The organism is Pirellulales bacterium, from assembly GCA_019636335.1.
In the GTDB taxonomy this organism is placed as follows: domain Bacteria; phylum Planctomycetota; class Planctomycetia; order Pirellulales; family JAEUIK01; genus JAHBXR01.
On the sequence record JAHBXR010000007.1, the window covers coordinates 1 to 57,671 of the forward strand.

A 57,671-nucleotide genomic window follows, 5' to 3' on the forward strand; every position below is an offset into this window, starting at 1 on the left:
CACCAAGTGCTTCCCGACGCCATGCTCGCCGATCCATCGGGGCACCCCATTCGGGCAATTGAATTTGGCGGAAGCTACAGCGCCGAACGGTTGCGAGAGTTTCACCTGGACTGTGAGCGGCGCCGCCTTTCCTACGAGGTATGGTGATATGACCGAATTGGATTCACTTTCCGACCGTGATCTCGCAATCCTCGAACACGTCGCACGCTACCGGCTATCGACCGACGATGTTCTGACGGAACTATTCTTCCCCGATGCCAAAACGATGTCGGCGGTGCAGAGTGTGACGGCCCGTTTGACACGGCAACGATGGCTGAGCAAATCCCAGCCGCTTCCCCGCCGGAACGTCTACACGCTTGGCCCCGGCTACACCCGATTGAATCCGAAGGCCAGGATTAGGCCGTTCACCGAGCAGTCACTGCCCGCTGCGATGGCGATCCTCTACTACTGCGTCCGTAACGGCCACAAGCGGCTCACCATGGAAGAGCTGCGCTCCATCGACCCCGGGATCTGCGAGCCGGGCACACGCAGCTCGTCGCTAATTGTGCTCTCGCACGCCGGCGGTCTCGGCGTCAGCCTGCTTTTGGTCGATCGTGCCAGCCCGACACGGCGCGTCTTGTGGAAAGTCAAACGAACCGTCCGCCAACGTGTCACTCGCTCCTTTTATTTGGAGTTGATCCGCGCAAAACGATTTTCGGTGACAATCCTTGTCCCAGTTCCCGATCGCGCCGTGGCCCTTCAGCAGATGTTTCGACAAGATTATCGCGGCTCCACCCCCATCTTCGTCTGCCATGTCCCCGAGTTCGCTCCTTTCGTGTTCGATCTGCCGACAGGGCCGTCCACAAGAGAAGAGGCGTGAACTTCCAGTAGGCAGCGGCTAGAATTCGGACCAAGTAAAAATGGTTGCCTGTAGTTGGCCACAAAAACGAATCCGCGTAACCCATGGGGAGAACCAAATGTCGAAGATTGCAAACAACATCGAGGACCAACTCGACCGCTGGTTCAAGGCGCTGTTGACGGGTGATGCTGATGAAGTGACACGACTATATGCGACCGACGCGATCTTACTTTCGACACTCAAAAATGACGTTCGAAAGAATCACGCCGAAATTCACGATTACTTTTTCAACGAATTCCTTCCACTAAATCCCGTCGGTTCGGTCGTCGAGCCGTATAGCAGATCGCTGGGCGACATCGCCGTAAACTCCGGCATTTACAGTTTCCTTGTCGATGATCCCGATGAGGCGGGCGGCCGGGCTACAAAGTTGGCCCGTTATACATTCGTGTATCAACAGACCGAGAAGGATTGGTTGATTGTTGAACACCATTCCTCAAAGATGCCCGAAGTGGAATCGATCAAGCAACTGCGTTGGCGGAAGTTCGAATTTGCAGGTTGAACATCGTAACCGCTACAGTTCGTTGCGAATCTTTTGGAGCAACTGTGATCGCCAATAACGGCGGTCGCAGTTGCTTCGTAGTCGTTCGGCAAGGTACTTCGGCCGGGATCCCAGGCCCGATCCATCCGTCAACGTCGGCTGGCTTCCTGCCCCTCGTTTCGGGTACCATGTTCCCGAGTTCTTCGTGCCGAACGGGACGCAGCGAGGCGAAAGGTGCTCCTTCAGATCCTTGCCCGCCTCGGACTATTCGGCTGGGCGTCAGCCGAAGGGTTCCAGGGGGCCACCTGAATGCGTCAGCGATTGGCGAGAAAGCGCGATACGCTCAATGTCCGGGCTCTTCCGCGCACCCCCAATACGCACCTCGACTATCGCACCCAGTTCAACCAGCCCTGGTTCGACCACCTGACGACGTTACGGCTAATTCTCACGGCAACATTGCTGGGAACCGTCGTGGCGATCGCCGGCCGTTTGGTTTCTTCCTTCTACGCGCCGCTGGTCGCCATCTGCCTCTCCGTTGCCGTGTTCTTCGTGCTCTACGCCGCCGTCACGGCGATCTTCAAGGAGCGAATCGATGTGGTTCTAGCTTGGTCCGCGATACTCTTGGTTTGCGGCAGCGTCTCGTATGTGATGGGACGGTTGCCTGATGTTCGCTCGACGTATCTCGCCCTGTTCTTGCCGAGCCTATTGTTTGCCACCGGATTTGCCTATCTCGTCGGAAAGCAAGCCGCATACTGGATCACTGCCAACCATCACGTCGATCAGCGAACCATGCTTCGCTGGCGACGCATCTGGTCATTATCCCGGAATTCCGCCGATCCCGAACTGTGCCCGCAGTTTCGCACGGTGCCGGTCTTGCTCTGGGCGATGCCGATCGTTTTTCTCGCCGGCTTTCCCATCCTGAATGCAATGTCGCGGAACGGTTCGAACCCGGCCGCGATTCTGCCCACACTGTTGATACTGTCTATCCTGCTTGCTGTGACCTGGTCGGCCATCCATGTCGCCGTGGGCGCTCCGATCCCCTCGCCCATTACCGTGCTCGTCGCCGCTTGGCGAACGTTGCAGGTTTTTACCACCTACAATCGCCACCAGACGCCGGCGGCCGGCGTGTTCCGCTTTCCTTCGCTCGGCATGCACCAAGTCGTCGCACGCGATTTTTTACTGGCTTTCGCAGCCGGGCTGCTGAGCATCGCATTCGTCGCCAACAGCTTTCCGCCGCCGCTTGAACGTCCGATCTCCGAATTGACTTCACGTCCAAAGATTCCACCCGTCGGTTTCCAGGCCCATGAATGGGACTACATTCGTTCCCTCCCTGCGGATCAAATGACCGATTTCATGGACCAGTTGACCGCCGAGAAACGTGCCGTATTGAAGGCTGAGATGGAGCGGCCAGCGCGAGCCCGCCAACAGGAGAACATCGTTTGGCGAGCGGTAGTGGCGGCGCTGCTGGGCGTGTTTGGCCCACCGCTCATCCTGATTGGAGTGGTTGCAACCCTGGTGGGAAGTTCCATTAGCCGATATCTCGAAGCACTGGAGCATCCTGGAGCTACGGAACACTCCCCTTTTCCGGAATGGCAGGTGCTTATCGATCGGCTCATCAACTCGCCCAACACCATCGAGAGACAGCATCTTTACATAGGCAGCAGCCGCTACAACGATTATCCCGTGCTGCTCGACCGCGAGATCCTGCGAAACCATGCCCACATTCTGGGCGACTCCGGGGCGCGAAAAACGTCGCTTGGAATCGCGCCTTTGGCGACACAATTGATCGCAGCGAAGGACTCGTCGGTCCTCATGATCGATCTCAAGGGAGAACCGTCTCTCTTCCACGGTCTCCGCGAGGAAGCCCGCCGAGCGGGGCTAAAGTTTCGCTGGTTCACGACGACCCCCGACTGGTCGAGCTATGTGTTCAATCCATTCTTGCAGAAGCATTGGACAAGATTCAGCTCGAATCAGCGAGTGCAGATCGTTCTTGCCGCCTTGTCGCTCGACTACGGAGTCGCCTACGGGCGTGGGTTCTTCACCGCGATGAATGAGACGGTCTTCAAGAGCATCGTCAGCAAGCTTCGGATCGAGACTTTTGACGACATGCACGAGGTGCTCAGCGACGAGCAGATGTTCAAAGCCTTCGGGGCGAAGGAAGATTGGCGGCAGGCGCGTCACCTTGCAGCGCTCGTTAACCGCTTGCGGTCGATTCATCCCCTCAATCTCACGCCGACCCGAGTCCCGAATCGCCCGCAGCTATTCGACAACGCAATTGACTTGTCGGAATTGCTCGAAGAACCTCAAGTGGTTTACTTCTACCTAAAAGCGCCCATCGAGCCGCTCAGCACCGCCGGTATCGCGAAGCTGGCCCTCTACTCCCTCTTCACTGCCGCAGCCGGGATTCCTCACGAGAGCGACAAGATCAGAACCTACGTGATGATCGACGAGTTCCAGCAGATGATCTCGGATTCGGTCCGTCAGGTGCTGGAGCAGGGTCGCAGCCTCGGTGCAACCTTCGTGCTCGCCCATCAAAGCATCGGACAAACGAAGCGCGACGGCACCGACATCGGCGATACTCTCGCCTCCTGCACGGCCTTCAAGCAAACCTACCGGGCATCGGATCTGAAATCGATCAAGGAACTGGAAGAGCTTTCCGGGCAAGGACTCTTTCATCGCATGGCATGGGTTCAGAAAGCTCCCCTGAGCGACGACGATGACGACGAGCTCGATGCACGGTTCAGCATCGACGGCAGCGTCCAAGTTGCCGAGCTTTCAGGACCGTTGCTGGACCGCAACACCATCATGGAGATCAGCGCCGACAAAAAGTCCAGCATCGTTCGGTTCACTGAGGATAGCGGCTATACCTGTTTCGGCGGATTGGCGACCCCCATCGTCTCCGACTTTCACATCACGCCGAAGGAGTTTCAGGTTCGCGACAAGTCCCCTTGGCCGGCCGTTGGTCCCGACACGGTGAGCGTGCAGCCCGATTACGGGGACGTTTTCGACGCCGAAGCGGAGGAGCCGCTACCGGCGGGCGCAAAGCCTATCCCCGGACCGTTTCTTTTGCCCGCGGATTTAGAAGACAAGTTTCGTGCAAACCAGTGATTGCCGTTTCGGCAATGATGAAAGGAGGCTCAGCGATGTCGAGTGATCGTCCCCGCCAATCTCCACCGAAGAGCAATCTTCGCTGGCCAGCGGCATTCTTTGGCTTGTTCGGCGCACTGGCGGGCTTTGTCATCATCATGCTCAGCTTGTTCTCCATCCACGACTACGTCACTGCGCCTGTTGACGCCGAAGCTGCAAATCCAACACCGCCAAAGCCGCCCACTGCTGAGGTGATGCCACCGGCGAATACTCGTCCGGAGCAACTCGTCAAGGATCTGACGGATATTTCGCCCACTCCCAACGTATCGCCCACCGCCACGTTTACGGGCGAGCGGGGATCGGCCAGCGAGCAGGCTTTCGCGCATGCCAAGTCGCGGCAACGAACCTTCCTGGCCAAAGGGCGAGAAATCACGCTGCTACTCGATACGTGCGACGACGAGATCAAGCAATGGAATGAGCGCGTTCGCCCCTTGCTCGAAAACGACGACGGCAGAAAGATCGCCTCGAACGTCGACCTTGTGAGTCGGTTTCGCGCCGCTTATCAGCAAGATCGCCCCTCGCAGGAGCTTGTCCAATCATATCGCGAGTCGCTTGAGGACATGCTCTCTCCGATTCGGCTGGCGTTTGAGATCCCGGAAAACACTTCGCTGCCCACGGCAGCCAGTGCCGACGAGTTGAGCCGTATGCTCGTCGACTTGAGAAGAATTCGTGACGAGCTGCGCGTGCCTCGCCAACGGGCTGAGGCCGTCAGCGCCGAATCCAAGCAGCTAGCGATGCATTCGACAACGCTTCAAGCTGCGATCGATGCGCTCACACACTCGGAGCTGCTCGACGATTCGAAGATCATCGACGATGAGGTGGTCAAGGCACGCCGCGAAGCTGCGGAGAAGCTGGCGAAGTCCAAGGCCGACCTGATTCGCAAAAGCACTGACGATACGATCATGCGGGACGAATCTGATGCCGAGCGGGCGCGGCTTACGGCAAAGGCCAAGTCCCCCGACATCCAACGAATCCTCCGGCCATTTACCGACAAGGGGTATGTTCAGCCTTACAATCAAGGTGGCGTCGTCGGATTCAAGAAGACGACCGTCCACTCGCCTATGTCCTATACGGCAATCGAAAGTCTGGGGGCGCTGGAACCGACGATGAAGGGGCTCAATGCCTTGAATGCCCTCGCCATCGGTAACACCCTGAACGACCGTGCGACTCGCTGGCAGTTCCACGTCTACTCTGAGAACTGGTCTCGCTCGGACCAGGACTACCTGCAGAAAGTCCAGGACACCTTGCGCGAGTTAGGCCAAACACTGGTCGAACTAGAGATGCTCGCTCCGTAGCCGCTTGGCGACGTTCTCAGAGTATGGCAAGTAAAAGAACGTAAGGACCGGTGCCGATACCGGCCCCTACGTTTGGGATTCCTACGGATGTGCGACGACAACCGCTGCCATGAGCCGGATCACGGTCAATGCAACGAGTGGTATCGCCATGTGTAGGATATCCCTATTTGTCGGCCATCGTGGCCTGCCTTCCACCAGCGAGACCGTAGGACGTTGTCCGAGTGGCTCGTCCAAAAGTATCTCGACGAACGATCGGCCGTCCTTTGTCTTTGATGGCTGGAAAATCACCTTGTGCGGCATCCGAGATCCCGTCACGTTGCGAACGATCCCATCCGATCCGATGAGCACGATTTCTTGTGCTCGCCGATTGATGTCAGGTCGATCGTGATGAAGGAACTTGATTTCACAATAGCGTTTTCCGTAAGCATCCAATGCCATGGTTGCTTCTCCTGGTCATGTGCCGGCCCTTGCCGGTCCTGTTCATAATGAGCTTTGATCCATTCGGCCAAAGCTCCGCAATCACCGTCCCGCACGCGGCACGGTCATCACGTTCCAGAAAAAAGCTGGTTAAAAACAAAAGACCCACGAGGGGTCTTTTGCTCCCCACACGCCAGACACCAACGGTTTCATCGTCCGGGTGTCGTTGCATTTCGACCGGGTTTCATCGGCACTTCGGTCTGTTGCATGGCGTGTGACTACCGTCTTGGTTTTACGTCCCGACGGTCGTGGACAATCGAACCGAGCAAATAACAATTCGCTCGCCTGTCATTGTTTAAGCATCTCCTGACAGGGGGGAGAGTAAAGAAACTTGTTGAGCGACCACGCGTCGCCAAGAACAAGGATACGGACGATGGATCGATCGGAGCAGGTCTCTTTCGGAGCCTGATGTGGGCCGGCGCTGTGGCGAGCTACTCGCCAAGCTTGAGCGTCACTGCCTTACGGTGAGGCGGGAGCCATTCGAAGCGGTCACCGCAGCAACTGTGATAGAGCCGCCCATCTCTGCCGCCGACGCCATGAATCGCGCCATCTTCGCCCCACCATGGTGAGCCTTGAACGGCATCGACCACCACCGGCCGCCCGTGGCGACAGCCGTCGCACTCTTCGAGGAGAATGCTACCTTCGAATGAGCCGTGTTGCGCAACGATGGGTAGTCGTATTCGCGCGAGTCTGACGGCTTCCTGAAGCTCGGCGTGTATTTCGTCGCAGGCGACGACGGCCAGTCCATCCCAGGATTTTCCAAACAGCAGTATGCCGTAGGGGCTTTCCTGGCCTTCACACGTGCGGAGTAAATGGCAGTAAGCCGCCACCCGGATCACATGCTGCGGACGGGGCGTATCGGTCGTCTCGTCACTCGCCAATCGAACCACGGGAATCCGAAGCGATCCCTTGCGTAAGACTCGCCACGGTTTGCCGCGGATTCCCAACTTGTCGTCCACCAGGGATTCACGATACGGCACGGAATCAAATCCCGCCGCGAGCAGCTCCCACCAATTGATCGCTTCATACTGACGAGACTTCGGAGTCGGCTCTCTGCCAACAGCCGCATGCGCAATGGAGCGTGTTTCTGCCAGCTCAAGCACCAGGTTCAGCCGTCTCGTCCCCCGCCAACTCAGCCACAGGATGCCTAATCCGACGGGGGCCAGAAAGAGCATGCGTCCCAACAAGTAGGCGACGAATGCGACGATCAACAGTAGCCCCATCGCGCCCAGCAATACCCACAAGCGATTCATCTGCCGGTCCAGCGCCTCTTCCACGCTGGCGAGATCATAAAGCGGCACGTAATCGACGTTGTAGCGCAGGGGACGTTCGTCTTCGACCTGTTCAAGCTCGTGGACGATCAGGCCGGCGCGGGGACAGAACACGAACTCCGATAGCGCATGCACCGTGAGATATTCTTGCCCGGATTCGACCATCGTGCGTATTCCTGCCGGTTGTCCTGAAACGGTCCCTATCGAAGACTCACAACGCGCGCTCGGTTCGATTGCAATCCAAGCTGGTTCCAGCGGACACCCTTTCATGGAGACCAGCCGATCATGTCACGCCAACTCATGCGAATCACGCCGAGCATCGTTGCCGCCGCCCGCGAGTATCAGTCTCTCAAACGCGACGGCAAGCTGCCACCGCTGCACCTGGCCGAGTGTTTTCCAATCCCGCCCGAGGATGTGCTCGAAATCTGGGAGCAAGCCCGCTTCGATCTCCTGCGCCGAAACGGCTCGGCCGGTTTTGAACTTGCCAATGTCATTCTTTTCAAGAACGGCAGCTTCGTCGCCGAGCATGTATCGAGCGAGCAAGCCACCGATAAACCTTCCTTGTTTGATGGACTCTGAATTCTCGCTCATTTCCACGACCGAATCGCTCGTATCACTTCTTCCATGCTGTGTGGCCGCTTACTTCGTGGCGGCTGCACCGCAGCCACCGCGATCTCACGCACCGATTTCGGGAGCCGGACACCTTCAAGTGCCGCCAGTTCGCCGCCCACCTCGGGAACCGATCCTGTTGCGGCATGCACCAGGATTCGTCCCCAGCTATAAACATCGATCTCCGGTCCCAAGTCTTCGCCGCCGGCGGCAACTTCGGGAGCCCGATATGGATCGTTTCCCCAGTCGGATCTCGCCACAACCGTGGGCCAGTTGCCGAGCATCTTTGCCAACTCGAAGTCGGTGAGCACGGGGATGTTGTTCTCCGCACGCACGATGATCTGCGCCGGGGACAACTCCCGTCGCAGAATGCCATGCCGATGCAGGGCGACAAGTCCGTCGGCGATGCCACGCATGGTTTGGGCCAATCGCTCTCCTTCCAGTCGTGACCCGTTCAACACTTCCGCGAGCGTCCGACCTTCGATCCAGCGATCGATCACCCACCAGTCACGACCGTTCGGATCGGGAAGTGCCGTGATGTTGTCGGCGATACGAGGATGAGGGCCGACTTCGTGACAGACCTTGGGATGACGCTTGAGGTGCTCGGCGAGATCGATTCGATCGCGGTCCGACAGTCCGCTCATATCGTAGAGCTTCCCTCGCCCCCGACGTTCCTCCAGATGCCGATGTCGAACCTCGAAGACCTTATATTGCAATCCGTTGGTCGCCTCGATCCAGCGGCTCAGCTCGGTGACGATCTCCCAGTCGCCGACGATTGGCCGCGCTCCATTCACCGTGCCGTTCAGTCCGATGAGCGAGCCCGGCAATAGAATGTCGTTCAATTCGATGTCGGCGTTCTCGCACCACCGTAGCAGTGTCGCCATCTGGAAGCTTCCGCCGCGAATCGCTTGCCGAAGCCGCTTCAGGCTGGTTCCGAGGGTCTCCGCTTGAATCTCAGGTTTGTGTAGTCCCTTGTCCCAGAGCGCACGTCGAAGTTTTTCGCCGTCGATCGGCGTCAGCGATTTTCGCGATGTGTTGACTTTCTCTATCACGCGATCTCTCTCCATCGCCCCACCCCCTAACCGGTCCCTAAAGGCGCCGTGTCAATCTTTTTGACCTTGGGTTGAATGACACCAGCGGGCGCAACTGGCCCCGCTTCGACTCATTGTGACGTTCGGCGTTCCCGGAGTCAGGTGCCATTTTAGGGCCAGATTCGCCGCAGCCGTCGTGCCACGATCAGGTCGGTTCGCACTTCGGTTCGTGTGGAAGGAGAAAACAAAGATGCGTGACCTTCAACGGGCAAGTATGCCCGAGCAATCGTCGGGCGTGACGACCTTGCTCATCTCCGCTGATGAGCTGGCGACGATCCTCGGCACCTCGAAACGCACCGTCTGGCGACTGCTCTCTGCCGGCCTGTTACCACGACCCGTTCACCTCGGAAAGAGCACCCGCTGGCGGCTCGACGAGGTCCACCGTTGGATCGACTCGGGTTGCCCTACTGCGAACAATTCTCCAACCGCGACACGCCGAAACCGGAAGGAAGGTTAATGGCCACCATCTTCAAGAGAGCCCGGGACAAGAAGAACCGACAGGCCGTCTATTGGATTCAGTATTTCGACGAACAGGGAAAGCGCCGTCAGGTCAAAGGCTTCACCGACCGTGCCTTGTCCGCGGAGCTGGCGGCGAAGCTCGAATCCGAAGTCCGAGCCCGAACGTCCGGGCTGGTGGACCCTGATTTGGAACGGGCATCCGATCAGCGGCGGCTCCCGATCGACAGTCACATCAAGGCCTTCCGCAAAGCCATTGGCCACAATACGTCGAAATATGTCAGCCTGGTGACGAACCGCGTGAGCAAAGTGCTCAGCGGTTGCAAATTCGAGTGCCTGGCCGATGTCGACCGCGAGGCCATCGTCGATTACCTCGCCGAACTCCGCCAGGAGAAGAACCTCGGCAACCGTAGCTACAACCACTACGGCGATGCCCTGGACGCCTTCGGCAAATGGCTGGTCAGCGACAAGCGGTCGCTATTCAACCCGTTCGACAACTTGCCCAGGCTGAATGCCGAGGTAGATATTCGCCACAAGCGGCGTGCGTTGTCGCCGGAAGATGTAACCAAGCTCATCGAGGCCGCCCGAGCGAGTAAGAAGCTGGTCCAACTCTATCCCGGAGAACTCCGGGCAAGACTCTATTTGATGGCGTTTTTGACGGGCCTTCGCCGCAGAGAACTCGCCAGCCTGACCTCCAAGAACTTTACGCTCGACGACGAGCAGCCGATCGTCGTCGTCGAAGCGGCATTCTCGAAGCACCGACGCAAGGACACGCTTCCGTTGCACCCGGAACTTATCTTGCTCCTGCGGACTTGGCTGCCAACGCTCGGCCCGGACGAGCCGCTTTTTCCGAAGCTCGCCAAGAAGAAGACCTACACGATGGTCCAGAAAGACCTGAAAGCGGCCGGGATCCCTTACGAGACGGCCGAGGGGCTAGCCGACTTCCATGCCGCCGGTCGGCACTCCCACATCACCGGGCTATTGAAGAACGGAGCCAGCGTCACCGAGGCCAAGGAACTCGCCCGACATACCGACGTGCGGATGACCATGAAATACACCCACGTGGGGCTGAAAGACCAGGCGCGGGCCTTGGCCAACCTCCCCTCGCCCACCCTCAAGCCGGGAGAAGACGGGAACACCGTGGCGGCATCGCATTCGACCGGCAACGGGCAAAAAATGAACGGGCCAGCCCCGGTGAACGGCAGATCACTGGCTGCACATAGGCTGCAGTTATGTAGCTCAGATGGGCATTCTGGGTCGTCGTCTGACACCGAAGGAAAAAACGGCTCTCGGCCCAGAAACGACGCAAGCCCTTCGGAGGAAGGGCTTTTGGCGTCGGATGACTCCGAGAGTCACCCGGTGGCAGCAATGGTAAAAAGTGGAGGCGGCGGGAATCGAACCCCCATTCGATTCTGGCGTAACTGGCCACGCCTTTTGCGATTGCGTCAACGGCCAACACCCCCGCGCTGCACGTGCGCTGCAGTTGATGCGCGCCAATCGGCAGGGTTTGGCGTCGGATGACGCTCATTGCCAAAGTGTCCACCTGCCTCCTGAAGTGATTCGAATCGCGGAATTGTGGACGCATCTACCATGGCACATTCGAGAGACAATCCAGACGCTTGTCGAAACCGCCGATTCTTCTCGCACGGCAAAGGCAGGGGGAAGCCGGCTTTGAGACAATTAGCCGACGACCAAATCCGCCGAAACTGTCAAGGCTAAGTTTACCTAGTTTTTCGACGTTTCGTGTGAACCCTTGAAGGATGCTCGCAGACTTTGCAGACGCCACTTGCATTTGGGCCCTCGATGTTAGCCTCTGCATTGATCGAGATCACCTTACCCGAACCAGTTAAGAGATCATTTACTTGCTGTTCAAACTGCCTCTTTGAAACGGCATACATCCCTCCCCGAGCACCTTCGAATTGGCAGTTCCAAGCCGCAAGTGCCTGGCCAAAACGGATTCCATCAGCAATCTGCTTGTCGGTAGACTTCGAGAAACTGGCAAAACCGCTTGCCGCGACTTTTGACAGTAGCCCGGCGGTGCACCAATCGCCGGAGCCTGCCGTATCCTTTACCCCGTCGATAGAGAATGCTTTCGATTCGACCCAAGTACCCAGTCCTTTGCCTCGACTTCGCCAGCGGTATCGAAGCCCGGCATCGCCGAGTGTTTCGATGAGAAGTCTTGGATTGGATTCTACGTCGACTTCCGGGAAGTCGCCCAATCGTTCATGCGAATACTTCACGACATGGGCAATCTCCCATGCCTGACCGAACAAAATCGGATTCCCGATACCTGACGGCTCGAATACCACAAGCGCGCCACTTTGCGCGGCCGATTTTGCGAGTGCGATAGCGCCTGCAGAGACACGATCAAAGAAGAAGACGCTAACTTGCTTGAGCTTTGGAGCAATGGACTCGGCAACCGTAAGTAGCTCCGGTTTGTAGCTTGGGTAGCGTGCTCCACACGATGCGCACCGCCACGAGAACGAGTGAGTCACGCGGCCAGAAGCATCTCTGGCGATGCGATGAACGATAATGGGGGTGCTGCCATCATTCTCAACGCGCACAAATCGCTCTGAGACCCCCCAGTGCCTCAGGTCGGCGAGTAGGAGTTCTGTTGCGCGGTCGTCGGCTAAGCGGGCGATCGGCTGGACCTTCCAGCCGAGATATCGAAGCGCGATGAGGACATTGCCGCAGGTACCGCCAGCCCAGTGTCGAACCGGCACCGAGGGGTCGGCACTAGTCACTTCGTCCAGTGCGACAAGTCCTGTCCCGACGGCCAGCGGTTGGCTGAAGCGTTTAGTGTTCGAGGTTTTCTTGGTCATTTCTGTGTGGCCTCCTTGCCATGTCCGTCCCCATACGCATCGCCATGTAACCAGATATGCACCAATTCGTCAGGAACGGCAACCGAATCAGCTCGGGATGCATCCAGAGTATAACCGATTGCTTCGACGTGGAGAATCGTAAAGTCGTCGCGTTCCAGGGCCGCCATGAGCGCGCCGAGGGAGAGTGCTTTGCTGCCCAGCGGCGAGAGGATGATCTGAGACCCTCCGACACTCGCAAATACGCGGCGTCGGGCATCGTCGATTCGCAAAATCGTCCGGTAAAGATCAAGCGGGCTCTTCTCATCCGCGTAGATCAGGTCGCGAACGTCAACCGACCAAGCCAACTGCAACTCCTCGGCAAACTCTTCGATCAGTTCGTCAGGTAACCGGGGCTGGGAGGATGGAAACGGGAGTATGGGACAGACCACTGTATCTTCCTGGACATTGCGCAGCATCTGAAAGATACGACTGAGCACGGGACGTTTGCCGCGTCCGAGTTGCGGCATCCAGAGAATTGCAGCGCGTGATTTCTCATCGAGTCCCCAGCCACCTCGAAAACCGTGAATCGGAGCTACTGTATCGGAAGGATTCGAAGAGACGGCGTCATCGATTTGTGGATTGTGGCAAGCAATAACATGCAGATTCGCTACTGGCCCTGACATTGTAGAGAGCACATCAATGAAATGCTTTATGATCGGAAAGGCGACACCGATCGACAGGGCGCTCATATCTACAAAGACATCTGTGATGCCATCAAGCGATTGGCCGGTCATCAGTTTTGCGGCCTCTCGACCTCCGATGATTGCATTGTCGCGCGCAAAAATCTGGATCGCGTGCTCTCTGGCCAAGGGAAATTTAGCCATAAGTTGGTCCCGATGGTGTACTGCTCGTGCAACTAATTCGGCAACCGGATTGGGCCTTTCCTCCCGAATTAAAATTGCCCGAGTGGCTTGCTGGAGTGATTCGGGGAATAGCGGGGCAATTCGGACTGATCGCGGATCAAAACCGGCACCGGCAATCAAGAGCACACTTCGCCCTACTTGCGCCAGATAGTCCCGCAGGAATGCGTCGGCGTGACTGCCCCGATGATACACACAAGGCTCCCATTTCCTGTTGCGCATCATCCGTTGCTCTCCTCAAGCATCTTGCCGAGTTCGGCGGTAGTTCCCTCCAAGAATCCTCCTCGTTTAAGCGTCAATCCTTCGGCGAGGCATACCGGTCCTCCCAATTCGAGTAAGCACCATTCCTTGTTTTTGCATTCGTACTGGGGAACTACGAGGACGGCGTTATAGGCGACGGCAAATTGCACTACGCTCGCCAGTTCGGAATTCGATCCGGCGAGGCTTTCGAAGTCAGACTGAAGAACGCCGTAGCCGTTCGGTGTCAGCCAGCCGTTGGGTTGAAGCGTTGTCTCAACACACTTCCTTGCGATTCCGGTTACGAGCTTGCGAACCTTGTCGGCATAAGGAAAATTCCAAGCCTCAACAATCCGACGCCCTCGCTCGCGCAAGAGGCGATGCTGCGTGCCAGCATCAAGAACTGGAGGCTTTGAACGGATAACTTGTGTCGCAATGGTGTCCACTAAGATCGCACTGAGCTGAAGGAACAACTCTGCATTCTCGGAGCTAGCATCACATAGGTCGTCAGCGCCGAAATAAAAGGGACGCTCGAAGCGATGCAGCAGGTGAAGTCGCGCAGCTTCATAAACTCCCTGGTTGGCAACGAGCGGCCTCGATGGTTCTGGGTCTTCGTCGCCGAAGAGCGTTGCCTGACTCTTCGTGCGAATGACATACCGATGCAGAAGGATCGCCAGCATTGCTAGTCGTATATCTTCTGTGAGCGCAGCGGCCTTTCGGAACTCATTTATCGTTGCCTCAAGCTCAGCTCGTCGGGCGTCAGTAACCTTCAGTCGACTCTGCATGGACGCAACGTGCTTGGCCAGCTCTACCAGTCTTGAATTTGAAATCTGTTCTGCTTCTTCACTGAGTAAGCTGCCGATGTCGACAAGGCGGCGTGTCCCCAACAGGGAGTGCTTCTCGAGGTATCGGTGCGCCATATCGCGAGCCATTCGCCGAAAGGTGTTGCGCTGGTCCTTTCGTTGTCCCCATCCTTGGAGAAGAATCGTTTCCTCATCGCGCGATGCAGAAAGTCCCGGATAGCTAGGGCGATCTGTTCGATCGTCCGCGACAATCGACAATGCCTCACTGGGTTGCAGTATGTCGAACCTGGTGAGCACCCAACGGGCAATTCTCAATTCTCGCCGCGCCAACCAGTGCCGCATTGCTTCGAATTGACTTGGGTGCAGCCAGTGAGCATCATCCAACATGACAAGCGGAAGCAATCGCAGCGGCTTTCCCTGGTTCAATGATGATGTGGTTATTTCGATGCGTTCAATTACATCAAATGGGCGGTAAGTACCGGTGACGGACGAAGGAATGTCGGCTTCATTAGGAGCAACTAAGGCGCCGACGATTTCATAAACGGCACGCTCCACTTCGCGTGCGCGTTCCAGCATCGCGGTTCCGGATGTACCGCCAATGGTTTCGAGTCCTGATCCCGAGTCTGCGCGAGGCACGATGGTGACAGTAGAATCGGAAACTCCTGCGACATGAAGATGCCGAAACCATGCGAGGACCGCACGGGCCTGAATGAACGAAAAGAGCATGCCAGATTTCAGGCTCTCGGAGTACGGAAACTCCCAAAAATCACGGTAATCCGTTTCCATGGGTAGTCGGCATCCCAAGATCATCGGAAGTCCATCTTTGATAGCGCCGCACTCTTCGAGTGCTCCGGCGACTGCCTCGTAGTCCGTTGATCCAGTACTGCGAAGTACAGCCCTGAGTGCTGAAAACTCAAACAATCGGGCAAGGGTCGTTTTTCCAGTGCCGGGAGCGCCCCGAAACAGCACAATACGGTCAAAAAGGGTGCCCTGTTCAGCTGGTCGCTTCAGAAGGTACGTAAGGGGCTGAGGACTGACGATGGAGAGAAATGCCTCGTCGTCCCTAAGTTGCTCAGTTGCCCTGCGATAAAATGGGTTCTCCATTGCCGTCTCTCCGTCAGGAATGCCGCTGGCGCCGCCGAAATAACGGCCTCATTGCGTGCTGATTATTGTCGCCCGGTGTATCTGCCCAAAGAAGAGCGACGGAGTTATTCGGGGTATTGTGCTCCAGTACCAGAGGTAGGGCACATTGTCCGAATCCAAGTTTAGCATCGGTACCGGCAACCTTTGTGTGCTTGTTTTCGATCGATGGATCGTAGTAGCGGTCGGTGAGCGCCAAGAAGTCTGCGTGCGTGTCTTTCGACAATGGCAAGTCGTCCGGCAATTCAGCGCCGTACGAAAACTGTACGGCGGAAAACCATTTCCCGTTGCCTCTTTCTGAAGCGATCTGATGGCTTCGCTCCGCGGTCGTCTGCTTGGCACGTTGAGTCGCAAGATAGTGGTGAACGCAGAGTGACCAATCATCCTCGAAGTACTTCTTGAAGCGATCCTCGTTGTCTTCCCAGAATCTGAAGAGCTTGCCAGTCCACATCCCGTCTTCCTTTTTTCGCAGCAGCGTCGTGCCGCTTCCTACAAAATCGTCGATTAGGAACACAAATGCGAACCGCGCTTTAGGATCGTCCAAATCCTTGCGCAGGTCCTCCAGCAGTTCATCGAGTTTCTCGTCGTTCAACCTTGGTGCAGTCACGGTCTGCTCATTGCTTATCAGGCCAGCGTTAGCTCTTCGGAACACATCGATTCTGGCACCATCGCTGAGTTCAATAAATAACGACTGTCTCCGTAAACGGTTGAAGAGCGTCCTTGACTGGTTGCTTGCCCAGACGTTCCAGGTCCGAATATCGAGGCGGCGTGCGACATCCTGTTGAAGGTGCCACACTACCGTTTCGGGATAGAAAAGTTCAACGAGATGGTTCATTTCTGCGGTACTAATGTAGACAAGCGAACTGCGAACGAAGGTGTATGCGATCGCCCTTTCATCCTGATGAAACTGCTGCAACCAATCGGCGAGGGATTCGACGAAACGTGCGCCAGCCAGAAAATCCTGGTAGCCGTCGTATTTCATCTGTGACATCAAGCGCAACCACGCGAATTCCCTGCGGGCCTGATCCGTCTCCCAGGCCATGATCTCGGCTAGCCTGCCCAGGATAAAGTCCTGATTCATGCTAATCCTCCTTGAAGGTGGGAAGGCGGAATCGAGTACCTCTCTTCGATACCTTCAAGTGACGTAGATACCAGAGGGTGGCTTGCCAGCCTCTCTGCCCTGGCGGAGCTATATTCCAGCAGGAATAGGCATCGGAGGAGACTTGATGCACGCTGAGTCCATAGGGACTGGCTAGCAATTGTGCGTCGTTTCCTGGCCAGCGGCCACGGTCGCCGATCCGCAATACAGCGTCAGACGCACCACTCGGGCTCTGCTCCAAAAGGCGTTCAACAACGGCCACTTTCGATACTGAATCAGGCACTACATCGACGGAATGTCCGGATCTCATCACCCGAAGGCCGTTACCAGCTACACGGTGTACTAATGCTTCAACGTGTTCAGTGAGGGCGTCAAGCGACATACCTCGCGGGTTAGACAATGTGATCTGTCGATACCGAAGAGTTATGTTACCTCGGGAAAGCAGCCGGTCGGAATTGATTGCCTTGGATATCAGTGAGAGTTCCTCTGCAACGTGATCATTGCCATCTAGAGAGTCGCACTTATCAAGCGTGAGAATTTGGCCGCCGTTGTAATATCCAACAGTTACTTCGGGCCAATGCTTTTTGGGCAATGCTTCACATAAGCGTTTCGTTACGGACTTACCACGACCGGTAGCAAAGCCGAGACGTGCACCTGATTCAAGAAGCGAAGTAAGTGCATCTGCCATCTCTTCCGGCAGCGGCTTGAATCGCTCATCCTCGCTACATAGGGTGCCGTCATAATCAAGGACTATTCCGCAGAACTGAGCCTCATGAATTCTATCGATCACCGTGTCAAGGGCCTTGGCCCAGAACGTTAGTCGGTTTTCCTTAGCCAACCTTTCGACTCGTTCTGATGCTTTCCTTTCGATAGCTCGGGCTTTCCAGGCAGGCATCTTCGAGGGATGTCTCGCTCGGAATGCATTGGCGTGGTAGAGCTTTCTACCAAAGGAGGGCACGCCTGGGCGTCCTGGATCAATCCCTTGCTGTCTCCCTGCGACGCCGGTCAGGTAGAACCCCTCGCAGAGTCCTGCGAGGTCGGCAAGCCAACCGTCATGGACAAAGCTGAGCCTCGTAGTTGGCACAGACTTCGGTAGCAGTTCAAGGGTTTGATCGGCAATGGTTTTGTCGTGAGGCGTTTCCAATGAAAGAATCGCGGTGTCGCCACTCCTCTTTGCCAACCAGTGATGCCGTCCGTGCGCAAACTGGCGAAAATCACAGATCTTTACATGCCCTAGCGCTGCTTCGGTGAACTTCGATTCAATATCGACAGCTGCTGCTATCGTCGTCGAACCGTGAAGCACCAGGAGAGTTTGCTTGCCGAGAAGGTCTTCGTACCGTCGCTGAGCTGCCAACTCATATGGGTCGATTCGCCGGTTGGTAAGAAGGCTGCGATATTCTTTGGGAAGAATACTAGATTGACCGGAAACTTCCAAATAGGCTCTTGACAGCAGGACACTAAACGCAAGCAGAGAATTCGTAGCCAGGAACCCGTCCTTTCCAGTTGGTAAGTCATAGCTGATGAAATCAAGTGTCTTGTATCGCATTGCTTGCGATGCAACTTTCGAACCTGCGTTGCCGCAGAGGATGAGCATGGACTGTGGCTCCTGCTCGGAAAGTAACCGCACTGAAGCTACAACGTCAGGATTGTTCCCGCCGGCGGTCGGGATCAAGATGCCCATATTCGCAATCGGGGTGCGATGACTCACCGCTTGAAGCGGTGTTGAAGGTATGGCAGGTTGACCGGCGAAAACTCCGTGAAGGTGTGCTGCAAAATGGCAAACGCTGAAAGAGCCGCCAGAGCCAACGGCGAGCATCGGGTGCGCGACAAGCCGCTCAACCGCTCGACACAACTGGTCGACGGGCTGCGAAATCGCCCACGCGTAAGTGGACGGCAATGCTTCTAACTCAATCTCGAACGGCTTTCCCAATGTTACCTACCTCGACAATGTGAATAGTGTTGACGACAATTACTCATGCCATTCGCTCCTGTGACTGATACTCATACGTCGCTGCCAATCCTGCGAGTGTCTTTGACTCATCAATCGCGTCATGCGGAATGAGTAGATACGTCCAGGGCGTGCCGGTTACCTGGGAGGCGTTGCGGCACCATTCGGATGCCGCCTCGGCCTTGGCAATGACGACGGGGTCGCCCAGCATGTCTTTCTGTTTCGGTTCACAGAGATACTTGCCGTTCTTTGTCTCGACTACAAAGTCGGGCTCGTAGTCGCTTTCCTCAATGCCTGACCGGTAGTGGATGGCGAAGATGCCGCGCCCCGGCTTGAACCATTTCAATGCAGCATCGTCGTTTTCAAGAATGACGGCAAATCGGCGTTCCGAATCCGAGTCGAACTTCTGCGAGGGGTAAAGGCACTTGGCGAAGCCGCCGAAGACCATTCCGCGAATATATTTGCGGTCCTCAACAGGCTGACGAAACGGGCGGATGTCCTCGTCCGCTGCCGCGAGCACGTTGGTCGAGTGCAGGGTGCGGAAGCCCTTGGTGATCTTGACCTCGTAGGAAGTGGCTGTCTCGAAGTAATGCTGCTGCATCTGGGCATAGATCGCATCGACGAGCTGGCGGTTATGGCAGACCAGCACGTTTAGGACTTCGTCGTCATCTGCGAGGTACGAGCGGAGATGCGCGACCATCTGCCCGGCGATCTTGTAGAGCAACTCGGCATGTTCGTCGTAGCTGATATCGTCAAAGTCAATCAGCCCGCGAATCAGATAGTCCTCATAGCGCTGTTCGGTGGCGGCTCCCGAAGAGTCCTGGAGCTTGTACCGCTCGTTGTTCTGGAGGTTCTGAATGAGGATGTCCTTGGATACCGGCTGCAGCCGGATGTTCTTGCAGTCGAGGTCGAAGTCGCGGAATCCGTACGTGGCATCGTCTGAGGGGACGACCACGATCTTGGGAATATCGATCGACATCTCGATGAACTGCGAAGTGACTTGTGCCACGACCTGCTTGACGTCAACTTCTTCCTCCATCGTCGGCAGGGCCTGTTGGGCTGGCCGGATGGCTTCGGCAACCCGGCTTGCAATCTGCTCCTGCACTTCCTTGGACTTCAGGTCGCGGGAGCTGTGAAGTCGCTCGAAGTGTTGGATGGCGTCGAGCGCGGCTTTTGCCGCCTTGCGTTCAGGCTCGGTATTGAACAGCGGCTTTTGCTTGGGCTCCGGCTGCCCGTCCTGCGACGGAGTGCCGATCAACCGCTGCTCCAAGTTCGTCGGAATCTCGACGGCCTTCGAGTGCTTGTCCGGGATGTCCTTGCCGATCACCACCAGGCCCATCTTGAGGATAGAGTCGCCGCGATTGGCTTCGTCGATGATGTCCTGGAACTTGTCGTGTGCGACGATGGTCAATCGATCAACGGCAGGAACCCCAACACGCTTGCCGTAGGGTAAACGGAGGCCGCGACCGATCGCCTGCTCGATCAGCGTTCGGGAATTGAAGGCCCGCAGGGGCACTATCGTGTAGAGGTTGGTAACGTCCCAGCCTTCCTTGAGCTGGTCAACGTGGATCACGATCTCGGTGGCATCTTCTGGATTCTCGACGGCAAGCAACTTCTGAACGTTCTCATCCCGTTCCTCGCCGCGTTGATTCGAGTGGACTTCGGCGACTTTGCCCCGGTACTGGCCGGCGAAGAAATCGTCTGCCTCGACAATCGCGCGGAGCTTGCTCGCGTGCGTCGTATCCTCAGCAACTACCAGCATGAAGGGCTTGACCCGTTTGACATCATGCTCGCGGGCGAAGACTTCGAGCTGGACCTTGGTCTCTTCGTGGATGTGGATGCCGTCTTCGAGTTTGAGCCGCTCCAGTCCGTCGCGGTCGTAGTTGCTGGCATTGAAGTTCTCGCGTGTGGCCACACAGGGCGCTTTGACGAATCCGTCGTCCAATGCTTTGGAGAGCGGATAGCTGTAGATCACGTTCTTGAAGGGAATCGCGCGCTGACCCTGCATGATCTGCGGCGTGGCCGTCAGTTCCAGGCCAAGGATAGGCTTGAGTTCATTGATGGCCTTCACCCCGGCCGAGGCCCGGTAGCGGTGGGACTCGTCCATCAGGAGGACCAGGTCGTCGAGCTTGGAGAGGTAGTCGAAGTAGCTTTCGCCGACATACTCGCTTAACCGCTTGATCCTGGGCGCAGCGCCGCCGCGCACTTCGGAGTTTATCTTTGAGATGTTGAAGATGTTGATGTGAACGTTGTCGTCGAAGAGTCTGCCGCCACGAACACCCCGGCCGCTTTCGTAGTTGTCGCCGGTGATGATCTCGGGCGGATCAATTGCAAACTCGCTGATGCCTTGGAACACGTATTTGGGCGTGTTCGGCGTGAAGTCGGCAATCAGCTTGTTGTAGATGGTCAGGTTCGGCGCGAGGACGAAGTAATGGCGGATTCCCTCTGCGCGGAAGAGGTAGGCAATGAAGGCTCCCATCAGGCGCGTCTTGCCGACGCCGGTAGCCAGGGCGAAGCACAGGGAGGGGAACTCGCGCTCGAAGTCCTGGATAGAGGGGTATTCGGACTTGATGACCTCAAGGGCGGCTGCGAGGTCGGTCGACTTCTGGAAATCGACGATTTCGCAAAGGCGATCCAGAATCTGGAGCGACTCACGCTGCGGTGGACGTAGGCTTAATCGATTGGCGACGGCATTGACGTGCTGAAGGCTCATGACTTTTCTCCTTCCAGCGCGAACAATGTCGGTTGATCGGATGATCCTCTGCGGCGGCGTCTTGGAGACGGCGGATCGGAACTTGGTTCGGGCTCGGCGGGCTTCAACTCCTTGATCTCCAGGCTGTAGTCGTCCTTACCCCACTCGCATTTGGTGAGGACGGTCTTCGGAATCTTCTTGAGGGTCAGGTTCGGGAACTCCGCGACGTTCTTAACGCGGAATGCATGGCAGTAGATGACCAGCGAGCGTTTGGGGCCAACATCTTCGGCAAGCGCCTCGATTTGCTGGCGGGTCAATGTCTGGGTTGTGACGTAGATGAAGTCGCTCTCGGTCGAGTGCCCGTGCTGCCAATAGACGCTATCACTCGGGGCGTAGGTAAAGCCCTCGATCTTGCAGACGGCCTGGGCAAGCATTGGCGCGTTGTACTGCTTGTTGATGATCCAGTTGCCGAACTGATCTTGCTGAAGTAACGACGGCGCGAGCGTGTAGTAGCGGTAACCACCGCCGCCCTTCCACCCGAGCGTTTCACTCACACCACCTGGGTCTTCGCCATCGATCACTTTCTTGAGGCGAGGCATTATGTGCGTATGGCAGTGCTCGCCGAGTTCAACCATGATCCAGTTGCGGCCCATCTTGTGGGCGACTGCACCCGTAGTACCCGAGCCGGCAAAGGAATCGAGGACTAAATCACCGGGGTCTGTTGAGATTGTTAGGATTCTATGCAGCAATTGCTCTGGCTTTGGCGTGGCGAACGGTTCGATGTCTGGCAGGAGCTTCCTTAGATGGTCACGCTTTGCAGATTGATTTGATCCAGCCTCGTCCGCCGGCCACCAACTTCGAGGCACAACACCTTCCTGGACATCAGTCAGATATCGCTTGATTACTGGGAGACTATCGCCGTTTCGACCAAACCATACGCGATTGTCCTTACGTGCGATCTCAAAGGACTCCGGTGAGAATCTCCAATAGTTTCCTTGAGGGGGCAGAACTTGCCTTCCTGAAGGCAAAGTAATGGGAAACCTGAGCTTTTCCGATCCGCTCTTGGCGGTCCCGTTATCGCCTTGAAGCCAGGGGCCTCTTGGGTCATTATCCGGGTTCTTGTATCGAGCATTTAGAGCATCAGTCCGGGGAAGCAAGTTACGCTTTCGCCTCCAAGTATCTCTCTCCTTCGCATAAACGAGAATATGATCGTGTGCGCTAGAGAAGTCGGTGTCATTACGTCGACCCTGATCTTTCTCCCAAGCGACTGAGAGGACGAAGTTACTGCGGCCAAACACTTCGTCACACAATACCTTCAAGTAGTGGCATTCCACGTCATCGATAGTGACCCACAATGAGCCGTCAGGCGTCAGCAGCCGGTGAAGCAGATCGAGTCGTTGCCGCATTAGTGATAGCCACAACGAATGCTCAACGCCGTCGTCATAGTGCTCAAAAGCAGCTCCGGTGTTGTACGGGGGATCAATGAAGATACAGCGTATCTTTCCCGTGAAATCATGCTCCAGCGCTTTCAGGGCCAGCAAGTTATCGCCGTAGATCAACCGATTATCGAAGCTGTCATTATCGGTCACGCGCACGGCGGCGTGATACGACTTAGACGGGTCCTCAAGCAACACGCGAGGCTCTAGGCGTGGGCAGTCGTCCTTGCCAATCCAGGTCAGTTCTAGCTTCGTCTTCTTGGCCATCATGCCTTCCTGACTACAACCACACGGGATGCTGTGTCCAATTGTTTGGGAGCCCCATCAGCACGGCCGCATTCCGTGCTGCCGGCGGGCTCGATAGGAGAGTGTTGACCCGGTCGCGCCACGCATCAGCGTCGGGACGTATTTGGGCGCTTCTCAGGAGCAGCTTTCGCATGAGAAGCAGTGTCGTATAGAGCCGTTCATTACTGACAATATTCGGCCGTGACCAGTCGGCCTCGCGGGGCAACTCGGGTTTGATCGACCAGATTCGATCCCAAAGTCGCGCATGGTGGGCACAGAGGTTTCGTACATAGGCGAAGTGGTGCGTCACGCTGGAGAGCACCTTCGCGGAGACGCCGTACTCCTGGGCAATGGCCTGCCGATCGTGCTTATGCAGCGCCGCGACCATCCGAGAGAGTCCGCCGAAGGACATTACCTCGGTGGCGGCCCAGATAGGCAGGTTCGGGTACTCCGCGTACTTGCGGCGGAAGTGGTTGACGAAAAGCTCACGCGATCGCTTCGTCTCTTCGTGGAGCTTACTGAGCCAGGTCGCGTGAGTGGTGTTGAAGTCGAAGCGATTATGAAAGTGTGCGGCGAGCGTATGGCCGAACGCGCCGTATTTCCGTCCGAAGGAATGGGCGACGGAGGTGCAGAGGTCGATCTCGATGAGTTCGAGCGCTTCGGTGAACAGATCCCTAAGCTGGCCGTCGAACGTGTAGGCGAATTTCACCTGCTCGAAGGTCACGCCCTTGGGGAAGGAATGCCTCGGTTGCTCGAAGGCAAGGCAATAGCCCGCGAAACGGTAGTAATTGACGTGCCGCAGGAATGACTCAGCATCCGGGCGGTCATCGACCTGTAGGCCGCGAGCCTCCAGCTTGGAGACCTGATCGGCGACTGAAAGCCAGGGTTTGGCGTAGGGCACCTTGGCAGGAGGTCCACTGCTCATGGAGAGACCTCCGGGGCTGGCGGAGAGAAGCCGCTGCCAGCGCATAAAAAAACCTGCCCAGGATGCGCATCACCGACGAGCGGGAGAGGCGAGGCAGGTGTGTTACTAGAAGAATATCGGAGAAAGTGGGCACAATCAAGAGGAAATGAGCCCGAATCGGAGACGTGACCGCCGCCAATCCCTGGGAAAATGCGGTTTATTCCGCCAAACCAAGCGGTTGGCGATACGCCAGGCGTCGGGCGGGGTCGTGCCGGTTTGCGGACCATGCCGTGCCAAAATGGGAAGTCTGGGGCGAGTGCTAGCATGTCAGGCGAGCCTCCAACGAACCGCGAATAGCTCCGTGCGCTTCACGTCCTGGGCGAGTTTCGCCTCAATTTCCTCGATGAGGTTGTCCTTGCGGTTCTCGATCTCGTCCTGGGCCTCGTCCCGTTGCTTGCGCTTGTCTTTCAGCTTTCGCTCCATGTCCTTTACCTGCCGCTGCTGCGCGACCTTCTGCTCCAGGCTTGCCGCTTGCCTGGCCTCGCGTTTGGCAACCTTGATCTCGGTTTCGAGTTCCTTGATCTCGCGCTCGATGCCGTCCTTCAGGTCTTCGGCCCAGCGGTCGAGCTTTTCCATTTCAAGGTCGAACCAGTGGGCGTTGCGGGCGGATATGTCCCCCAAGGCACGACTTTGCCCGAATTCAGTGGCGTCGTCGAGCGATTTCCGAACGTTGGGCGACAGGTCGACAGAATGGCCGGAGCTTGCTGGCAGGTCAAAGAGCCTGCGGCACTGGTTAGCATCAAGCGTATTGCCGGTGTCATCAGTGCCGACAAGCAGGATGATCTCTTCCGAATCGAGCGATGTGATCGTCAGCCGCACGGCGCTCAGCCAGCCGGACTTTCCGACGAGGCCGTTCAGGACAGCGATATTCTTGCGCGCACCGGAATAGTTGAAGGTCAGCTCTGCGACTGGGGTGGCCAGCGATTTTGCCTGTTCAAGCAGCCGCTGCGCCAGCGGATGGCCGACCCGGTAGGTATTGGCATCCTCGATATGCTTGCCGATCCGGTATGGCCCTGGATGGATCGTCTCGCCCGGAAAAGGGTTTCGCGTGAGCTGAAAGCTGTAGCCTTCCTCCTCAAAGCGTGCGGCATCGGCAAGAAGGTGTTTCGTGACGGCCCATAGCTGGGCATTGAACCGGTCGAGCAGACCACTGCTTTCGATGCGGACTTTCTCGATGACTTCCTGATCGAAATTGTCCAGGAGCTTCTCGCGCGCATCTCTTTGGCCGGCGGCGATCTCTTCATCCAATTCGCGTTGCAGTTCGTCAAACTCCTGCTGAATCTGCTCCGGCGTGCGGCATCGCTGATAGATGGAGGCAATGCGCTTCTCGAAGTCGACGCCGGATTCCACGGCCCCCAGCACTTCGTCACTGGCTCCGAATACGCCGTCGAACAGGCGGAACTTCTCGTCGAGGAGTTGGTAGACGCGCTGGTCGGCGGCGTTGTTCTTGTTGAGGAAGTTGACGACGACCACGTCGCGTTTCTGCCCATAGCGATGGCAGCGGCCGATCCGCTGCTCAATCCGTTGGGGGTTCCAGGGGAGGTCGTAGTTGACCACGAGGTTGCAAAACTGAAGATTGATTCCCTCGGCAGCCGCTTCCGTTGCGATCATGATGGCGGCTTCGTCCCGGAAATAGTCCACGAGTGCCGCGCGCATGTCGGCGGCAGGCGATCCGGAGACGCGGTCAGTGCCCTGATGCTTTTCGAGCCACCGGCGGTAGATGTCTTTGGAAGCCTTGTCGCTGTTGGTTCCATTGAAGAGCATGACCCGGCCAGCGAACTCGGTTTGCTCCAGGATGCGGTAGAGGTACTCTTGCGTGCGGCGGGATTCGGTGAAGATCAATGCCTTCTGCTGGACGGCGGTATTACCGTCCACGCCGGGCGATTGTGCGGCGGCATCGAAGCCGCGCCGCAGGGCGGTGAGAAGTACCTCCCCTTTCGAGTTTCGGGCGATGGACTTGGCCAGTTCATGGAACTCGCGCAGCTTCGCAGTTTCCTGTCGCAAATCCGCTAACTGCTCCGGCGAATAGGTGGGTTTGCCATCTTCTGCCTCTTCCGCTTCGTCGGGTTCCCATTCGTCGGCCAGTTCGTCGAAATCCTCCAGGTCCTGGGCCACCTGTTCCGGCGGCGCATCGACGGCGGTTGCCTTCGCTGCCGCTATTTCCAGTTTCTGGGCAAGTCCGCTTAACGTGTCGGAAATGGCATAGGTCGAGGATGCAAGCAGCTTGCGCAGAATCAGCGTCATGAGCGAGCGCTGGCTGGCGGGCAGTGCGTAGAGTGTTGGCTGCTGTAAATAAGATGACACCAGGTCATAGAGCTTCTGCTCGTCATCGCTGGGTACAAATTCCTGCACCAGTGCATGGCGGTTGGTGTACTTGATGTATTCGAGCACCTGGCGGCGAAGCGTCCGCTTACAGACGGTCGCAAGCCGCTCTTTCAGGTCCGTGAAGTCGGCATTGTCGCCGAGCCGGGTGAACTTGGCCCGGTACGTCTTGAAGTCGCCAAATGCATAGTCATCAATGATCGAAACCAGTCCGTACAGTTCCAACAGGGTGTTCTGAAGTGGCGTGGCGGTGAGCAGCACCTTGCGGTAGGGCGCGATGGCCTGCTTGATGGCGTTGGCGATCTTGTTGTTGGGCTTATAGACGTTGCGCAGCCGATGCGCTTCGTCGATCACGATCAAGTCCCACTTCGTCTGGCGGATATAGGGCTCCATCTTCCGGCAGAACTGATACGAACAGATGATGACCGCATCCTGCTCGAACGGGTTGAGGTTGCCGGAGCGGACACATTCGTTGAAGGTTCGGGCCTCCAGGATGGCCGACGGTAGGAAGAACTTGTCGGCGAGTTCCTGTGCCCATTGCTTGCGGAGGTTGGCCGGGGCGATGACGAGAATCCGCCGACCTGACTCCGCCCATTTCTGGGCGATCAACAGTCCGGCTTCAATCGTTTTGCCGAGGCCTACTTCATCAGCGAGGATTGCTCCCTTGGAGAGCGGATTGCGGAAGGCGAAGAGTGCGGCTTCGATCTGGTGCGGATTGAGGTCTACCTGCGCGTCCGACAGCACGGCGGTGAGCTTTTCGACATTGTCGGAAGCGCATCGCTTGGTGAGGTCATGGGCAAACAGCTTGGCGTGGTAGTCTGTCATCCGCTGGACTCGGTCGAGTCGTCCTCCTGGACGTCCGGTAGTAATTTGAGGTCAAGTCCCTCGATTTCCTGCAACGTTTTACCAGCTATACCTTGCAGGTCTCCGTACATGCCCGCCGTCGCTTCAACGACACAGCGGATTTGTTCTTCTCGCTTGGCCCATAGTTTGGTCATGGTCTTGCGTTCGCGCTGAAGGTCTTCATGCATATCGCCAAACTTCTCGACAATGGCATGCACGCGGTGACGGAACCGTGGGCCGGTAAGGTATTGATAGACCAGTTCCATCTTCGACTGCTGGCCTTCACCGGCCTGCCGGGCGGTGGCCAGCTCGATCAGAGAATGACGTAGCGCGATGGCAACCGGGATCGCGCAGCGATGGCCCGTGACCCATACGCCGTCGATCAGGTTGAAGGTCTCGACGTCTTTGGGAAGGGTTTGCGAGACAATCAGCGCGACATCTGCTTTCGCAGCTCGCTGGTCGTCACGGAGCTTGGCCAGCCAGCCGTCGCTCCAGTTCTTGGTGCGTTTCGATTCCCAAAGAATGGTCCCGCAAATGCCTGCCGGTCCCATGACTCGCTGAATGACATCGCCACCATGTTCGCCCTTGGGAACCGGTTCGACGGAGTCTTGTGGAAACGTGCTGCGGATCAGCCCTTCAAGTTCCAGTTCCAGCACTTCACCCTGCAATTGCTGGGAGCCTTGTTCGGCCTTGCGCTTCAGCTCCTCGATCTGCCGCTGCATGCCGGCAATCTGTTCTTCCTTCTCGGCAACCCGCAGCTTGAGCCCCTCTTCGGCTTCGAGCTTTGCCTTGTCGCGAACAGCGGTAAGGGATTCCTGGACCTTCTTCTCGATGGTGAGGTCCATTTCGCGTTTGGCATCATCAAGCTCGCGTTGCTTGCGGATGAGGTCGGCCTGGGCCTTTTGCGCTTCGGCGAGCTTGGCATCGCGATCGGCCAATACCTCCTGCAGCTCGGCAAGCTCTTTGGTCTGTTTCTCCAGGTCGGCAGACAGAAGTCGGCGGGCCTTCTTCGCCTCTTCGTCGGCAATGGCCTGCCGCTCTTCGGCGAGCTTCTTGGCCACTTCCTCGTCGATCGACTCCCTGGCCTTGGCGAGATTTGCCTGCTCCGCGCGAAGGCTCGCCTCCCGGCGGGCGATGTCGGCGTCCTTCTGCGTCAGCTTTTCCTCATACTGGGTACGGATCGACTCCAGGAGCGGAGCGGCAAGCGACTCTGTCAGCTTGACTTCCGTCTTGCAGTTGGGGCAGGTGATGACTGGTTCGTTCATGGGGGCGGCCACGGATTTCCTCGATTCGACTCTCCTCGGATATCAGTCACGCCCGCGAATGTCAACGGACCGCAAGGTCTTCGACGGCATGAGCTTATGCTATAGCCAGCCAGAGTAGCCAGCCTGCAGGAATGGTCGCTGATGCGACCTGCCAAGCTCGATGTGCCCAAATGAGCGCACCTGCCCGGCCCCAGAAAGACAGCCCCCCTAATGTCGGCCCGGAGACAGTATACGGATGTCCGCTTTCGGTCGCAAACCTGCCGATGACAAATCCGCAGTTCGGTAGGTCGCGGTGATGCCTCCCGCCACCGATCGCCGAGAATCGTGTTCTGGAGCGAGGAGGCTGTGCAAGGTACCAACCCTATCACTTCTTTCTCTGGCGGGCCTCCAAATGCGATTTTGACCGCGTCTAGCGCGAGAAGGTTCACGACATCTTCCTGAATGCCAATTCTTGCTTCAGCATGCCGCACACGAAGTAAGGGCGGCTTTGTCTCGATCAATCAAATGGTTGGCTGATCGATCAACAGTTCTCCTTCGTTGGACAACCGCTGAGCGGGGGTCTTGAAAAGCAGAATGAATCCCCTCCGCCGTCGACTGCGTGGTGGGTCGCGCGCCGGCGTCGGGAAAGTGGGAGGGGGTTTTTAATTACAAGAAAGGAAAACGGGTTAAGCCGTTGAATTGTCGGGATCGCAAACGACAACTTTTGACGGTCATGCGTCAATTCGGGACGGTTGTCCGACAGAAATGACTTGCGCGTTTGTCGGTCGTGTGCCAATGTGCTGACTGTTAAGTGACAAAATCAGAGGTACAAAATGACGGAAGAGCGCCAGATTGTTGAACAACCAGCCAATCAATTGACAACCAAACGTGGTTTCCCTGTCTACCGGACCAATCCCAGCATCCCTTCGACCAACGGAATGCCCACAAGGAACAAACGCTTCCATGTGCCAGGCGGCAAGGCCTCGATGATCGTCGACAACAGCACCGGCGAGATTAAGGGGATCGGTGGCATGGGCTTCTGGTGGGACGAAGAAGTTGATAGCACGCGATTCGTCAAGCTGTTCCTGGATGGGATCAAGCAAGCGGCGGGCTTGTCGAAGACCGGCATACAGGTTTTCGAATTGGTCTATCACCAAATGCGCGAGAACCCGGGCTCTGATGAGATCAAGCTGAATCAATACGTTGCGAAGGATCACGGCATGAGTGACCGCACCTATCAGCGCGGCGTGCGGGAGCTGCTCGAAAAGGAGTTCCTCTATCGCAGCCCTAGTGACGGCGTCTTCTTCGTGAATATTCGGTTCATGTTCAACGGGGATCGCCTCGCGTTCGTGAAGTCCTACCATCTGAAGGATTCCACGCGGCAGCCGGAGCTAACTTCCATCGGAATGCCGGCCCTCCCCTCTCCCTCGGAATAATTCACTTGATGTAGCCGTTGTCCTTGAGCCACGGCTCAATGGCTTGCTCCAGGATGTCCTGCAGCGTGTTCGGCTCTATTCCCTTGAGCTGGCGTTCCAGTGAGCAACGCTTCAAAGCGGCGGCTAAGTCGCCGCGAATGCGTGTGCTGATCGGCACGCGGCCGAGGTTCTGTGCCGGTGAAGCGTCCTGCTTCGGGCTTTTCGAGAGACCTCCCTCCCCGCCTTCGGTGACGATCTCTTCTCCCCGTATGAACTTCCTGGCCGTGTCGAGGTCGACCGGTGGGGCTGGAGTATCGATACCGACGCTGAGAGGACGACGTTCCTTCATGGCCCGCTCCTATGTGGCCAGCGCGGTCCGGCGCTGGGCGCGGAGTTTGGTAGCCGATTCCGATACGGCTTCGGGCATGAGTTCTCTAAAGAGACGATCCACCTCCTCCGCCGCTTCCTTGGCACGTGATCCAAGATCCCAAACGACGGCGGCTTGGCCTGGGGCGTCCGCGTAAATCTGGCGGAGAGTCATCGAGGTGTTCGCGATCGGCAGTTTCAGGAGTGCTGCCGCTTCGCGCATGTCTTGCGTCAGCCGATAGTGTTTGCCGACCATGCTGAGAACGATAACGGCTTTTGGATGGCCATTACGAATCTGCTGAGACTGGCGAAGTACCTTGGTCGCGGCATCCAGGGCGCGAACTTCGAGCATGCTTGCCTTGCATGGCACAATGGCCTTGTCGGCGACAAGCAAAAGCGCCCTACTCATTTCGGCCAGGCTTCCCGGCCCGTCCGCAACGATGTAGTCCGTCTCCTGCCTCAATAGCGGAAGTTCGCTGATGATCGTATCTGGGTCCTTGAGACAAATGGCTTTAACTCCGGGGGCCGCTTCCCTGATCCATTGCGATGAGGATTGCTGTGTGTCGCAATCAGCCAGCGTGACGCGGTGGCCCTGGCGTTGCAGCCAAGCAGCGAGGTGTACGGCGACCGTCGATTTGCCGACGCCGCCTTTGGAATTTGCGATGGCGATAATCATGCGACAACGCATAGCACGTTTGCAGGATGACATGCAAGCAGTATTTCATGATGGCCGGCTGGCAAGCCGACATGCCGTCCTGCAATCCTGCAATAAGGATGTCCTGCTTGATTGCTGTCCTGCTTGCTGGCAAGCAACCTGACATTCATGATTGATGGCATGCTTGAGAGAATGTTTTCATGCTGGCCTGCCTGCCTGACAGATTGCAAGCAAGATGTCCTGCAAGCTGACATGCCAGACAGCCTGCATGATGGCTGGCATTGATTTTCACGGTGAAAAAGACACCTAAGCACCGCTTAGGGAAGATGTCTGTGCTCCACTTGAGCTTTTTTGACTGTGCAGGAGTCAGCAAACTGACTGCGGAGCTGGATGCTCCTCCATCATCCTTCCCAGGCGATCCGGATGTGTGCCGTGATGGCAAACATCCGACCGCTGGATGCGGGCGCGGTGTGTCGCATTGGGATGCTCTTGGGGAGGCAAGCCGAGGCAGGATGCGTCGGCAACAACAGCGAGGCGGCAGGGAGGTTACTCGCCGAGCTGGATTTGTTTGATGGTCGAGAGGTTCTTGACGTTCACCCGTGGGGGTAGGTCGGGCTTGTCCCAGTCAATCTCCGCGAGGGTCACGCCACCGTCGAGCGGTAGCAACGCGGTGACCTTACCGCGCGCGAAGGGTACGTCGCCTGTGTATTGGCCGGTGTTTTGCAGGACGGCAAGCACCGGCTGAATAATGGCTCGATCTACGAAGTCGGGGGCTTTGACGAGTCGGGCAACATCGTCCTGGATAATGGCTGGACGGTAACGAAGGATTTTGGCCATCTGGACTATGGCTATACCGTCACGTCCTTCGCCAGCCAGGGAAAGACAGTCGATCGCGTCTTCGTCGGACAGGGTTTCGAGAGCCTTCCGGCCTCCAGCCGCGAGCAGTTTTACGTCAGCGCCTCACGGGCGCGGCAGCAGGTCGCCTTCTATACCGGGAGCAAACAGGAATTGCTGGAAGCCGTGTCGCGTAGCGACGAAAGGCTGACGGCCACGGAGTTACTTCACGGCGGGCTTCCCCCCGCCATCCGTGCGCCCGAGCGTTCAGCAGAGCATGTGCGGACCGAGGAGCGTACCCGCGAGCATAGGGAGCTAGTCCATGAGCGGTAGTGTCATCGAACGTTATGTGAACCGCGTCCCCGAGCCTGCGCGCAAGCCGTCGGTAAGCGAAGACCCGGATGCGCTGGATGACCTTGGCGCGTTCAGCATACTGCGCGGCGTGCGGGAACGGGCCTTGATGTTGGAGTTGCGGATGAAGGATGGGGGCGTGACGGCTCTGAGCTATGCCTATCTGAGTAAGGCGGTCTTCGATCCGTCGGAAGGGATCACCTTGCAGTTTGGTGGCAGCACCGTGCGGATCGCCGGCACGAACCTCGCCACCGAGGTCCGGCCGAACGTCCAGCTTTTCCAGTCACTGCTGCGGCATCGCGTGCCGTGGGTACGTGAAGCCGACCGTGCGAGTTCGCTTCGTGCCCCGGCCGGGGCAATCGTCATCGATGAGATCAGGATCGAGCCTTAGAGCGGCGTTGCCGCATTAGTCCATACCCGGCCATCGACAATCCGGCAGTGGCCATCTAGCTCGATCCGCAAGAGCGGACAGAAAACCTCAGATCCTGTGCAAGTTCAATGGGATGACCGACGTCGGAAGTGCCTGTCTACATTCCGCCGGTCACGACAGGCACCGGACAAGCGCTTGGAATGGTGTTGCCCGAATCAGTTTGGTTTTCAATCGTTTAACGTAATTGGCGATCAGTGTCATTGAAGTGTCACACAACTCTGCTTCAGGCGCACGGCCGATTGCGCTATACTGACCTTATCCGTACCAGCCTTGAGTTCTGGTCGGAGGAGTGGCGCAGGGGCGTGATTGATGTGTTCTGGCGTTGCTATGTTCAACATTAAAGTGAAGGAAATTCTATGACAACAATGACTTCAACCCAAGGTTTGTCTGCTGCTTGGCAGGCTTGCCTGATGATGCTACTCGCCGCAGTAGTCGTCATGATTCCTGATTTGGCATTTGCCACCGATACTCCGATGGGCCGGGTGCTTTGCACCGTGGTGCAGTGGTTCACTGGTAATACTGGCAAAGGCCTGGCAACCATAGCGATCACCATCATCGGTATCGGCGCGCTACTCGGGAAAGTATCCTGGGGTATGGCGATCATCGTCGGCATCGGTGTAGCGATTGTTTTCGGAGCCGCTGGACTGGTCGAAGCAATGAATGCTGGAAGCGGTGCGGACACCGCGAGCCAGTGCTCGACGACCTAATTCACGTTCTATGAGCGGAAGGAAGGGTTTGGTGGTACGCCATCAGGCCCTTCTTCTTTTTCCAGGGCATCGAGTGCCGCCTGCACGGCATGACGGGGCCACTTGAGCAGTGCCGCCGACCGGGGAGCTCGACCGGTACGGGCGAGTCGAGCGCGAAGCTCAATGCTCTCGTCCGACAAGACGAAGAGAGACGCCGACTCTCGGCAGATCGCAAGAACACGCGCGACGGGTGTATCGGGACCGTTTTTGGGGGCTGGAAGATCGAGAATGTCTTCCGATACCATATCGGCCATGGTCTCGACATGCCTAATGATCGTGCTCGGTTTCGATGAGAAGAGTGCGGGGAGCGAAAGCGCGCTCTTGAGATAGTCAGCACGGGTCAATCCCGCTTCTTGAAACCTCTCGACGACACCAGTGAAATTGGCAATGACGCGATCCGGCCTCTGCGTGAAGAGTACAGGCTGGCGAAGCACGGCATGCAGATAGTCCGACATGGTGAGTGCATCCGTCTCGAAGGATTTCGCCACTTCTTCGATATTTTGGGTCAATGTTTGCGTGCGATGAATCCAAATTTGTGGTCGCTTGAGCCCGGCAGTCAGGTACTTGGAGAAGGTTAGTCCATGGGGCCGAAAATGCTCTACGACTTCCTCAATGTGGGAGATGACCGTCTTCGGCTGGCTCGACATGAGTCCCGGTTGCCGACAAGCCGCTCGAAGATAGGCCGGGAGGGTTAGTCCGTCCGCAGCAAATCGCGACACGACTACTTCCACATTTCCAATAACGGTTGTTGGGGATTGGCTGATAAGTAGCGGCGAAGTGACGACGGCTTGAAGATAGCTGGGTAAATCCAAGCCCTCGCCAGCGAAGCGTTCCACCACACTCGTCAAATTGTGGATCAACGTAGCGGGCCGCTGCGTAAAAATGGCGGGATTGCGCAGGGCACATGTAATCAATCGTTCTCTCTGGATTCCCTGGGACTCGAAGAAGTCCGTCAGCACGTCAATGTTCGCGGCGATTCGTTCGGGTCGGGACATCAACAGCTGAAAATGCCGATCGAAGAGACGCAGCCATTCGTTTCGACTCAGCCCATCGCGTTCAAGGAGGCGCTCAAGCCGCTCGACCTTGACTCCGAAGTCAAAGACGGTCGAACTCGGAGAAAGAGACTCCCCGAAAATCCTCCGCGCGGCTTTGCTGATCGCCGAAGCGATCTGCTCTCGGCGGGCAGGCTCACGGATCAGCGGCTCGAGCGATTCAAAAGCCCTGGAAAAGTACGGATCGCGATTCTTCACATCTAGATACGAAGTGGTTGGCAGGCCCAAGAGATAGCTTGAAGGGTCGCATTCGTCAATCAAAGTCCATTCTCGCGACGGCGTCGGTAGACTTCAGCGGCTCCAATGGCCATGAGGCCGACGCAGCCAAGCACGATGGTGCTTGGTTCAGGGACAGCGGTAGCGACGTAGATGCCGCGCCGACCGTCTGCAAGGAGCGCATAGAACGCCACGTCCCCCGAGTCGTTGAAGGCTTGGCTGCCGAAGGAGATTCGCGTGACCACTGATCCATCCAGGAGATCTCCCGTCTGGATCACCTTGTCGGCGAAAGGGTCGGGACCAAGGAATATGCCTGACGGACCGGAATCGTCCAAGCTGGCGAAGAATGCAATCTTGCCTTGGTTGTTGATGGAGACACTTCCAAAACCATCGAATGGCCCGCTTCGATCGACAACCGTTTGGAAATCAAAGCCATTCCCCAAGTAAACGCCCTCGTCGAAGAAGGAGATCGATCCGACAAGAGCGACCAAGCCATCGTTGTTCACAGCGATGCTGTCGTAACCGTAGAACAAGCTATCCAACTCAGAGATGGAAGTCACGGGGCCGGCGCCCTCAGGCCCAGTCACATGAGCGCCCTGGGCGAAGTCAGACATGCCGCTAGTCAGGAATGCCACTCGCCCATTCCCGCTGACGGATATCCCCTGAATGGCGCCCTCCGGCGCGGATGACAAGATCGAGTTTGCCGTGAACGTTGGACTCGAGTAGATGCCGCTGCTCATCGCGGTGGAGGCGGCGAAAACGACGGTGCCGTCCTCGGCGATGCCAGGCGCTCCGTAATTGCCAGCGCCATAAGGGTCGGGCGGGAGGGCAATCGTCGATAGATCACCCCCATCGCCGCTGTAGATACCCCAAACGCCCGATCGGCGGGCATTGAAGGCAACGACGCCTTGATCGTTGATCGAGGGGTAATTGGCGAACCCACCGAAGAAGGTTGAATCGATGGAGGTGTCGAGGATGACCGTAAGCGGGCCACCGCTGCCGCGATACACCCCTTGGCCATTGTTATAGCTTCCCAGCGAAGCACGGAATGCTGCTTCACCACGATTATTTAAGGAAGGGACCGGATCGGCGGCGTTGTTTACTACGTTTCCGGTGTACGTGATCCTCGTGAATTCAATGATATCCGCTCGCGCGGGATGTGTCACACTGGAAGCGACGAACACCCCAAGTATCAATGATAGTGCCACAACAACAGGTTGTTTAGCCATGGATGATCCTTTCGGCGGAGGCTTTACTGCGGACACGTGTCACCACTCTCGTAAAGATGGACCATGGGGCACGAGCAGTGTCTATCGCGGCAAGGCGGAGGAGCTGGGAAAGCGAGCAGGTGTCTACTTTCCGAAATGGCTCAGCACGGTGTGACAACACCTCCTTATTCGCCATGCGGAACCCCATCGGTAACGACCACGCGGTTCCGACGACGTAGGGCGATCGCAAGCGTAATGGTGCAGCCCAATACAGCCAGTGTCAGGGAGTTCGGTTCTGGGACACTGGCTACGGCGACGCGAAAGCCGCCCGACTGATTGACCGGGACGTTGAAGTACCGTCGCGTTGACGCTAGATAACTCGCATCATCGATCGTATCTCCACCGCGCATCAGACCGGAGTTCGTACTGTCCTCAAGCCATTCCTGGATATTCCCGCCCTGATCAAAGGTGCCAAATGGACTGGCCGAATCCAGATAGGCGCCGACATCCGTATAACTTCCGTCGATTAAAGTGGCATAGTTCGCGGAGTTCGTACCGCCGGGCGGACTCTCGGCGACTGGCGTCAAATCGCTAGATGTCGGAAATAGGAAATAGGCGTCACTTCCAGGAATCCCGTAGGCGGCCTTGTACCATTCATCTTCGTTGGGCAACCACCACATCGAGTCCGAGTTGCGAGTGATGCTTCCGACGTTCGATGGAACAGCGTCATTCCCGAGCAGCGTGTAGGTGCCGTTCTGAATCGTCTCCGGTCCACCTTGCCCGTTCTCAAGCCAGTTGATGAATCTCATCGCCTGAAAGAGGCTGACCGCCGCGGGTTTGTTATCCCAGCCGTTCTGGACGGAATACGCGTAGTTTCCGTCCGCTCCCGTTCTGAGAATGATGCTGCTCGTACTGTAAACCAGCGCCGCGTCAGCACTTGACTGCCCCACGGTGTTCAAGAATGCTGCGTATTGAACGTTCGTGACCTCGTGGATCCCTATCCGATAGTCGTACCCCACACTCCCGTAGCCGGTTAAGGGATCGGCAGCATTCCCCGGGGCACCGATAGGAGTCGTCTCAATTATGATAGGTGCCGCCGAGACGACGGTACCGACTGAGCACAACCATGCTGTGACGATCAATGACCTGACTCCTAGTCGCGGCCATCCCAATGAATTTGCCCAGAAGTTCATCACCGACTCCGAATGGTATACAAATCGAAAAGCTGGCGCCGTCCGCGCAAGCAGCCGCTACCAGATACATGCGCGAGTTTGCCAAAGCGGACAGAAATTTTTGAGTTTTCAGGAATGATCTTCGGTCAGCATCGCGTCATCGGCCGCCAAGCGAAAGGATGCTGGGCATCCGACGGCGCAGCGGATCGGGAGTCGGCGTGGCCCGATGCCGAAGTACCTGTTGAAAATCGTCGCTACGGCTCGGAGAATAACGGATTTGGGGGCAGAGTAGCGCAGGAGGAGCAATGGGACGGCGACCACTCCATTCCGGATTGAGCAGCTCTTCGAGATCGCAGCAGCGACAATCGAGCGAGTACGACTCACTCATCGGCGAGGCTCGCGGTGGCTCGATGGAGGCGCTCGACCGATTGGTCGAGCGGCTCTCCGCCGAACTCTGGAGAGATTTGGCGTCGCGGAGAAGGAATAAGCCGGGAGCCGCCCATGGTTCCTCTGATCTGGTCCAGGACACCCTGATTCGGGTACGCGAACAGTTCGGGAAGTTTGAACGCGACACCTTCACGGACTTTAAGCAGTGGGCTCGGTCCGTGCTGTTTCGCCGACGGCTGGAGTGGGCCCGCAATCATCAAGCACATTCGGATGAGCGTCACAAGCAAATGATTTGGAGCGTGCTTCGCTCACGAGGGAAGGGAGTGAATCTCCAAGCTGTCCACGAGATTGAGGCAGACCAGCGGGAAGAAGCGGAACGCGTGTTTCGCCTCTTCCGGGAGTTCAAGGTCAACGAGCAGTTCATCATCGAGCTTCGGCTTTTCCAGGATCTGAGCTACGAACAGATTGCCGCCATGACCGGCCTCACCAAAGAAGCGGCGAGAAAGGCCTATGACCGCGCCATCGACAAGCTCCGCATGAAGGTAGGGGCCGATGAATGACTCGACGTCTGACGTTTTCGAGGAACGGCCTAGCGCCTCCTCCGCGAACCATGCCGGTTTCCCAGGCCATGCGGATGCGGTGCAGCTCTTGCTTTGGCTCAGCCAGCTTCGCGAGGACCGGACTTCGTCATCCCGCCCGAGATTGGGTGCAAGTCCCCCGCACCAACCTTTCCAGGCGCTCGGACGCTTTACACTCCACCATCTCTTGGGGACCGGAACCTATGGCGCGGTGTTTCGTGCGACGGACACGAAACTTGAGAGAACCGTCGCGCTGAAGATCGCTTGGCCTGCCGTTCTTATGGATGCCGAGGCGAGTCGCCGATTCACGGAAGAGCCCGTGACGATCTCCAAGCTAGAGCATCCCGGCATCGTTCGTGTCCACGATGCTGGCACGGTCGAGATGGTCCGGTTCATCGCTTTTGAGTTCATCGATGGACCGACACTGGCCGAATGGCTGGGGTCGCAAGATACGCTTTCGACGAGGCGAGCAGCGGAAATCATGCTCGACGTCTCCAGCGCGGTCGCATTCGCCCACAGTCATGGGATCATCCACCGGGATCTCAAGCCAAGCAACATACTCATACGCCCGACGGAAGTCGGCAACAGCCAATCCTGGCGTCCAGTTGTCACAGATTTCGGACTGGCGCGAACGCTCCGAGCGGCGGAGGATTCGGAAGCGACGGCGACCATTGCGTTTCTGGGAACCGATCGCTACATGTCGCCCGAACAAGCGTCCGGCCAGGCGCGAGAGGCAGGGGCACCATCGGATGTCTTTTCGCTCGGCGTGATTTTCTATGAGTTGATTACCGGTGCGCGCCCTTTCGACGGCGACAGTCCCGAGCAAATCCGCTCTCAAATCCAACGTGACGACCCGCCATCGATCCATCATCTCCGCCGTGGTGTCCCACGCGACATCGAGACCATCATCGGGAAATGTCTCGAAAAGCGCTCTCAACGGCGCTATGAATCGGCTAACAGCTTGGCGAACGACCTGCGGCGATACCTCGAACATCAACCGATCCACGCGCGTCCCATGCCTGCCTGGGAACGAGCATGGCTGGGATTGCGACGCCGTCCCGTTGCGGTGTTGTTGACTACCCTCGCGGCGGTGGTATCACTTCTTGTCGCAGCACTTGTCGGCGCGATGATCGAGGAACGGCGATCCGCCGCTCGGGACGTGGCGGCTGCGCAAGCGTCTGCGGCATTGGCCGCCGGTATGGAGAGACAGCACGACTACGCGACGACTTTTCGCTATGCGGCAAGAGCCTATGACCGTGGCGACTGGGGAAAAGTGGTCGAATTGCTTGGCGCGTGCAAGGAACTAGCAACGCCTCCAGTCTTTGCGGGCATCGAATGGGATCTGCTCGCATCCATGATCGACGATGGGAGCACATTGATCCCCACGACTCACGGAGAAATCTCCGTCGTGCGCTTCTCGCCGGACGGAAAGCTCCTTGCCTCCGGAGGGCAGGACGGACGCATTCAGCTTTGGAATCCGGTCGACTGGCGGCCCACGTTCTCGAAGAATTTCGCGGACGCGGAAGTCAACTGTGCGGAATTCTGTGCGGACGGGTCGATGTTGGCGATTGGACATGAGAATGGCCGAGTCGTCGTAGTCCCAGTAAGCGGTGAGAGTGTCCTCTTCGATGAGCCCATCATCACGGGCCGAGTTTTCGATATCGAATGGCTTGGGGATTCGCACGAGTTCGTGGTGGGTGGCGATGGCGGTATCATCTACCGTGTGAATCCCGAGACTTTGGAAGTTGTCGCGTCCCATCCGCTGGTACCGTCGGAAGAGGCCCGCAAGGCGGACGCGGTCCATCCGGTGGAGATCAGCCGATTCCAGTACCTGCCCGACCAGCAGTCCCTCCTGACGGCCCGATCACCCGTTGAATCCAGCATCGTTGACTCTCAAACACTTAGGCCGCTCCCGCTAGGCAAGGGGGGGCTGTCGGCCGTTCCTGTCGGCATTTCATCCATGTGCTATATCGGCGGACCGGGGAAATATGTGGCGGTCGGTCTGGACGACAGGATATCCATTCTTTCCGACACGGATTTATCGGTGCTGGCGACGATACCGATTCCCAGCGGTGTGGAAGACCTAGACTTCAGTCCTTCTGCGAATACGCTGGTGTCTTGCCATAGGGACGGCTCGGTGCGATCTTGGAACATTGCCGCCCTTCACCATGGCGAACATGTTTCGGAGACAGTCCATTCAGGTTTCACTGGCCGTGCGCACTCCATTGCAGTGTCGGAGGATGGCAACAAGATGGTTGCCGGTGGAAAAGATGGCACCATACGTGCCTGGGATCGACCATTTGCTAGCCCGATAACGGATCGAAAGTGGTCATGTCGGCCCGTGGCGATGGGATTCTCCCCCTGCGGTCGTTGGCTGGCCGTGGTTGGTCTCCAGCAATATGGCTCATGCCCGACATTCCTCAACCTGTTTGACGTCGGAACGGGCCGATTGCGTTGGCAGTCGGAACAATTGCGCCCGAAGCATTTTATTCCGGATCAGAACGATCCTGCTTGGTGGTTCGCCTTCCACCCGGAGCGAGAGGAGATCGCGATCCTGGATGCGGAGGGACACGTCGTCAGTTGCGACCCAAGGACGGGCGAGGTAACTACCCGTCTCGTTTCAGCCGAAGGCGCATTAGGTCGGCGATTCTGGTACGCCCCCAATGGCCGCGATCTGGTCATTCGCACGGGCCAATCGTCGCGTGTCATTGACACAGGAGGCGGAAGGGAGTTGCTAGCGGTTCGTCTTCCGAATGAGATTCTCTTTAGCCGACGTCTTCCCAATGGAGCCATCTGGTGTGAGGTCGATGGCCAGACGCTCAGAACATATGAAGACTACCGCCAACGCAACACCTCGACCATCGCGCGATCCGTCCCGAGGCGTATCACTCGCGTGGATGTCACCGGTGACGGTAGGTGGTGTGCTGCAGGCAGTCCGTCCAACGAGATTCATGTCTGGGATCTATTGAGTAGCGGACCATCGTGGAGACTGTTGGGCCACGAAAGCGGCGTTTCGGAACTCAAGATTACTAAGGATGGTAACGCGATCCTGACACTTGGGATCGATGGAAGCATCCGGCTCTGGCACCTACCCACGAAAAGTGAGCTTCTGACGGTTAGCCAACCCAACGAAGTAATCAAATGCGTCGCAATACATCCAGAGAATCGGATGCTTGTTCTTGGTATCGAGCGTCAGAACGGGTATTGCGTGCGCGTCCACCGACTGGGTCAGCAGGGGCAGGCCATAGCCGCATCGTTGGAGTTACCGGATTAGCAATAGTGAACCCGCATCGCGAAAAGGCGATTCGCTTCTGGAGTCGTTGTGCAGCGGATGAAGCCAATCGTCTCGTATGCTGGTGCGACTTCTGCCACAAATGTGTGACACTTTTGTGATAGTTCGTCCGGCAACGCGCTCCGTGATTTCGGGAATGTCGGGCGCTCCATCGCCCTGCGGTTTCGGTAGATATTGAGGCGTAGGAGAAGTCAGGATGGCGATTTGGTTCGACGGCGCGTTTTCCGGTAGCAAGCGGCAAGCGTCGCCATGCCGATACTCATCATCACGATGGACGATGCCTCGGGAACGACAGTGATACTGCCGTATTGCAGGTGATCGACCTCCCAGTTGGTCTTACCCGGCATCGATATTCGTATGGCCGAGATTCCGCCGAGGTGAACCACTCCGAAGAAGCGGTCTTCGGCAGTCGTGCGGGAGATGCTGGAATCGCCGAGAGAATAGGGGCCGATGATTCCCAGCGACGCTCCGTCAGGACCGAAGGCCTCGAAATAGGTGTTGTCGATAAGGTCCGAGGGCAAAGGATCACCTCCGAAAATCCCCGAGCTCCCCACATCGGTCCAGACGATACCGGCATGCGTCGGCAGCGTCCCAAGGACCGCTTGCGAGAAATCAAAGGTAAAAGAGTTGGTCGAGAAATTCGAGAACAGGCTCAGTGAGTTGCCGGTGGCAACACCGTCAATGATCCCATCGTCTCCGTCAACGGAGTCGCTGAAGGCCAGCGATACCGATGTCGAAGTGAATTCCCGCACGCTGACTCCGGGCGTATTCAGTGCGCCGTCCTCGAAGTCTTCCAGGTGGAAGTATTCAAAATCGAGATTCCTAAACGGGCTTACCGCGCTGCCTGCGTCCGGGTGATCGAAGGCGAGGTAGGGAGAGGGGCCGATAAAATCGGCGGATGCCGGCGACAAACCGGTCCCGAGAAGCAGCATTACAATCCCCAAAACAAGTCGTGCGCGCATAGGATGTCTCCGCAACAGGTGAGTCAAAGCAAGGATCAGCGGCCCAGTGCCGCTGACGTTGGAACGAGGTCCGCGCTGGCTTACGCAAGCGCGGAGGAATGCCGCTTCCGAAGGCGATGCTTTCGCATCGAGTGCGGCATTAGAGAGATAAACGCATTAGCGTCCTTCGGTCAGGTCATCGCCGGGGGCGATGTTCCCAGTGGTACTGCTTAGGCTCGACATACTGCCTGAACGTCCAAAACAGTCGGTAGGCCATGCCGATGCGGTCATCGGCGGCAAGCCGTAGCCTGGTTTCAATCAGGTGCGTGCGAACCGTGGATTTGCTGATCCCCAGGGTGGTGCTGATTTCCTTGTCTTTGTGCCCCTGGATCAGCAGGCCGATGATCTGTGCCTGCCGTGGCGAGAGTGAGAGGGCTTCTACGATCTCCCGCCACTCTTCGCGGGCGAAGAGTGGCGGCAGCCAGGGCGCGGTATCGGCAAACTCTTCGGCGGTAGCGCCCATCGCCAGCCCCTGGTCATCGTGGATTCCCTCAGCGACGAGGATGCAATCCTCGTCGCGGCGGTCTATCAGCATTGAGGTTTAGAGTAGCGTCGAATGTCAGAAGCGAGGATCGGCATTTGTGACGTCGTCATTTATGACGATGGACAGGCGATTATGCGATCTTGCGAAACGCTTCAAAGATTCGGCAGGCGATTCCAACGCGGTCGGATGCATCGAGTCGCAGGAATAAATCGGTGACGTGCTCTCGAACCGTCCGTTTAACGATCGAGAGTGCGACGGCAATTTCCTTGTCCTTCTTGCTTTGCATGATGAGACCAGCAACTTCGGCCTGCCGTGGTGAAAGTGCCAGGTACGAGACAATGCGTTGCCACTCGTCGGCCGAGAACATCGGCGGGCGGGTGTCGGTCAGCTTGTCCCGGTGAATGGGCATAACACACAACGCAAAAGAAAGAGTGAAGAGAAGGAAACCGGCCGCATCCCTGCGGCCGGTCGGACAATGACGACTATGCTTGCGGCTGGAGGCCGTGCAGGTACTCGGCCGCTTTCGATGCGTGGCTGGCGGCGGTGAAGATGGCTCGCTTGTCATCTTTCAACACTTTGAGCCAATGCTCGATGTAGGCGGCGTGGTCTTCGCGTATCTCCGGCGTGATGGAAAGGTCCGCACAAAGGAACGCACTGGAAAGCTCGGCTACCAGTTCTTCCATCGCGTAGCCTTCGTCGCCCCAGCGCTTGCGGCCAAACTCGCGGTTAAGGCGTGAGGGGTGCCGCGTCCAGTGGGTCAGCTCATGGGCAAGCGTGGCGGCGTGGCTTTCGCTATCGCGGAAAGTCTCAAACGGCGGCATCTGGATGCGGTCATCGGCCATCGTGTAATAGGCCTGGTTCCCCCCGTAGCGAATCTCCGCCTTGGTGTTGGCGAAGAATGCTTCCGCGTGCTCGATCCGTTCCAGCTTCTCGCGGGGTTGCTCCGCCAGCTGGTAGAAGTGCTTGGGCAGGCCGTCGCATTGGTCGGCACAAAAGACGGTGTAGGCCTTGAGGAAAGGAATCTCCTGTTCGATCTCCTCGCCGCTTTCGTCGGTGTCGGTCTTCTTGAAGGTGGAAGCGTAGACCACCTCCGCCCCGTGCTCTCCCTTGCGGACGAATCCGCCCAGTTCCTTTACCTGGCGGAAGGTCAACCAGAACGGCGAGAGATACCCGGCCATTTCTGCCGTCATCCAAAGGTTAATGACGTTGATGCCGGAGTAACGTTGCCCGTTGTGACGCAAGGGCCGCGTAATGCGCCCCGCCGCGTGTTCTGCACTCCAGGGCTTCATCCAGGGACGAACCCCCGCTTCGAGTTGCTCAACGATCCGGTTGGTGATGCGGCTGTAAACGTCGCCCCGGGTGCTGGTGTTGGTCGTGGTTGCCATTGCTGCTTTCTCCTTCGTTGAACTTGGAAATGTCCCCATTCGCGAAACGCGCCCCGCGTTTTCCGGCGAAGGGGGGACGAAGTCCGAAGCCAAGGGGGAATGCAGTCAAGGACGACCGGAAGCGGAGGGGCACCCGGTCTGCACAAGCGCAGCGCGGAAGATCGGGGAGGAGGCCGCGAAAGGTCGCATGGCCCCGATCCTTGACGGCATGGGGGATGTGCCCCACTTCAAACGAAAGGAATCGCGCCTGCGGCGCTCAGCTCAAAGGGACGGAAGTCCCGCAGCGCAAGGAGGTGAGAAGGGAGCGGCAGCTCATCGCGAGCACGCCAAGATCAGACAGAAGAGAGAGGGAGGCCCTACTTGGAGCCTCCCTCCATAACAGAATTGTGCGAGTCACTAGTGCAGTGCCGCCGTCAGATCGACCATTGTCGGATGAATCGTCAGGCCGTATCGTGAGAACTTGCCCGAGAGACCGCGAGTTTGACAATCGTCGTTATTTTCGAGACACTAGTTGAAGCGGAAACGCAGCATACAGTTTGGCGTATTGCCCGCAACCTGTGCGCGGTTATATACGTTTGCCGCCGCAGTTGCCTCGCCGCCGCCCGGTGCCGTACCATCGCTTTTCGTGGTGCAGGAGCTTGCGGTGTTAGCAGCCGTGGAGGGAGCCTGCGCGGACGCGACCGCCGCATTGTTGAAGTTTGCAAATGCAGAAGCGTTAGCACCACGGGCCTGAACTACACCGGTGTTCGGAGCCCCGTCGTCAAGTTTTACGTCGATGTTGAACGTTTCAATCGGAGTCATAGCGACTGCAAAGGTGTAGTCTCCCGTCGTGGCAAGTGCGGTGACACCGCCAAGGACGTAGTAGTTCTGACCAGCATCTGCCGCAGCAGTCCAGTAGTTGCCACGTCCCAACTTTGCAGTTGGCAGGTATTCAGACATCAGGTTGGCAGTCGCCGGAGCACCACCGGAAGCAAGATTGGCGCCGTAGGAACCATCTACTAAACCTGCGTCAGACAGGTGTCGCCAGAATACCAGCGTTTCACCAATACCGGAGTAATTTGGATTGCCCGCGGCCTGTAGCTGACCATTACCATCTCCCAATCCCTTGGCGCCCGTCATGCCGGATCCGAACAGACCGAATGCCGTTGCCTGCGCAGATACGATATCGCCTGGGATGCCGTTGTATTTGGTTCGGAAGGTATTGATAGCCGCATTGTATTTTTCTACCTGACCAACAGTAGCGCGTATTTCAGCTGCTTTAATAAGGTCCTGTCCAACAAGGACGCCACCGACGATCAGGCCGATGATGACTAGTACGATCGATAGCTCGATTAGGGTGAAACCGCCCTGCTGATGGTTGTGTGATGAATTGATATTATGCATAAGTTCTCCTAGTTGTTGCACTTCATTGGATGCGCGAACGCATCGACTGATCATGACTGCCTTCATTCCCGGCGGCTACTCAATACAGCGTGCCGCGAGTTTGATGACCGCTGGCGATGAGTTTATCTCGGACCGGTAAATATCCGGTTAATGCAGGTGTCGGCCTGCGGCATTTCAATGGGTTAGCTGCCAAGAGCAGCCATTGATCAGATTGGAAGCCCGATTCTGCGGAGTCATTAAGTTGATGAAGAGTTACTTTGAGGACCGCTGTCAGGCTCTTGGAATGACCGAAGATACTTCTGCCGGACCAGGGATACGAGCAGCCGTTCGCGATCTGCTGCCGAAAGATTTTGCGGACACGCAAGTGCCGCATCAATCACACCACGATCCTCCGTGGCGGGATCATCGATCGAGTGAAGTCTTGGCAGACGCAAGCCGTCACAGAGAAAGTGGACGAGATCGATCTCAATATCGCGACGCGATCGAGTCATGATTCCAAGTTCGGCCTTCGCCCCCGTGAGAACCTTGAAGATTCTGCGCAGTTCCAGGTTCTGATCCTGAAGGCACATGAGTTTGGGATAGGTAATCAGAAACCGGATCACGGCAACTCGGTCCCCGGCATGGCCGGCAGCGTGCGGCTGGCTGCGTGACGGAAGGGCGAACACCCCATCCTCATGAAGAGTCATGATTAGCTGGATATGTCGGACGACAGTCGAGGCGGACTGGGTCAAGAGTTGCGGCTGCTTCCAAATGGCTTTGAAATACAGAGCGTGCGTCAGACGATCGGATGCGAACGACGCGACAACTGCATCGACGCGGGAGGCAATGGTGTCCGCCCGGGTCGAAAAGAGCGAAGGCTGGCGCATGACCGCTGAAAGGTAGTCGGCGCGCCGAATGATCGGAAAGTGTCGCAACACCGCCTCGACATTCTCGATCAATGTCTTCGGACTCTGATACAAGAGCGAAGGATTCTTCTGCGCTGCGGCAAGGAGCCGAGGGATCGATAGGCCGTCAGCGGCAAAGTGGCGGGCCAGTGTCTCCAGATTGCCGATAAGCGTGCCGGGCGCTTGCACGAAGAGAGTCGGTTGGCGAAGCGCCGTACTCAAGTAGTGGGGGGCCAGTAGCCCTTCCTCGGCGAATCGCGTTACCATCTGTTGGACATTGCCTATGATTGTCGCGGGCTGTTGGTAGAAGAGCTGCGGTTGCCGAAGGCAGGCGCGCAGGTAGTCACGGTAGACCAGCCCCTCAGCTGTAAAGAGCGTCACGACGGTCTCAACATTGGCAATGATCGTGATCGGCCGCTGGCCGAACAGTTGCGGCTGCTTCAGCGCCGCTTTGATGTAATCGGAAAGGCGCAGGCCATGCTTGGCAAAATGCGCGGTCACCTGCTCAATGTTGTGGATGAGCGTTTCCGGACGCTGCAAGGTGAGCGTGGGCTGCTTGCTTGCCGCCGAGGCGTAGGCGTTAAGGCCAAGACCGTGATTGCGGAAGTGCGCCACGACCGCTTGCACCGTCGGATGGTCTTTGAGTTGGAATGGCGTTGCTCGTTGTGTCAAGTCAGGTGCGAACGGTGGATTATCGAAGCAGAGAGACTAGCGCGACCTTCCGCTGATCGCAAAAGAATTGTTTCATGCAATGAACGTAGTGTGGTCCACCTCCGTCCAGGCCGAAGAAGTCGCCCCATGTCATTCTTGCAACACCGTGGCAAATTTGTCACGGCGGGGACCATCGCTTTTTTGGACTCACAAGACAGGCAGATAAAGGGAGTTATTTGCCATGAAGTCCTGCGCGGCATGATGTTGTATTCGCTTGCGCGTCCACGCGAGCCGTGCTACTGTCAAAGGAGAGGATGCAAGGAGGCACCATATGCACAAGACAAAACAGAATACGGAGAAGGTCAACGTTACCTTCCGCATGGCGAAGGATCGCGTCGACATGCTCGATGAGCTGGGCAAGTGCTATGACCGGGACCGGTCGTACTTGGTCAATGAGGCGGTCGAGGAATATATCGCACACCGGAAATGGCAAGTCGAAGAGGTGAAACGCGCCTTGAAGGAAGTAGAGGAAGGGAAGTTCCTGACTGAGGAAGAATTCCTGCGTGACGTTGCGAGTTGGGGCGCGTGAAACTTGTCCTGTCAGAGGCGTTCCGCGAGGAACTGCGTGAAGAGTTTCTCTACCTTCGCAAGAAGAACCCCGCTGCGGCTCGGGTCGTTCGCGATCGGCTCGTCGCAGCTATTCAGCGTCTGAAGAATTACCCGGACTCGGGCCGTGCATGGCGTTTGCCCGGCAGTCGGGAACTCGTGATCCACGGGCTTCCGTATATCGTCATCTATAAGGTCTCGGCGGAAGCCGTGATTGTAGCGTCGCTGCTGCATTCCTCGCGTGAGGTGCAGCGTGTCCACTGAAGACGCCAAGGCAGCCGATGCAGAGACAATCGATTGAAGCAAGCGTTATGCAGGAAGCTCAGGATAAGTCGGTAGTGGTTGTGAAGGAGCGAAACGTTTCGGTCAGCGACATACCGAAGCTCGTGTCTCACTGCGGCGCAGCGGCAGCATTCGCCTGGGAAGAATTCTTCCTGGGCAAGATCAGGAATGTCCACACCCGCAAGACGTATCTCCGCGCAGTTCGCGCGTTCCTCGCCTGGTGCGAGAAGTGCAACGTTGAACTCGTGAAGATCACGCCTGGAATGGTTGGGCACTATCTCGACGAGCTACCGGTGAGCACGCCGTCGAAAAAGCTGCACCTGGCGGCAATCCGCTCCTTCCTGGATGTCCTTGTGCAGCGGCATGTCATCGTGCTGAACCCGGCCTTGTCCGTCCGCGCTCCACGATACTCGGCACTTGAAGGAAAGACGCCCGAGATCACGGTCCAGCAATGCCGAATGCTTCTGGCCTCGATCCGACTCAATACGCCGGTGGACTATCGGGACCGGGCCGTCATTGCCGTGCTGATCTATACCGCCGCGCGGGCGGGTGCGGTGGCCCGCTTGCGGATCAAAGACTTTGTGCATGACGGAACCCAGCACTCCTTCCGGTTCGCCGAGAAGGGCGGCAAGTCTCGCCTCATCCCAGTGCGTTCCAATCTGGAAGGGTTTGTGCGCGAGTATCTCTCCATAGCGGCCCTGGGCGACGCGCCTTCCGATGGTCCCATGTTCCGCTCAGGGTATGGCAGAACGGGGAGGCTCACCGATTCCGCCATGTCGGCGATTGACATCTGCCGCATGGTGAAGCGGCGGTTGAAAGCGGCAGGAATCGCAACGGCGGCTTCGCCGCATTCGTTCCGTGCATGCGCCGCGACGGACCTCCTCCTTCAGGGTGTCCCGCTTGAAGACGTGCAGTACCTGTTGGGTCACTCCGACTCCCGTGTGACCAAGCTATACGATCGCCGTTCTCGTCGCGTCACGCGGAACATCGTCGAGCGGATCTCGGTCTAATGGGTTCGGTGGTGCTTTTCGGTTGGGGTTGGTTGCCGTGATCGATACCAGGGGCGAGATGTCTTTGGAACGCCACAGTCGTTACACTCACCAAATAAGACATCGGTGGTGAACGACCGTCGGTGAAGGTCGAGAGAGAATTGCGTTGAGGTCATTTTCCTGGTGGGGCTGGCACGTCGATGAGTGAAGGAGCCAAAGCGGCCGTTCATACCTATCTGGCATCAGCGACGGATTTCACCACCCTAACGGAGCGAGACCATTCTCACGAACTCGCGAAGTACGGAAAAGACATTATTCCCGCTCTTGAAGACTCATTCGAGAGTGTTTCTCCGATTCAGCGGGTACTCACTGCATGGATGTTGCTTCGACTGGGAGAGCTGAAGGCTGGATGGGTTTCCCAAGAAGCCATGTCGCGTTGTCGAGACTTCCTCGAAACGTCAATGTCGACGTCGGATGCCGATCTTCGACTCTGGACATGTACGGTGCTGCAACATGGCCACGCGCCGCAGTCGATGGTCGAGAGTCTGACGAGGACGCTTGCCGACGGCCCGGACGATGTTCGGGTATTTGTGGCTGCCGCCCTGGTGGGAACCGGTGAAGGCAATCAAACCGCGATGTCGGTATTGGCGAATGCCCTGGTGGGAGATCACGAAATCCATTCGGCGATTGCCGCTTCGGCGTTCGTTCGACTTGGTATTCGCCGTGCGGAAGCCGTGAAACAGCTAGTCGCGACCCTGCGGACGAACCTCTTTGGACGTCCCATTCCCGTTCTTCAAATTCTGGGAGAAATCGGTCCGGCGGCACTTTCCGCAGCACCAGCAGTGATTGAACTGGTTGGCAATACGTCTCTCTCGCCATTGGATCGAGGGTATGCGGCACTCACGCTGGGAAGCATTAGGAGGGGGACAGGTAAAGGAAACAAGATCCTTGAACGTGCATTGCATTCCGAGCATTGGCAAATCGTGCAGGGTTCTGCCGAAGGATTGGCACTCGTAGGACCGGCGACATCGGGGGTGATTCGGCGGCTCATCGAGCTGCTCTCAGACGACAACGAGGACTTGCGGCGCGCTGCCGCCATCGGATTGCGCGCGTTCGGTCCATCCGCCGTTGAGGCGATGTCCAATATGATCGGGCGACTCGCTGTGGAAACAAGCCCCAAAGTATTGGACGAACTAGTGGGGGCGTTAAGCGCCTTGGGACAATCAGCTGTGCCCTCGCTGGTAGACATCGTACGGCAAGGGGACATGCGTACGATTGCATCGGTCGTAAGCGCATTGAGTTGGATCGCCCGCGACCATACCGAAGCCGTCATTTGCGCGACGCTCATGGATACGGACGAAGTCGTTCGGAAGGCCGGGGTGATGGTTGTCTTCGACTTACAGGATCAAGCGAGTGCCGCTGCGCCGATACTGGCGAGGCTGTTGGATGAGACCGTTGATGACAATCATGCAGCAGTTTTGATCGCCGCGATTTCAGCCTGTGGCCCATCGGGGGCAATGGCTCTGGATTCTTTGATCAACGCGCTGATTCACCGGCATGGCATCGCTTCGGAGTGGGCGGAGAATGCGCTTCGAAAGATTGGTCGTGAGGCTACTCGATCCCTGCAATCGGTGCTTCCAAGGGTTGAAGGAGAACAGAAGGCGAAGGTAAATCGTCTGCTATCGTCACTTGATGGTGGGAAATCCGATCTTCTTGAACAGTTTGCCGGGATTGACCTTGAGACGATCCGTACGTACGTGCTGGTCGGTAGCTTCCTAGAATCCGCACCGAGCGCATCTTCTTGGCCGACGATACTGAGTGCTTTGCAAAAGCAGTTTCCGGAGAATGATGCTGGCATCGACTTGGACATTTCCGCCAGGACACTCAGCAATAGAGTGGGGAGGCTAGGAGACATGCTTGGCCTCAAACTCACTGATCACGCCGAGAGGACGAGAGGAAGATTGACAAAGGATGGTCAGCGAATCTGGCGAAGCGCGTCCGAGTACTTGCGTGTGCTGGCCATGTCCCGCCAAACGGGTGAAACTGCTTGACTGTGATCGGAAGACATGCCAACTGATTATCAACAATCAGTGTGGCACGTATGGCAGATGAAGCGGACAAAGATAAGCACATCCTCAAACTCGACCTGATCGCTTTTCCGACCGATCAAATCACGATTGGTCAACTCCGGCAAAGGCAGCCCCAACTATTCACGGAGAAGGGAATCTTCGGGCCTGCCAGGAAGGGATATTCGGCGAGAGGCCAGATCGATGCCTTCACTGCGATGGAATCCGAGCGACGCCTTGCCCAAAAGGCATTCGCGGCGGCGGCCGGGCAACCTGATCCTCATCCGGATGTCGACCGTATGGAGGAAATGCGGTACCTCAATGAGGAATACGTCGCGTACGGACTCAGCAGCGGACCGCAGAAGACCAATCAGTTGATCCGAGATATCGAGTCTTCGGCGGCGCGCCAGGCCGGCCGTAAGCGGTAATCGAATGTGCCTCTCCGGGTCTGGTTCCAGGGACTCGCATCGCCATCTGCGAAAAATATTTTCGCACGAACATTTCTGCGCCATTTGACGCCATGCTGCTCCTTGTTGATTGTCAACGCACTTTGGATGCGGGCTACAGGAGGAACGGGGCGACTCCAAGCTGAAAAAGTGGACGTGTGGTTGCACGAACGTGCGCGTCGCGGTCAAGGAGTTCCGCGCCCGCTGTCTCTCCTGCGGTAACGAATTCCATCGCGACGACACGCCAGGCCCGGCCAAGCATCGGCGGGTATCCACCAAATCACGGTCTTGAGTTCTTTGGTCGCTGTTTTGAAAGGAGTCCCAACATGGGCGAATACCTGGTCAAAGCGTTTCTGAGCATCCTGGCGTTCCTTCTCTACGGAAAGATCGGAGGAGATGGCAATCGCTAGATCGGCGGGCAACGAGAGTTTCAACAGTCAATCGAGTTCACCGTTGGAGGTTCAATCATGGGCATCATGCAGGTCATTGGCATCTTCATCATCTGTGGGACCATCTTGCTCTTGGCATTGATGGTTCTGGTCGCGATTCCGCAGAGCCGGTTGCGTGACGTACTGCTTCAGGTTGTGGGCTGGCTGTTTGCCGGTGGCTGCGCGGCGTACGTCTTGTCGCCAGTAGACGTAGTGCCGGAAGTGATCCTGGGACCGTTTGGCCTGGTGGACGACCTGATTGCCCTGATTGTGGGAATTGGGTCGGCCGTGGCCGCCTGGCAAGTACGGCGGCGAGCCGGAAGGTCGCCCGTCATTGATGTCTCCATCAGTGGACCGGAGAGACAGCAATCAAGTTCCGAGTTCGTTTCGCGTGTCGGCCATGTCTTGTTGCACTCGAACGGCCATCTCCCCGTCAGGAAAGGGGGTGCCAAGTGAAGATTCCCCTCGTGCAGATCCTCTGCGACGGCAACATCCGCAAGCAGTTCGACGAGGCCCAGATCGAGGGCCTCGCCCAGACCATGAGCCTCCTGGGGCAGCAAGTCCCGGCCAAGGGGCGAATGGTGGATGGCAAGTGCGTCTTGACCGATGGCATGCGGCGATTCCTGGCCGCGCGGAAGCTCGGCTGGGAATCGCTGGAGGTTGACCTCGAAGAGGGTGAGCTGAATGAAGGCGACCTTCTTCAACGCCAGCTCGTCCTCAACTGTCAGCGGAGCGATATTCCGGCGCTCGACAAGGCGCGGGCGATCGCCCGGCTCATGGAAGTGACGAGATGCAATGCTTCAGGCGCGGCCTCGCGCCTGGGTATGTCCAACGCCACGGTGACGCGACTTCTCAGTCTGCTTGAGTTGCCGGAGGAGGTTCAACGCGAGGTCGAATCCGGGAAGCTCGCCGCCAGTACGGCCTACGAACTGGCGCGAGTCTCCGATCCCGCCAGGCAGTCGGCCATGGTGGAAGCGGCGAAGCAGGGCAACCTCACTCGTGACGCGGTGACGGCGCAGCGCAAACTCGCCAGTCAGCCTGTGGCAAAGCCATCGCGCTCCGTCTCACGGACCTCGCTTTCTCTGGGCGACGGTCGTGCGCTGACGGTCGCAGGCCCGGACCTGTCGCTGGATTCGCTCGTCTCCCTGCTTGAGGAGTTGTTGGGCAAGTGCCGCAAGGCGCGCAGCCACGGTTGGGAACTTGGGACGCTGGTTCGGGCGCTTCGGGATCAGTCCAAGGCTTGACGAACAGAAAGGAGAAGATGCCATGCGATTGACACTGTTTGGAAGCAAAAACTCCATCTGGCGAAGAGGGTGGAGCCGCGACGCCTGGCCGTTCGACAAGCCGCTCATTTCCTGGTCGAAGTCCGACGCGTTTACCATTGGGGACTCTTATGAGGGCTGCCTGGGGCTCGGCGCGACCGGCTCCGGGAAAACCACGGGCCTCGCGGAAACCGTGGCCCTTGCCATGATGCGGGCGGGGTACGGCGGTTTCGTCAGCGTATTCAAAGGAGATGAGCTGGAGCGATGGCAAAGCTACGCCCGCAAGGCGGGCCGCCGGCGCGATCTCATCGAGTTCAGTCCCGACCGGCCGTGGAAATTCAACTTCCTCAATTACGAGTTGGAACGAGGCGGGTGCGGGGCCGGGATCACGGAGAATATTGTCAGCCTACTTTCCACGGCACTTGAAATCGCTGAGCAAATCAGCGGCAATGCGGGCGCTGCTCGGGAAGAGGGGCAGTACTGGGAACTAACCAAGCGACAGATTTGCCGCAACACGGTCGATGTCCTCATCCTCGCTCGTGGCAAGGTCAGCATTCCCGACCTGTACGAGTTCATCATTACCGCGCCGACGTCCGTCGACGAGATCGCGAAAACGTCCTGGCAAGAGCGGTCTTTTTGTTACCGCTGCATCCTCGAAGCGGAGCAGAAGGCTACTACGCCCAGGCAAAAGCGCGATTTTAACCTGGCCGTGACCTACTTCTTCGATGACTTCGCGCGGCTAAGCGACAAGACACGCAGCATCGTCGTCTCCACCGTCACCTCGATGGTGGACATGCTCAACCGTGGAATCGGCCGCGAGCTGCTCTGCACGGAGACGAACATTACGCCCGAGGCGATGGAACAGGGCCATGTCATCTTCGCCGGATTGCCGGTCGTCGAATACGGCCCGCTGGGCCGACTTGTCCAGGGCATCCTTCGGCACAGCTTTCAGCTTGGAATCCAACGCCGCAATGTCCGGAAGAGTCCGCGTCCGGTCTTCTTCTTCGCGGATGAGTTTCAGGAATTTGTTACATCATACGACCGGCTTTTCCAGAGCACCTGCCGCTCGGCCCGAGTGGCCAGCGTCTACCTGTCGCAGAACGTCCCCAACATCGTGGCGGCCCTCGGTGGCCAGCAGAAGGGACAGGCGGAGTGCGACTCGCTATTTGGCAACCTGAACCTCAAGGTCTTCCACGCCAATTCGGACCCGACTACGAACAACTATGCCTCGCAGCTCATTGGGCAGACCAAGCAGTTGCTCATGAACACCAACAGCGGCCATGCGCCGGACGATTGGACATCACTGGTACTCGGCATGGGGAGTTCGCAGGCAAGCGGCGGCTTTTCGGAGACCTACTACCACGAGGTGCCTCCCAGCGTCTTCTCATCACTTCGCACCGGTGGCCAGAGAAACGGCCGGGTGATTGAAGCCATCGTCTTTCGGAGCGGCCGGATTTTCAGCGACACCGGCCGCAACTGGCGGCTGGTGACATTCCAGCAGAGCCGGACGTAATCGCAAACCCAAAAGCAGCGGCAGCATTTGTAGAGGAGCGGCATCATGTTCAACAACGAACCACCGATGAGTATGGCGGACAAGGCCAGGACCGGGCTGTCCTGGATCGCATTCATAGCGCAAACAGGCAGCGTGACCGTGGAGGTGTTGTTACACCGTAAGTTCGGCGCTCGCTACCTGAACTACCAGGCGGCGGCTGCCCTGTTCCTTATCCCCGTCTTTGGGATGTTCTTCCAGGGGCAAAACGTCCGACCGCTGATCCTCTTCTGGTGGATTTATTTTTTCATGCTGATGGTTGCCCGGTTGGGCATCCTGTTTCGCGGCAAACGCAATCTGGACATCCACTCCCGCTACACCGGCGAACCCCGGCTGTTTCGGCTTCGCTCCCCGGAGCGAGAGATCACGATCAAGCAGTTCCATGAACCGCTCGTGGTGATCCTCTTTGGCATCTTCTTCATCAATCTCAATGCGGCACTCGGCTGCTACCTGGTGTTCGCCGCGATATGCCTGGTCATCAAAACTCGCCTGGAGGCCGGCATCGATGAAGCAATGGATTGGGACATGCGTGATGCGATGAACGACCAACGTCAACGCATGGAGCGCATGCGCAAGATGCAGAGTCGGTTTTGATTTAAGTGGCTTCAGCTTCTGAAAGGAGAACGCAATGGCAGCAAGTGGCCCCAAGATCGGTGAGGGAACTTTTAGCGCGTGGATGCGGCAAGGCCTGCGCGAAGTGCGAGCCATGCTCTATCCCGAGTCCAACGTGGCGCAACAGACAGAATACGGACTGTATGGCACGCGAACACCTGGTGAAGTGGCGGCGGATCGACGAGGTGACGGACGGGACGCCAAGGACATGGATGAAGAGAAGGATCAGTACCCTTCAGTCGCTGACCGCGTGCAGGAAGCGAAGGATCGCTCCGACGAGATGGAACCTGCCAAGCAGCAGGAGATGGAACGCGAGTAGATCGCTAATGGAGGACGGATGTCTTTGATGACAGCCGAATTCCTGACTCAAGGGAGATGCTGGCCATGTCGTTGTCGAGCTTGATGTTCTTTGTCTCGTGCTGGGCCTGCTTCCGCGTGGGAGAGTTTCACGCCCGCCATCCCGGTTTGATCGCCAGTAAATCCATGGATGCATGGCAGTGGCTATGCGACTGGCTCAAGGGCAGCCATTGACCCCGAGAACGTTCTAGACCTGTACTCATTGCCCTGGTTCCGGGCCGGAAAGGAGGATTTCATGTCATCGACTGAACTGGTAGCTCCGGCGAGCCCATCGGGGCCTTTGCTGCTCACGGCGGAAGAGTTCGCCGAGATGATGCAGATATCGACTCGAACGCTCTGGCGGTTGCGTTCGGCGGGGCTGGTCCCCGCGCCGGTCCGCATCGGTGGGACCGTGCGATGGAACCGCGAGACAGTCATTGATTGGATCGCGGCCGGTTGCCCATCGTCAATTGCGGTTAACAATGATCGGCGGAGGAGATAACCAATGGCATCGATCTTCAAACGGGGCAAAGGGCGCAACGAGCCCTACGTCGTCCAGTATTTTGATCATCGCGGCAAACGCCGCACGAAAATCGGGTTTACCGACAAGGGTTTGACTGAGGAACTGGCGGCCAAGCTCGAAACGGAGGCTCGCCTCCGTTCGACCGGCCTGATCGATCCGCAGCAGGATCGGTTTGCCCAGCAGAAAGCCGTACCGATCAAGGCTCACCTGGATGCCTTCCAGGAGAGCCTCGAAGACAACACCGGCAAGCATGTCCGGCTCACCATGACGCGCGTGCGCCGGATCGTCGACGGGTGCGGCTTCAAGACCCTGGCCGATATCGAAAGCGAACCGGTGCAGGTCTGTCTGCGCCGCCTCCGCAAGGAGGAGGATCTGGGGCACCGGACCTACAACCATTACCTCCAGGCGATGGATGCCTTCTGCAACTGGTGCGTGGTCACCAAGCGATTGATCGCCAATCCGATTCTGGGCCTGGAGCGGCTCAACACGGAAGTCGATGTCCGGCATGCCCGGCGGGCGTTGACGGCCGACGAGGTCGCCAGGCTTGTGGACTCGGCTCGCAGCAGCCACAAGCGAATTCAGGGGTTTAGCGGGGAAATGCGGGCTCGCATCTACCTGATGTCCTACATGACGGGCCTTCGCAGGAAGGAGTTGGCGAGCCTGTCACCGCGAAGTTTCTCGCTCGATGCCGAGCAGCCAACGGTGACGGTCGAGGCTGCCTGCTCAAAGCACCGCCGCAAGGACGTGCTCCCCCTGCATGCGGAGTTGGTCGCGATGCTGCGCGAGTGGATCAAGGGCTTGAAGCCGACCGACAAGCTCTTTCCGAACCTCGATCGCAAGAAGACCTGGTTCATGGTCCGCAGGGACCTGGAGCGCGTCGGCATCGCCTACGAGAACGAGGACGGCATTGCCGACTTCCATGCCGCCGGGCGGCATACCCACATCACTGAGTTGCTCCGCAACGGCGCGACGCTGCCGCAGGCCAAGGAACTGGCCCGGCATTCCGACGTGAAGATGACCATGAAGTACACCCACATTGGCCTGGGGGATCAGGCCAAGGCATTGGCAAATTTGCCCTCGCCGAAGCGGGCCGAACCCGCGACCGATGCAGCGCAGGACGATCAAGCCGCGCTGCATATGCGCTGCAGTTTTTGCAGCGCTGAGGGGCATTCGGTGTCTTCGGCTGTCAGCGATCCGGCGGACCCTAAACGCCGAAACCCTTGCGGCTGCAAGGGTTTTGACGCTGATCGTCGCTCTATGTCAGAGCATGACAAAATGGAGGCGGCGGGAATCGAACCCGCGTCCCGTGGCATTTCGGTGCCAGCTTCTACGTGCGTAGTCGACTTATTTGATCCTTCGCGGCGCGGTCCCCAGGCGACAGGGTGCCGGCTCCGCTAGTCGGGAACTTTTTTAACCCCGAGCGTGCCCAACAGTGACTCGGGACGATCCGGAATTGTTGACCAACTTTTGAACCTCTCCGGCGAAGGCTCGCAGTCGGGGTCACCTATCTCTAGGCGGCCAAAGCAAAGGTATCTTCGGCAATTGAAGATAATTGGTCGGCTTTTTGCGTGGCCTGCTGACCAACCACGGCACGCCACTAACACGTCAACCTACCCGGTCGAACCC

Annotated in this window: 52 protein-coding genes, 1 other RNA gene and 1 pseudogene (1 of these 54 running past the window's edge); 27 read left to right on the forward strand and 27 right to left on the reverse strand. The window is 57.6% G+C overall.

The genetic code is table 11. The features are described 5' to 3' along the window. Positions 1–148 precede the first annotated feature (148 nt). The 4 genes from KF708_08780 to KF708_08795 all read left to right on the forward strand — a co-directional run bounded on the left by KF708_08780 (position 149) and on the right by KF708_08795 (position 5,818). A complete protein-coding gene (locus tag KF708_08780) occupies positions 149–859 on the forward strand; it encodes a hypothetical protein (GenBank protein ID MBX3412769.1) in 711 nt (236 codons plus the stop codon). A 97-nt stretch (positions 860–956) separates the two neighbouring features. Beyond that, a complete protein-coding gene (locus tag KF708_08785; protein ID MBX3412770.1) occupies positions 957–1,397 on the forward strand; it encodes an SgcJ/EcaC family oxidoreductase in 441 nt (146 codons plus the stop codon). A gap of 288 nt (positions 1,398–1,685) precedes the next feature. Continuing rightward, positions 1,686–4,484, forward strand: coding sequence for a type IV secretion system DNA-binding domain-containing protein (locus KF708_08790; GenBank protein ID MBX3412771.1), 2,799 nt, complete (start codon positions 1,686–1,688; stop codon positions 4,482–4,484). A gap of 35 nt (positions 4,485–4,519) precedes the next feature. Then, complete coding sequence (locus KF708_08795) at positions 4,520–5,818, forward strand: hypothetical protein (GenBank protein MBX3412772.1); 1,299 nt, start codon at positions 4,520–4,522, stop codon at positions 5,816–5,818. 81 nt (positions 5,819–5,899) lie between these two features. On the opposite strand, the gene KF708_08800 is transcribed toward KF708_08795, so the two are convergent. Together KF708_08800 and KF708_08805 are read right to left on the reverse strand one after the other, a co-directional pair. Continuing rightward, positions 5,900–6,256, reverse strand: coding sequence for a hypothetical protein (locus KF708_08800; GenBank protein MBX3412773.1), 357 nt, complete (start codon positions 6,254–6,256; stop codon positions 5,900–5,902). A gap of 470 nt (positions 6,257–6,726) precedes the next feature. Beyond that, positions 6,727–7,731: a hypothetical protein gene (locus tag KF708_08805; protein ID MBX3412774.1), complete on the reverse strand. Its 1,005-nt coding sequence runs from the start codon at positions 7,729–7,731 to the stop codon at positions 6,727–6,729. A 120-nt stretch (positions 7,732–7,851) separates the two neighbouring features. Between KF708_08805 and KF708_08810 the strand changes: the two genes are divergently transcribed. Further along, the gene (locus KF708_08810) at positions 7,852–8,145 is read left to right on the forward strand and encodes a hypothetical protein (GenBank protein ID MBX3412775.1); all 294 of its coding nucleotides are present in this window, start codon (positions 7,852–7,854) and stop codon (positions 8,143–8,145) included. A gap of 8 nt (positions 8,146–8,153) precedes the next feature. On the opposite strand, the gene KF708_08815 is transcribed toward KF708_08810, so the two are convergent. Further along, positions 8,154–9,059 carry a protein kinase gene (locus tag KF708_08815; protein MBX3412776.1) on the reverse strand — a complete coding sequence of 302 codons (906 nt, stop codon included), beginning with the start codon at positions 9,057–9,059 and terminating at the stop codon, positions 8,154–8,156. A gap of 397 nt (positions 9,060–9,456) precedes the next feature. Here KF708_08815 and KF708_08820 point away from each other — a divergent pair, with 397 nt between their 5' ends. After that, positions 9,457–9,723, forward strand: coding sequence for a helix-turn-helix domain-containing protein (locus tag KF708_08820; GenBank protein ID MBX3412777.1), 267 nt, complete (start codon positions 9,457–9,459; stop codon positions 9,721–9,723). After that, on the forward strand, positions 9,723–11,243 hold the full coding sequence (locus KF708_08825; protein ID MBX3412778.1) for a site-specific integrase: 1,521 nt from the start codon (positions 9,723–9,725) through the stop codon (positions 11,241–11,243). Before KF708_08820 ends, KF708_08825 begins: the two co-directional genes overlap by 1 nt. 200 nt (positions 11,244–11,443) lie before the next feature. Here KF708_08825 and KF708_08830 read toward each other — a convergent pair whose 3' ends face one another. From KF708_08830 to KF708_08875, 10 genes are all read right to left on the reverse strand, one after another. Then, complete coding sequence (locus tag KF708_08830; GenBank protein MBX3412779.1) at positions 11,444–12,544, reverse strand: hypothetical protein; 1,101 nt, start codon at positions 12,542–12,544, stop codon at positions 11,444–11,446. Then, positions 12,541–13,668 (reverse strand): hypothetical protein, encoded by a 1,128-nt coding sequence (locus KF708_08835; GenBank protein MBX3412780.1) that lies wholly within the window; start codon positions 13,666–13,668, stop codon positions 12,541–12,543. The genes KF708_08830 and KF708_08835 overlap by 4 nt, the downstream gene beginning before the upstream one ends. After that, positions 13,665–15,587 (reverse strand): hypothetical protein, encoded by a 1,923-nt coding sequence (locus tag KF708_08840; protein ID MBX3412781.1) that lies wholly within the window; start codon positions 15,585–15,587, stop codon positions 13,665–13,667. The genes KF708_08835 and KF708_08840 overlap by 4 nt, the downstream gene beginning before the upstream one ends. 13 nt (positions 15,588–15,600) lie before the next feature. Continuing rightward, positions 15,601–16,704, reverse strand: a complete 1,104-nt coding sequence (locus KF708_08845) for a hypothetical protein (GenBank protein ID MBX3412782.1) — start codon at positions 16,702–16,704, stop codon at positions 15,601–15,603. Between the two features lies 1 nt (position 16,705). Next, the gene (locus KF708_08850; GenBank protein ID MBX3412783.1) at positions 16,706–18,652 is read right to left on the reverse strand and encodes an HAD hydrolase family protein; all 1,947 of its coding nucleotides are present in this window, start codon (positions 18,650–18,652) and stop codon (positions 16,706–16,708) included. A gap of 43 nt (positions 18,653–18,695) precedes the next feature. Continuing rightward, positions 18,696–21,383: a DEAD/DEAH box helicase family protein gene (locus KF708_08855; protein MBX3412784.1), complete on the reverse strand. Its 2,688-nt coding sequence runs from the start codon at positions 21,381–21,383 to the stop codon at positions 18,696–18,698. Continuing rightward, positions 21,380–23,068, reverse strand: coding sequence for a site-specific DNA-methyltransferase (locus KF708_08860; GenBank protein MBX3412785.1), 1,689 nt, complete (start codon positions 23,066–23,068; stop codon positions 21,380–21,382). The genes KF708_08855 and KF708_08860 overlap by 4 nt, the downstream gene beginning before the upstream one ends. Positions 23,069–23,078: 10 nt before the next feature. Next, positions 23,079–24,008, reverse strand: a complete 930-nt coding sequence (locus KF708_08865; protein ID MBX3412786.1) for an Abi family protein — start codon at positions 24,006–24,008, stop codon at positions 23,079–23,081. A 306-nt stretch (positions 24,009–24,314) separates the two neighbouring features. After that, the gene (locus KF708_08870; GenBank protein ID MBX3412787.1) at positions 24,315–27,194 is read right to left on the reverse strand and encodes a DEAD/DEAH box helicase family protein; all 2,880 of its coding nucleotides are present in this window, start codon (positions 27,192–27,194) and stop codon (positions 24,315–24,317) included. Further along, positions 27,191–28,489, reverse strand: a complete 1,299-nt coding sequence (locus KF708_08875) for a DUF2130 domain-containing protein (GenBank protein MBX3412788.1) — start codon at positions 28,487–28,489, stop codon at positions 27,191–27,193. The genes KF708_08870 and KF708_08875 overlap by 4 nt, the downstream gene beginning before the upstream one ends. Positions 28,490–29,289: 800 nt before the next feature. On the opposite strand from KF708_08875, the gene KF708_08880 reads away from it, so the two are divergent. After that, the gene (locus KF708_08880; protein MBX3412789.1) at positions 29,290–29,892 is read left to right on the forward strand and encodes a hypothetical protein; all 603 of its coding nucleotides are present in this window, start codon (positions 29,290–29,292) and stop codon (positions 29,890–29,892) included. A gap of 1 nt (position 29,893) precedes the next feature. On the opposite strand, the gene KF708_08885 is transcribed toward KF708_08880, so the two are convergent. From KF708_08885 to KF708_08895, 3 genes are all read right to left on the reverse strand, one after another. Next, a complete protein-coding gene (locus tag KF708_08885) occupies positions 29,894–30,220 on the reverse strand; it encodes a hypothetical protein (GenBank protein ID MBX3412790.1) in 327 nt (108 codons plus the stop codon). Positions 30,221–30,229: 9 nt separating this feature from the next. Continuing rightward, positions 30,230–30,913 carry an AAA family ATPase gene (locus KF708_08890; protein ID MBX3412791.1) on the reverse strand — a complete coding sequence of 228 codons (684 nt, stop codon included), beginning with the start codon at positions 30,911–30,913 and terminating at the stop codon, positions 30,230–30,232. Between the two features lie 525 nt (positions 30,914–31,438). Further along, complete coding sequence (locus KF708_08895) at positions 31,439–31,630, reverse strand: hypothetical protein (GenBank protein MBX3412792.1); 192 nt, start codon at positions 31,628–31,630, stop codon at positions 31,439–31,441. Between KF708_08895 and KF708_08900 the strand changes: the two genes are divergently transcribed. The 3 genes from KF708_08900 (at position 31,613) to KF708_08910 (ending at position 33,214) form a co-directional block, all read left to right on the forward strand. Continuing rightward, entirely contained in the window at positions 31,613–32,059 is a 447-nt protein-coding gene (locus tag KF708_08900; GenBank protein ID MBX3412793.1) for a hypothetical protein, read from the forward strand. The two genes, KF708_08895 and KF708_08900, sit on opposite strands and share 18 nt — an antisense overlap. Then, positions 32,049–32,468, forward strand: a complete 420-nt coding sequence (locus KF708_08905) for a hypothetical protein (GenBank protein ID MBX3412794.1) — start codon at positions 32,049–32,051, stop codon at positions 32,466–32,468. Before KF708_08900 ends, KF708_08905 begins: the two co-directional genes overlap by 11 nt. A gap of 395 nt (positions 32,469–32,863) precedes the next feature. Next, positions 32,864–33,214, forward strand: coding sequence for a TrbC/VirB2 family protein (locus tag KF708_08910; GenBank protein MBX3412795.1), 351 nt, complete (start codon positions 32,864–32,866; stop codon positions 33,212–33,214). 8 nt (positions 33,215–33,222) lie between these two features. Here the strand turns inward: KF708_08910 and KF708_08915 are convergent, their stop codons facing one another. From KF708_08915 to KF708_08925, 3 genes are all read right to left on the reverse strand, one after another. Next, positions 33,223–34,566: a hypothetical protein gene (locus KF708_08915; GenBank protein ID MBX3412796.1), complete on the reverse strand. Its 1,344-nt coding sequence runs from the start codon at positions 34,564–34,566 to the stop codon at positions 33,223–33,225. Next, positions 34,563–35,750, reverse strand: a complete 1,188-nt coding sequence (locus tag KF708_08920) for a PEP-CTERM sorting domain-containing protein (GenBank protein MBX3412797.1) — start codon at positions 35,748–35,750, stop codon at positions 34,563–34,565. The genes KF708_08915 and KF708_08920 overlap by 4 nt, the downstream gene beginning before the upstream one ends. Positions 35,751–35,914: 164 nt before the next feature. Next, the gene (locus KF708_08925; protein ID MBX3412798.1) at positions 35,915–36,748 is read right to left on the reverse strand and encodes an SUMF1/EgtB/PvdO family nonheme iron enzyme; all 834 of its coding nucleotides are present in this window, start codon (positions 36,746–36,748) and stop codon (positions 35,915–35,917) included. A 186-nt stretch (positions 36,749–36,934) separates the two neighbouring features. On the opposite strand from KF708_08925, the gene KF708_08930 reads away from it, so the two are divergent. The 3 genes from KF708_08930 to KF708_08940 all read left to right on the forward strand — a co-directional run bounded on the left by KF708_08930 (position 36,935) and on the right by KF708_08940 (position 41,140). Continuing rightward, entirely contained in the window at positions 36,935–37,237 is a 303-nt protein-coding gene (locus KF708_08930) for a hypothetical protein (GenBank protein ID MBX3412799.1), read from the forward strand. Positions 37,238–37,311: 74 nt separating this feature from the next. After that, complete coding sequence (locus KF708_08935) at positions 37,312–37,848, forward strand: sigma-70 family RNA polymerase sigma factor (GenBank protein ID MBX3412800.1); 537 nt, start codon at positions 37,312–37,314, stop codon at positions 37,846–37,848. Then, positions 37,841–41,140 (forward strand): protein kinase, encoded by a 3,300-nt coding sequence (locus KF708_08940; protein ID MBX3412801.1) that lies wholly within the window; start codon positions 37,841–37,843, stop codon positions 41,138–41,140. Before KF708_08935 ends, KF708_08940 begins: the two co-directional genes overlap by 8 nt. Positions 41,141–41,349: 209 nt before the next feature. Here the strand turns inward: KF708_08940 and KF708_08945 are convergent, their stop codons facing one another. From KF708_08945 to KF708_08970, 6 genes are all read right to left on the reverse strand, one after another. Further along, on the reverse strand, positions 41,350–42,120 hold the full coding sequence (locus KF708_08945; GenBank protein ID MBX3412802.1) for a hypothetical protein: 771 nt from the start codon (positions 42,118–42,120) through the stop codon (positions 41,350–41,352). Positions 42,121–42,295: 175 nt separating this feature from the next. Then, positions 42,296–42,694, reverse strand: a complete 399-nt coding sequence (locus tag KF708_08950) for a helix-turn-helix transcriptional regulator (protein MBX3412803.1) — start codon at positions 42,692–42,694, stop codon at positions 42,296–42,298. 79 nt (positions 42,695–42,773) lie between these two features. After that, the gene (locus KF708_08955) at positions 42,774–43,052 is read right to left on the reverse strand and encodes a helix-turn-helix transcriptional regulator (GenBank protein ID MBX3412804.1); all 279 of its coding nucleotides are present in this window, start codon (positions 43,050–43,052) and stop codon (positions 42,774–42,776) included. Positions 43,053–43,125: 73 nt separating this feature from the next. Next, a complete protein-coding gene (locus KF708_08960; protein MBX3412805.1) occupies positions 43,126–44,028 on the reverse strand; it encodes a DUF1738 domain-containing protein in 903 nt (300 codons plus the stop codon). Positions 44,029–44,535: 507 nt separating this feature from the next. Next, positions 44,536–45,465 carry a prepilin-type N-terminal cleavage/methylation domain-containing protein gene (locus tag KF708_08965; GenBank protein ID MBX3412806.1) on the reverse strand — a complete coding sequence of 310 codons (930 nt, stop codon included), beginning with the start codon at positions 45,463–45,465 and terminating at the stop codon, positions 44,536–44,538. A gap of 182 nt (positions 45,466–45,647) precedes the next feature. Further along, positions 45,648–46,922, reverse strand: a complete 1,275-nt coding sequence (locus KF708_08970) for a hypothetical protein (protein ID MBX3412807.1) — start codon at positions 46,920–46,922, stop codon at positions 45,648–45,650. 355 nt (positions 46,923–47,277) lie between these two features. On the opposite strand from KF708_08970, the gene KF708_08975 reads away from it, so the two are divergent. The 5 genes from KF708_08975 (at position 47,278) to KF708_08995 (ending at position 51,317) form a co-directional block, all read left to right on the forward strand. Beyond that, complete coding sequence (locus tag KF708_08975) at positions 47,278–47,535, forward strand: hypothetical protein (protein MBX3412808.1); 258 nt, start codon at positions 47,278–47,280, stop codon at positions 47,533–47,535. Continuing rightward, positions 47,532–47,816, forward strand: coding sequence for a type II toxin-antitoxin system RelE/ParE family toxin (locus KF708_08980; protein MBX3412809.1), 285 nt, complete (start codon positions 47,532–47,534; stop codon positions 47,814–47,816). The genes KF708_08975 and KF708_08980 overlap by 4 nt, the downstream gene beginning before the upstream one ends. Positions 47,817–47,833: 17 nt before the next feature. Continuing rightward, entirely contained in the window at positions 47,834–48,844 is a 1,011-nt protein-coding gene (locus tag KF708_08985) for a tyrosine-type recombinase/integrase (protein ID MBX3412810.1), read from the forward strand. A gap of 179 nt (positions 48,845–49,023) precedes the next feature. Further along, positions 49,024–50,874 carry a HEAT repeat domain-containing protein gene (locus KF708_08990; protein ID MBX3412811.1) on the forward strand — a complete coding sequence of 617 codons (1,851 nt, stop codon included), beginning with the start codon at positions 49,024–49,026 and terminating at the stop codon, positions 50,872–50,874. Positions 50,875–50,924: 50 nt separating this feature from the next. Continuing rightward, positions 50,925–51,317, forward strand: coding sequence for a hypothetical protein (locus KF708_08995; protein MBX3412812.1), 393 nt, complete (start codon positions 50,925–50,927; stop codon positions 51,315–51,317). Positions 51,318–51,520: 203 nt separating this feature from the next. Here the strand turns inward: KF708_08995 and KF708_09000 are convergent, their stop codons facing one another. After that, positions 51,521–51,769 carry a hypothetical protein gene (locus KF708_09000; protein MBX3412813.1) on the reverse strand — a complete coding sequence of 83 codons (249 nt, stop codon included), beginning with the start codon at positions 51,767–51,769 and terminating at the stop codon, positions 51,521–51,523. Between the two features lie 33 nt (positions 51,770–51,802). Here KF708_09000 and KF708_09005 point away from each other — a divergent pair, with 33 nt between their 5' ends. The 8 genes and pseudogenes from KF708_09005 to KF708_09040 all read left to right on the forward strand — a co-directional run bounded on the left by KF708_09005 (position 51,803) and on the right by KF708_09040 (position 57,080). After that, positions 51,803–52,219 carry a DUF1232 domain-containing protein gene (locus tag KF708_09005; GenBank protein ID MBX3412814.1) on the forward strand — a complete coding sequence of 139 codons (417 nt, stop codon included), beginning with the start codon at positions 51,803–51,805 and terminating at the stop codon, positions 52,217–52,219. Next, positions 52,216–53,007 carry a ParB/RepB/Spo0J family partition protein gene (locus KF708_09010; protein ID MBX3412815.1) on the forward strand — a complete coding sequence of 264 codons (792 nt, stop codon included), beginning with the start codon at positions 52,216–52,218 and terminating at the stop codon, positions 53,005–53,007. The genes KF708_09005 and KF708_09010 overlap by 4 nt, the downstream gene beginning before the upstream one ends. Positions 53,008–53,029: 22 nt before the next feature. Next, positions 53,030–54,538 (forward strand): TraM recognition domain-containing protein, encoded by a 1,509-nt coding sequence (locus KF708_09015; protein MBX3412816.1) that lies wholly within the window; start codon positions 53,030–53,032, stop codon positions 54,536–54,538. Between the two features lie 45 nt (positions 54,539–54,583). Further along, the gene (locus KF708_09020; GenBank protein ID MBX3412817.1) at positions 54,584–55,168 is read left to right on the forward strand and encodes a hypothetical protein; all 585 of its coding nucleotides are present in this window, start codon (positions 54,584–54,586) and stop codon (positions 55,166–55,168) included. A gap of 34 nt (positions 55,169–55,202) precedes the next feature. Continuing rightward, on the forward strand, positions 55,203–55,505 hold the full coding sequence (locus tag KF708_09025) for a hypothetical protein (GenBank protein ID MBX3412818.1): 303 nt from the start codon (positions 55,203–55,205) through the stop codon (positions 55,503–55,505). Between the two features lie 65 nt (positions 55,506–55,570). Beyond that, a complete protein-coding gene (locus KF708_09030; GenBank protein MBX3412819.1) occupies positions 55,571–55,717 on the forward strand; it encodes a hypothetical protein in 147 nt (48 codons plus the stop codon). A gap of 61 nt (positions 55,718–55,778) precedes the next feature. Beyond that, positions 55,779–56,024: a helix-turn-helix domain-containing protein gene (locus tag KF708_09035; protein ID MBX3412820.1), complete on the forward strand. Its 246-nt coding sequence runs from the start codon at positions 55,779–55,781 to the stop codon at positions 56,022–56,024. A 3-nt stretch (positions 56,025–56,027) separates the two neighbouring features. After that, positions 56,028–57,080 (forward strand): annotated as a pseudogene (locus tag KF708_09040) (tyrosine-type recombinase/integrase). 238 nt (positions 57,081–57,318) lie between these two features. On the opposite strand, the gene ssrA reads toward KF708_09040, so the two are convergent. Further along, positions 57,319–57,671, reverse strand: a transfer-messenger RNA (tmRNA) gene (ssrA, locus tag KF708_09045); it runs 11 nt beyond the window's last position.

What these genes read in the sequence shown, in the direction of transcription:
- KF708_08930 (MBX3412799.1), top strand. Translation starts at nt 36,935, where the DNA reads ATGGTATACAAATCGAAAAGCTGGCGCCGTCCGCGCAAGCAGCCGCTA.
- KF708_08975 (MBX3412808.1), top strand. Translation starts at nt 47,278, where the DNA reads ATGCACAAGACAAAACAGAATACGGAGAAGGTCAACGTTACCTTCCGC.
- KF708_08920 (MBX3412797.1), bottom strand. Translation starts at nt 35,750, where the DNA reads ATGGCTAAACAACCTGTTGTTGTGGCACTATCATTGATACTTGGGGTG.
- KF708_08905 (MBX3412794.1), top strand. Translation starts at nt 32,049, where the DNA reads ATGAGCGGTAGTGTCATCGAACGTTATGTGAACCGCGTCCCCGAGCCT.
- KF708_08845 (MBX3412782.1), bottom strand. Translation starts at nt 16,704, where the DNA reads ATGAATCAGGACTTTATCCTGGGCAGGCTAGCCGAGATCATGGCCTGG.
- KF708_08885 (MBX3412790.1), bottom strand. Translation starts at nt 30,220, where the DNA reads ATGAAGGAACGTCGTCCTCTCAGCGTCGGTATCGATACTCCAGCCCCA.
- KF708_08865 (MBX3412786.1), bottom strand. Translation starts at nt 24,008, where the DNA reads ATGAGCAGTGGACCTCCTGCCAAGGTGCCCTACGCCAAACCCTGGCTT.
- KF708_09030 (MBX3412819.1), top strand. Translation starts at nt 55,571, where the DNA reads ATGTCGTTGTCGAGCTTGATGTTCTTTGTCTCGTGCTGGGCCTGCTTC.
- KF708_08935 (MBX3412800.1), top strand. Translation starts at nt 37,312, where the DNA reads ATGGAGGCGCTCGACCGATTGGTCGAGCGGCTCTCCGCCGAACTCTGG.
- KF708_08955 (MBX3412804.1), bottom strand. Translation starts at nt 43,052, where the DNA reads ATGCCCATTCACCGGGACAAGCTGACCGACACCCGCCCGCCGATGTTC.
- KF708_08910 (MBX3412795.1), top strand. Translation starts at nt 32,864, where the DNA reads ATGACAACAATGACTTCAACCCAAGGTTTGTCTGCTGCTTGGCAGGCT.
- KF708_08855 (MBX3412784.1), bottom strand. Translation starts at nt 21,383, where the DNA reads ATGAGCCTTCAGCACGTCAATGCCGTCGCCAATCGATTAAGCCTACGT.
- KF708_08820 (MBX3412777.1), top strand. Translation starts at nt 9,457, where the DNA reads ATGCGTGACCTTCAACGGGCAAGTATGCCCGAGCAATCGTCGGGCGTG.
- KF708_08800 (MBX3412773.1), bottom strand. Translation starts at nt 6,256, where the DNA reads ATGGCATTGGATGCTTACGGAAAACGCTATTGTGAAATCAAGTTCCTT.
- KF708_08940 (MBX3412801.1), top strand. Translation starts at nt 37,841, where the DNA reads ATGAATGACTCGACGTCTGACGTTTTCGAGGAACGGCCTAGCGCCTCC.
- KF708_08835 (MBX3412780.1), bottom strand. Translation starts at nt 13,668, where the DNA reads ATGATGCGCAACAGGAAATGGGAGCCTTGTGTGTATCATCGGGGCAGT.
- KF708_08880 (MBX3412789.1), top strand. Translation starts at nt 29,290, where the DNA reads ATGACGGAAGAGCGCCAGATTGTTGAACAACCAGCCAATCAATTGACA.
- KF708_08815 (MBX3412776.1), bottom strand. Translation starts at nt 9,059, where the DNA reads ATGGCGACACTGCTACGGTGGTGCGAGAACGCCGACATCGAATTGAAC.
- KF708_09020 (MBX3412817.1), top strand. Translation starts at nt 54,584, where the DNA reads ATGTTCAACAACGAACCACCGATGAGTATGGCGGACAAGGCCAGGACC.
- KF708_08805 (MBX3412774.1), bottom strand. Translation starts at nt 7,731, where the DNA reads ATGGTCGAATCCGGGCAAGAATATCTCACGGTGCATGCGCTATCGGAG.
- KF708_08825 (MBX3412778.1), top strand. Translation starts at nt 9,723, where the DNA reads ATGGCCACCATCTTCAAGAGAGCCCGGGACAAGAAGAACCGACAGGCC.
- KF708_08950 (MBX3412803.1), bottom strand. Translation starts at nt 42,694, where the DNA reads ATGCTGATAGACCGCCGCGACGAGGATTGCATCCTCGTCGCTGAGGGA.
- KF708_08840 (MBX3412781.1), bottom strand. Translation starts at nt 15,587, where the DNA reads ATGGAGAACCCATTTTATCGCAGGGCAACTGAGCAACTTAGGGACGAC.
- KF708_08965 (MBX3412806.1), bottom strand. Translation starts at nt 45,465, where the DNA reads ATGATCAGTCGATGCGTTCGCGCATCCAATGAAGTGCAACAACTAGGA.
- KF708_08960 (MBX3412805.1), bottom strand. Translation starts at nt 44,028, where the DNA reads ATGGCAACCACGACCAACACCAGCACCCGGGGCGACGTTTACAGCCGC.
- KF708_08830 (MBX3412779.1), bottom strand. Translation starts at nt 12,544, where the DNA reads ATGACCAAGAAAACCTCGAACACTAAACGCTTCAGCCAACCGCTGGCC.
- KF708_08785 (MBX3412770.1), top strand. Translation starts at nt 957, where the DNA reads ATGTCGAAGATTGCAAACAACATCGAGGACCAACTCGACCGCTGGTTC.
- KF708_09015 (MBX3412816.1), top strand. Translation starts at nt 53,030, where the DNA reads ATGCGATTGACACTGTTTGGAAGCAAAAACTCCATCTGGCGAAGAGGG.
- KF708_08860 (MBX3412785.1), bottom strand. Translation starts at nt 23,068, where the DNA reads ATGATGGCCAAGAAGACGAAGCTAGAACTGACCTGGATTGGCAAGGAC.
- KF708_08990 (MBX3412811.1), top strand. Translation starts at nt 49,024, where the DNA reads ATGAGTGAAGGAGCCAAAGCGGCCGTTCATACCTATCTGGCATCAGCG.
- KF708_08790 (MBX3412771.1), top strand. Translation starts at nt 1,686, where the DNA reads ATGCGTCAGCGATTGGCGAGAAAGCGCGATACGCTCAATGTCCGGGCT.
- KF708_09025 (MBX3412818.1), top strand. Translation starts at nt 55,203, where the DNA reads ATGGCAGCAAGTGGCCCCAAGATCGGTGAGGGAACTTTTAGCGCGTGG.
- KF708_08870 (MBX3412787.1), bottom strand. Translation starts at nt 27,194, where the DNA reads ATGACAGACTACCACGCCAAGCTGTTTGCCCATGACCTCACCAAGCGA.
- KF708_08810 (MBX3412775.1), top strand. Translation starts at nt 7,852, where the DNA reads ATGTCACGCCAACTCATGCGAATCACGCCGAGCATCGTTGCCGCCGCC.
- KF708_09035 (MBX3412820.1), top strand. Translation starts at nt 55,779, where the DNA reads ATGTCATCGACTGAACTGGTAGCTCCGGCGAGCCCATCGGGGCCTTTG.
- KF708_08890 (MBX3412791.1), bottom strand. Translation starts at nt 30,913, where the DNA reads ATGATTATCGCCATCGCAAATTCCAAAGGCGGCGTCGGCAAATCGACG.
- KF708_08995 (MBX3412812.1), top strand. Translation starts at nt 50,925, where the DNA reads ATGGCAGATGAAGCGGACAAAGATAAGCACATCCTCAAACTCGACCTG.
- KF708_08795 (MBX3412772.1), top strand. Translation starts at nt 4,520, where the DNA reads ATGTCGAGTGATCGTCCCCGCCAATCTCCACCGAAGAGCAATCTTCGC.
- KF708_08985 (MBX3412810.1), top strand. Translation starts at nt 47,834, where the DNA reads ATGCAGAGACAATCGATTGAAGCAAGCGTTATGCAGGAAGCTCAGGAT.
- KF708_08780 (MBX3412769.1), top strand. Translation starts at nt 149, where the DNA reads ATGACCGAATTGGATTCACTTTCCGACCGTGATCTCGCAATCCTCGAA.
- KF708_09005 (MBX3412814.1), top strand. Translation starts at nt 51,803, where the DNA reads ATGGGCATCATGCAGGTCATTGGCATCTTCATCATCTGTGGGACCATC.
- KF708_08945 (MBX3412802.1), bottom strand. Translation starts at nt 42,120, where the DNA reads ATGCGCGCACGACTTGTTTTGGGGATTGTAATGCTGCTTCTCGGGACC.